Origin of the sequence: Methanofollis aquaemaris (assembly GCF_017357525.1) — an archaeon.
Lineage (GTDB): Archaea > Halobacteriota > Methanomicrobia > Methanomicrobiales > Methanofollaceae > Methanofollis > Methanofollis aquaemaris.
The window spans coordinates 169677-227347 of the sequence record NZ_CP036172.1; the positions used below are offsets into that span (position 1 = coordinate 169677).

Annotated in this window: 51 protein-coding genes (2 of these 51 cut by a window edge); 30 read left to right on the forward strand and 21 right to left on the reverse strand. The window is 56.7% G+C overall.

Going from position 1 to position 57671, the window contains the following annotated elements; genetic code table 11:
• Nucleotides 1-543, reverse strand: the 5' portion of a protein-coding gene (locus tag RJ40_RS00815) for a hypothetical protein (protein WP_265581449.1). It extends 609 nt beyond the left edge of the window; the window shows 543 of its 1152 coding nt (coding positions 1-543); the start codon lies at nucleotides 541-543; the stop codon falls past the left edge of the window.
• Between the two features lie 169 nt (nucleotides 544-712).
• On the opposite strand from RJ40_RS00815, the gene RJ40_RS00820 reads away from it, so the two are divergent.
• The 3 genes from RJ40_RS00820 (at nucleotide 713) to RJ40_RS00830 (ending at nucleotide 5890) form a co-directional block, all read left to right on the forward strand.
• Nucleotides 713-1348, forward strand: a complete 636-nt coding sequence (locus RJ40_RS00820) for a hypothetical protein (RefSeq protein ID WP_265581450.1) — start codon at nucleotides 713-715, stop codon at nucleotides 1346-1348.
• A gap of 68 nt (nucleotides 1349-1416) precedes the next feature.
• Nucleotides 1417-4464: an ATP-dependent helicase gene (locus RJ40_RS00825; RefSeq protein ID WP_265581451.1), complete on the forward strand. Its 3048-nt coding sequence runs from the start codon at nucleotides 1417-1419 to the stop codon at nucleotides 4462-4464.
• 430 nt (nucleotides 4465-4894) lie between these two features.
• Nucleotides 4895-5890, forward strand: a complete 996-nt coding sequence (locus RJ40_RS00830) for a hypothetical protein (protein ID WP_265581452.1) — start codon at nucleotides 4895-4897, stop codon at nucleotides 5888-5890.
• Between the two features lie 208 nt (nucleotides 5891-6098).
• Here RJ40_RS00830 and RJ40_RS00835 read toward each other — a convergent pair whose 3' ends face one another.
• Nucleotides 6099-6737: a winged helix-turn-helix domain-containing protein gene (locus RJ40_RS00835; RefSeq protein ID WP_265581453.1), complete on the reverse strand. Its 639-nt coding sequence runs from the start codon at nucleotides 6735-6737 to the stop codon at nucleotides 6099-6101.
• A gap of 45 nt (nucleotides 6738-6782) precedes the next feature.
• Here RJ40_RS00835 and RJ40_RS00840 point away from each other — a divergent pair, with 45 nt between their 5' ends.
• From RJ40_RS00840 to RJ40_RS00850, 3 genes are all read left to right on the forward strand, one after another.
• The gene (locus tag RJ40_RS00840; RefSeq protein ID WP_265581454.1) at nucleotides 6783-6986 is read left to right on the forward strand and encodes a type II toxin-antitoxin system HicB family antitoxin; all 204 of its coding nucleotides are present in this window, start codon (nucleotides 6783-6785) and stop codon (nucleotides 6984-6986) included.
• Nucleotides 6983-7210, forward strand: coding sequence for a type II toxin-antitoxin system HicA family toxin (locus RJ40_RS00845; RefSeq protein ID WP_265581456.1), 228 nt, complete (start codon nucleotides 6983-6985; stop codon nucleotides 7208-7210). The genes RJ40_RS00840 and RJ40_RS00845 overlap by 4 nt, the downstream gene beginning before the upstream one ends.
• Before the next feature lie 584 nt (nucleotides 7211-7794).
• Entirely contained in the window at nucleotides 7795-7995 is a 201-nt protein-coding gene (locus tag RJ40_RS00850; RefSeq protein ID WP_265581457.1) for a hypothetical protein, read from the forward strand.
• Between the two features lie 444 nt (nucleotides 7996-8439).
• On the opposite strand, the gene RJ40_RS00855 is transcribed toward RJ40_RS00850, so the two are convergent.
• Nucleotides 8440-9039, reverse strand: coding sequence for a hypothetical protein (locus RJ40_RS00855; RefSeq protein WP_265581458.1), 600 nt, complete (start codon nucleotides 9037-9039; stop codon nucleotides 8440-8442).
• Between the two features lie 282 nt (nucleotides 9040-9321).
• On the opposite strand from RJ40_RS00855, the gene RJ40_RS00860 reads away from it, so the two are divergent.
• The 4 genes from RJ40_RS00860 to RJ40_RS13010 all read left to right on the forward strand — a co-directional run bounded on the left by RJ40_RS00860 (nucleotide 9322) and on the right by RJ40_RS13010 (nucleotide 18136).
• The gene (locus tag RJ40_RS00860) at nucleotides 9322-9933 is read left to right on the forward strand and encodes a hypothetical protein (RefSeq protein WP_265581459.1); all 612 of its coding nucleotides are present in this window, start codon (nucleotides 9322-9324) and stop codon (nucleotides 9931-9933) included.
• A gap of 390 nt (nucleotides 9934-10323) precedes the next feature.
• Entirely contained in the window at nucleotides 10324-13827 is a 3504-nt protein-coding gene (locus RJ40_RS00865) for a helicase-related protein (protein ID WP_265581460.1), read from the forward strand.
• 5 nt (nucleotides 13828-13832) lie between these two features.
• The gene (locus tag RJ40_RS00870) at nucleotides 13833-17993 is read left to right on the forward strand and encodes a sacsin N-terminal ATP-binding-like domain-containing protein (protein WP_265581461.1); all 4161 of its coding nucleotides are present in this window, start codon (nucleotides 13833-13835) and stop codon (nucleotides 17991-17993) included.
• 56 nt (nucleotides 17994-18049) lie between these two features.
• Nucleotides 18050-18136 carry a DUF1156 domain-containing protein gene (locus RJ40_RS13010; protein WP_394357406.1) on the forward strand — a complete coding sequence of 29 codons (87 nt, stop codon included), beginning with the start codon at nucleotides 18050-18052 and terminating at the stop codon, nucleotides 18134-18136.
• 110 nt (nucleotides 18137-18246) lie between these two features.
• On the opposite strand, the gene RJ40_RS00875 is transcribed toward RJ40_RS13010, so the two are convergent.
• The 3 genes from RJ40_RS00875 to RJ40_RS00885 form a co-directional block, all read right to left on the reverse strand.
• Nucleotides 18247-18765: a TATA-box-binding protein gene (locus RJ40_RS00875; protein WP_265581462.1), complete on the reverse strand. Its 519-nt coding sequence runs from the start codon at nucleotides 18763-18765 to the stop codon at nucleotides 18247-18249.
• A 63-nt stretch (nucleotides 18766-18828) separates the two neighbouring features.
• The gene (locus tag RJ40_RS00880; protein WP_265581463.1) at nucleotides 18829-19755 is read right to left on the reverse strand and encodes a DUF5655 domain-containing protein; all 927 of its coding nucleotides are present in this window, start codon (nucleotides 19753-19755) and stop codon (nucleotides 18829-18831) included.
• Between the two features lie 4 nt (nucleotides 19756-19759).
• The gene (locus RJ40_RS00885; RefSeq protein WP_265581464.1) at nucleotides 19760-20218 is read right to left on the reverse strand and encodes an EVE domain-containing protein; all 459 of its coding nucleotides are present in this window, start codon (nucleotides 20216-20218) and stop codon (nucleotides 19760-19762) included.
• Nucleotides 20219-20540: 322 nt separating this feature from the next.
• Here RJ40_RS00885 and RJ40_RS00890 point away from each other — a divergent pair, with 322 nt between their 5' ends.
• The 12 genes from RJ40_RS00890 (at nucleotide 20541) to RJ40_RS00945 (ending at nucleotide 34953) form a co-directional block, all read left to right on the forward strand.
• Nucleotides 20541-20927 carry a hypothetical protein gene (locus RJ40_RS00890; RefSeq protein ID WP_265581465.1) on the forward strand — a complete coding sequence of 129 codons (387 nt, stop codon included), beginning with the start codon at nucleotides 20541-20543 and terminating at the stop codon, nucleotides 20925-20927.
• An 82-nt stretch (nucleotides 20928-21009) separates the two neighbouring features.
• The gene (locus tag RJ40_RS00895; protein WP_265581466.1) at nucleotides 21010-21609 is read left to right on the forward strand and encodes a restriction endonuclease subunit S; all 600 of its coding nucleotides are present in this window, start codon (nucleotides 21010-21012) and stop codon (nucleotides 21607-21609) included.
• A gap of 10 nt (nucleotides 21610-21619) precedes the next feature.
• Nucleotides 21620-23125, forward strand: a complete 1506-nt coding sequence (locus RJ40_RS00900) for a type I restriction-modification system subunit M (RefSeq protein ID WP_265581467.1) — start codon at nucleotides 21620-21622, stop codon at nucleotides 23123-23125.
• Nucleotides 23122-24183 (forward strand): virulence RhuM family protein, encoded by a 1062-nt coding sequence (locus RJ40_RS00905; RefSeq protein ID WP_265581468.1) that lies wholly within the window; start codon nucleotides 23122-23124, stop codon nucleotides 24181-24183. Before RJ40_RS00900 ends, RJ40_RS00905 begins: the two co-directional genes overlap by 4 nt.
• Entirely contained in the window at nucleotides 24173-26050 is a 1878-nt protein-coding gene (locus RJ40_RS00910; RefSeq protein WP_265581469.1) for an SIR2 family protein, read from the forward strand. The genes RJ40_RS00905 and RJ40_RS00910 overlap by 11 nt, the downstream gene beginning before the upstream one ends.
• Nucleotides 26047-27927: an SIR2 family protein gene (locus RJ40_RS00915; RefSeq protein ID WP_265581470.1), complete on the forward strand. Its 1881-nt coding sequence runs from the start codon at nucleotides 26047-26049 to the stop codon at nucleotides 27925-27927. Before RJ40_RS00910 ends, RJ40_RS00915 begins: the two co-directional genes overlap by 4 nt.
• Nucleotides 27927-29264, forward strand: coding sequence for a restriction endonuclease subunit S (locus RJ40_RS00920; RefSeq protein WP_265581471.1), 1338 nt, complete (start codon nucleotides 27927-27929; stop codon nucleotides 29262-29264). Before RJ40_RS00915 ends, RJ40_RS00920 begins: the two co-directional genes overlap by 1 nt.
• Complete coding sequence (locus tag RJ40_RS00925; protein WP_265581472.1) at nucleotides 29245-30222, forward strand: HEPN domain-containing protein; 978 nt, start codon at nucleotides 29245-29247, stop codon at nucleotides 30220-30222. Before RJ40_RS00920 ends, RJ40_RS00925 begins: the two co-directional genes overlap by 20 nt.
• A complete protein-coding gene (locus RJ40_RS00930) occupies nucleotides 30219-33176 on the forward strand; it encodes a type I restriction endonuclease subunit R (protein ID WP_265581473.1) in 2958 nt (985 codons plus the stop codon). Before RJ40_RS00925 ends, RJ40_RS00930 begins: the two co-directional genes overlap by 4 nt.
• Nucleotides 33173-33904, forward strand: a complete 732-nt coding sequence (locus tag RJ40_RS00935; RefSeq protein ID WP_265581474.1) for a M48 family metallopeptidase — start codon at nucleotides 33173-33175, stop codon at nucleotides 33902-33904. Before RJ40_RS00930 ends, RJ40_RS00935 begins: the two co-directional genes overlap by 4 nt.
• A gap of 221 nt (nucleotides 33905-34125) precedes the next feature.
• Nucleotides 34126-34665: a hypothetical protein gene (locus RJ40_RS00940; protein WP_265581475.1), complete on the forward strand. Its 540-nt coding sequence runs from the start codon at nucleotides 34126-34128 to the stop codon at nucleotides 34663-34665.
• Between the two features lie 21 nt (nucleotides 34666-34686).
• Nucleotides 34687-34953, forward strand: coding sequence for a hypothetical protein (locus RJ40_RS00945; protein WP_265581476.1), 267 nt, complete (start codon nucleotides 34687-34689; stop codon nucleotides 34951-34953).
• Between the two features lie 600 nt (nucleotides 34954-35553).
• Here the strand turns inward: RJ40_RS00945 and RJ40_RS00950 are convergent.
• From RJ40_RS00950 to RJ40_RS00970, 5 genes are all read right to left on the reverse strand, one after another.
• Complete coding sequence (locus RJ40_RS00950; protein ID WP_265581477.1) at nucleotides 35554-35703, reverse strand: hypothetical protein; 150 nt, start codon at nucleotides 35701-35703, stop codon at nucleotides 35554-35556.
• Nucleotides 35703-36410 carry a hypothetical protein gene (locus RJ40_RS00955; RefSeq protein WP_265581478.1) on the reverse strand — a complete coding sequence of 236 codons (708 nt, stop codon included), beginning with the start codon at nucleotides 36408-36410 and terminating at the stop codon, nucleotides 35703-35705. The genes RJ40_RS00950 and RJ40_RS00955 overlap by 1 nt, the downstream gene beginning before the upstream one ends.
• Before the next feature lie 53 nt (nucleotides 36411-36463).
• The gene (locus RJ40_RS00960) at nucleotides 36464-37564 is read right to left on the reverse strand and encodes a hypothetical protein (protein WP_265581479.1); all 1101 of its coding nucleotides are present in this window, start codon (nucleotides 37562-37564) and stop codon (nucleotides 36464-36466) included.
• A 321-nt stretch (nucleotides 37565-37885) separates the two neighbouring features.
• Nucleotides 37886-39130, reverse strand: a complete 1245-nt coding sequence (locus tag RJ40_RS00965) for a hypothetical protein (protein ID WP_265581480.1) — start codon at nucleotides 39128-39130, stop codon at nucleotides 37886-37888.
• Nucleotides 39127-40335: a hypothetical protein gene (locus RJ40_RS00970; RefSeq protein ID WP_265581481.1), complete on the reverse strand. Its 1209-nt coding sequence runs from the start codon at nucleotides 40333-40335 to the stop codon at nucleotides 39127-39129. Before RJ40_RS00970 ends, RJ40_RS00965 begins: the two co-directional genes overlap by 4 nt.
• Nucleotides 40336-40595: 260 nt before the next feature.
• On the opposite strand from RJ40_RS00970, the gene RJ40_RS00975 reads away from it, so the two are divergent.
• Nucleotides 40596-43163: an AAA family ATPase gene (locus tag RJ40_RS00975; protein WP_265581482.1), complete on the forward strand. Its 2568-nt coding sequence runs from the start codon at nucleotides 40596-40598 to the stop codon at nucleotides 43161-43163.
• Complete coding sequence (locus tag RJ40_RS00980; protein ID WP_265581483.1) at nucleotides 43160-44548, forward strand: McrC family protein; 1389 nt, start codon at nucleotides 43160-43162, stop codon at nucleotides 44546-44548. Before RJ40_RS00975 ends, RJ40_RS00980 begins: the two co-directional genes overlap by 4 nt.
• A 441-nt stretch (nucleotides 44549-44989) precedes the next feature.
• Here the strand turns inward: RJ40_RS00980 and RJ40_RS00985 are convergent, their stop codons facing one another.
• Nucleotides 44990-45763 carry a hypothetical protein gene (locus tag RJ40_RS00985; RefSeq protein ID WP_265581484.1) on the reverse strand — a complete coding sequence of 258 codons (774 nt, stop codon included), beginning with the start codon at nucleotides 45761-45763 and terminating at the stop codon, nucleotides 44990-44992.
• A gap of 500 nt (nucleotides 45764-46263) precedes the next feature.
• Here RJ40_RS00985 and RJ40_RS00990 point away from each other — a divergent pair, with 500 nt between their 5' ends.
• Both RJ40_RS00990 and RJ40_RS00995 read left to right on the forward strand, forming a co-directional pair.
• Nucleotides 46264-46611: an ArsR/SmtB family transcription factor gene (locus tag RJ40_RS00990; protein WP_265581485.1), complete on the forward strand. Its 348-nt coding sequence runs from the start codon at nucleotides 46264-46266 to the stop codon at nucleotides 46609-46611.
• Nucleotides 46598-48514, forward strand: a complete 1917-nt coding sequence (locus RJ40_RS00995) for a heavy metal translocating P-type ATPase (RefSeq protein ID WP_265581486.1) — start codon at nucleotides 46598-46600, stop codon at nucleotides 48512-48514. The genes RJ40_RS00990 and RJ40_RS00995 overlap by 14 nt, the downstream gene beginning before the upstream one ends.
• 12 nt (nucleotides 48515-48526) lie before the next feature.
• Here the strand turns inward: RJ40_RS00995 and RJ40_RS01000 are convergent, their stop codons facing one another.
• Genes RJ40_RS01000 through nifS form a run of 5 tightly spaced genes read right to left on the reverse strand, consistent with a single transcriptional unit; the run spans nucleotide 48527 to nucleotide 51545 of the window.
• Nucleotides 48527-48940 carry a molybdenum cofactor biosynthesis protein MoaE gene (locus tag RJ40_RS01000; RefSeq protein ID WP_265581487.1) on the reverse strand — a complete coding sequence of 138 codons (414 nt, stop codon included), beginning with the start codon at nucleotides 48938-48940 and terminating at the stop codon, nucleotides 48527-48529.
• A gap of 12 nt (nucleotides 48941-48952) precedes the next feature.
• Entirely contained in the window at nucleotides 48953-49231 is a 279-nt protein-coding gene (locus RJ40_RS01005) for a MoaD/ThiS family protein (protein ID WP_265581488.1), read from the reverse strand.
• Nucleotides 49228-49953 carry a HesA/MoeB/ThiF family protein gene (locus tag RJ40_RS01010; RefSeq protein WP_265581489.1) on the reverse strand — a complete coding sequence of 242 codons (726 nt, stop codon included), beginning with the start codon at nucleotides 49951-49953 and terminating at the stop codon, nucleotides 49228-49230. Before RJ40_RS01010 ends, RJ40_RS01005 begins: the two co-directional genes overlap by 4 nt.
• A 4-nt stretch (nucleotides 49954-49957) precedes the next feature.
• A complete protein-coding gene (gene nifU / locus RJ40_RS01015) occupies nucleotides 49958-50359 on the reverse strand; it encodes a Fe-S cluster assembly scaffold protein NifU (protein WP_265581490.1) in 402 nt (133 codons plus the stop codon).
• A gap of 4 nt (nucleotides 50360-50363) precedes the next feature.
• Nucleotides 50364-51545: a cysteine desulfurase NifS gene (nifS, locus tag RJ40_RS01020; protein ID WP_265581491.1), complete on the reverse strand. Its 1182-nt coding sequence runs from the start codon at nucleotides 51543-51545 to the stop codon at nucleotides 50364-50366.
• A gap of 147 nt (nucleotides 51546-51692) precedes the next feature.
• Between nifS and RJ40_RS01025 the strand changes: the two genes are divergently transcribed.
• The 3 genes from RJ40_RS01025 to fdhD all read left to right on the forward strand — a co-directional run bounded on the left by RJ40_RS01025 (nucleotide 51693) and on the right by fdhD (nucleotide 54040).
• Nucleotides 51693-52016, forward strand: a complete 324-nt coding sequence (locus RJ40_RS01025) for a transcriptional regulator (protein WP_265581492.1) — start codon at nucleotides 51693-51695, stop codon at nucleotides 52014-52016.
• Between the two features lie 66 nt (nucleotides 52017-52082).
• Complete coding sequence (locus tag RJ40_RS01030) at nucleotides 52083-53267, forward strand: aminotransferase class V-fold PLP-dependent enzyme (protein ID WP_265581493.1); 1185 nt, start codon at nucleotides 52083-52085, stop codon at nucleotides 53265-53267.
• 2 nt (nucleotides 53268-53269) lie between these two features.
• Nucleotides 53270-54040 (forward strand): formate dehydrogenase accessory sulfurtransferase FdhD, encoded by a 771-nt coding sequence (fdhD, locus tag RJ40_RS01035; RefSeq protein ID WP_265581494.1) that lies wholly within the window; start codon nucleotides 53270-53272, stop codon nucleotides 54038-54040.
• Here the strand turns inward: fdhD and RJ40_RS01040 are convergent.
• From RJ40_RS01040 to cysK, 4 genes are read right to left on the reverse strand one after another with little or no spacing between them, the layout of a single operon-like run.
• A complete protein-coding gene (locus tag RJ40_RS01040; protein ID WP_265581495.1) occupies nucleotides 54023-54976 on the reverse strand; it encodes a TIGR00269 family protein in 954 nt (317 codons plus the stop codon). The two genes, fdhD and RJ40_RS01040, sit on opposite strands and share 18 nt — an antisense overlap.
• A complete protein-coding gene (gene thiS, locus RJ40_RS01045) occupies nucleotides 54966-55160 on the reverse strand; it encodes a sulfur carrier protein ThiS (protein ID WP_265581496.1) in 195 nt (64 codons plus the stop codon). The genes RJ40_RS01040 and thiS overlap by 11 nt, the downstream gene beginning before the upstream one ends.
• Nucleotides 55161-55205: 45 nt before the next feature.
• Complete coding sequence (gene cysE, locus RJ40_RS01050) at nucleotides 55206-56201, reverse strand: serine O-acetyltransferase (protein WP_265581497.1); 996 nt, start codon at nucleotides 56199-56201, stop codon at nucleotides 55206-55208.
• Between the two features lie 14 nt (nucleotides 56202-56215).
• Nucleotides 56216-57145 (reverse strand): cysteine synthase A, encoded by a 930-nt coding sequence (gene cysK, locus RJ40_RS01055; RefSeq protein WP_265581498.1) that lies wholly within the window; start codon nucleotides 57143-57145, stop codon nucleotides 56216-56218.
• A 189-nt stretch (nucleotides 57146-57334) separates the two neighbouring features.
• Here cysK and nadA point away from each other — a divergent pair, with 189 nt between their 5' ends.
• Nucleotides 57335-57671 carry the start of a quinolinate synthase NadA gene (gene nadA, locus RJ40_RS01060; RefSeq protein ID WP_265581499.1) on the forward strand. The gene runs 566 nt beyond the window's last position, so 337 of the gene's 903 nt are visible here — the first part of the coding sequence; it begins with the start codon at nucleotides 57335-57337; the stop codon falls past the right edge of the window.

The window sequence follows — 57671 nt, forward strand, 5'->3', positions numbered from 1 at the left end:
GGATATGATCTGTTGAATACTGCTGTACCCCGAGACGTCCGCCGACGAGACCAGGACAAAGGGCACCGTCTCCTGCCCGAGCATCGAACCCAGCAACCGTTTTTTGTAACAGATCTCGTCGTGAAACTCTTTCAGGCCCATCGCCGAGGTGATCACCTCGAAGAAGCCCAGGTTCCCGTGGTGGTCCACAAAAAAGAGGTCCATCTCGGCGATCGTCTGGCCGTTCCCCCGAACGGTCAGGTTCCCTTTTTCTGAATAATAAAATCCGTTCTGACCGGGATGCGGCCTGATATGGGGGCCGGGTGCGTCGGCACCCTTTCTGACGACGGACCGGACGGTGTCGGTCCGGAGAGAGAGTTCAAGCAGAATCTCATACACAAGGCATTCATACCACCGCCCCTCAGAGGTGCGCTGGAGCACATAGTCCTCAGAGAAGAGATCCCATTTCTCAGGATTCCGGAGGTGGCGGAGGGCCCGCTGTGCAATGGCTTCATCATAAAAATCGCGGGGAAAATTGTCTTCGAGCCAATCCAGAAATTCCATAATCTGATTAGAGGGTAATGGTATTGGCATATTATAGTTTCTGTCTTCTCAACCACTTTTCCGGCACCCATGCTCTCCGGTCCCGGACGTCTCCGGCCATCCGGGCCACCACCATTTTCTCGTGCCGGGTCCATCGTGTCGTATGGGTGTCGCAGCCGAAGCAGTCAAAATGGCACGGGAACTCGGCGCCACGGTGGCGGGTTTTGTCCCGGCAAAAAGTCTGAAGAACTCTCCCTCCGCACGAAGTGCCGGCCCGCCGGGATTTCGCGCCGGGACCGGCTCGATCATGGTGCTGGGCCTCTACCACGACCCGGAGCATCCGGAGATGGACTGGTGGGAGGAGGGAGCGAGCACTCCCGGCGACCGGATGCTGCAGCAGATCGCCGAAGCACTCCGTAAGTGGCTGAAAGAGGTGCACAGGATCGATGCCCGCGTCCTCCCCTACCAGGTGCATGACGGCGGGATCTACCTGAAGGACGCCGCGGTGATGGCGGGCCTGGGCTTCATCGGCAGGAACAATCTCGTGATCGTTCCCGGTTCCGGGGCGAGCATCAGGTTCAGGGCGCTCTGGGTCGACCTGGAGGTGCCAAAACCCCGTGCCGGGCGTCGCCCCGCCTTCTGCGAGGAGTGCCCGGCCCCCTGCCAGACGAAGTGTCCCATGCACGCCTTCGTTGACGGGCGGTATCACCGGGCCGAGTGCCTGAAACGGATCGACGTGAACAAAAAAACCGCAACCGGGGAGCGCCGGCCGCTCGACCACTGCCGGGTCTGCGAACTGGTCTGTCCGTCGGGGCGGGATGGGTGAACGGCGTTTCTTCGCCGTCGAAAATCCCAACCTATATCCTGCCGTGCGGAGCATCCATTCCTGAACCCATGCACACCCATACACTCTCCGGCCTGAACCCCCGCCAGCAGGAGGCGGTCACGGGCCCTGGCAAACAACTCGTCCTCGCGGGCCCCGGTTCAGGGAAGACCCGCGTCATCACCGAGAAGATCCTCCACCTGATCAGAGACGCCCATGCCCGCCCCGAGGAAGTCCTCGCCCTCACCTTCTCCGAGAAGGCGGCCCGTGAGATGCAGGCGCGGATCGACCGGGCCGGCGACCTCACCGCGGGCTGCACGGTCCAGACCTTCCACTCCTTCTGCTTTGCCCTCCTCAAAGACCACCCCCTCGAGAGCGGGCTCAACCTCAGGAACGGCCTGATCAGCAGGACGAACCAGATCGTCTGGGGACAGCGCGCCATCGACGCCTTCGGCTTCGAGGCGATCGAGGTCGGGAACAACGCCGCGGGTGTCATCGAGTCGGTGATGGACGGGATCAGCAGTCTCAGAAACGAACTGATCGCCCCGGCCGACCTGGAAGCCTATCTCGGGACGCGGCCAGACGACGACCTGGAGGCCTGCCGGCTCGGCGACCTCCTCTCGGTCTACCGCGCCTACGAAGCCTACAAACGGGACGAGCGGCTCATCGACTTCGACGATATGATCCACGAGGCCGTCGCCCTCCTGGAGAGACACCCGGCCGTGCGGGACCGTCTCAGGGAGCAGTATCCCTACATCCTGGTCGACGAGTTCCAGGACACCAACTATGCCCAGCTCGCCCTGGTCAAGTCCCTCTGCAACGGCCATCTCTGCGTCGTCGGCGACGACGACCAGACGATCTACCGGTTCAGGGGCGCATACTTCGGCAATGTAATGGACTTCACCGAGACCTACCCGGATCGCTCGCTCACCGTGCTGAACCAGAACTACCGCAACTCCGCCACCATCCTCGCCCTCGCCGGAGAACTCATCGACCACACCCCCGACCGCCCTGCAAAGCACCTCCAGACCGAGAACCCGGCGGGCGAACCGGTCGTCGTCGCCGAGTGCGAGACCGAGGCGGCCGAGGCGGTCTATGTGGCCGACGAGATCCGGCGTCTCTTTGAAACGGCATTCACCCCCCGGCAGGAAGGGACGCCGCGCCGGTACCGCTGCAGCGACATCGCCGTCCTCTGCCGCCAACGCGCCCAGGGGCAGAAGGTCTACCGGCAGCTCGTGAACGACGGCATTCCTGCCGAGTTCGTGGGCGAGATGGAGGCCTTCAGGTTCCCGGCGGCCAGGGATCTCATCGCCGCCCTGCGAGTGGTCGACGACCCCCTGAACGCCGGCATCCCGATCAACCGTCTCCTGCGCCGGGCCGGGGTCTCCGAGCTGACGGTCCAGCAGATCAACCGGGAGGCGCGGGGGAGTGCCGATCCCGAGGCCGACACCGACGGCGTCTACGAGGTGCTGCTCAGGCACACCGACGACCCGACGGTGCGTGAGGTCGCCGGCCGCCTGGCACGTCTCATCGAGGTGAAGGCCACGCTCTCGGTCCCCGACCTCGTCTACACCCTGATGATGGAGAGCGGGGGGTTGTACTATGCCGCCATCAGGGACGGCGCCGCCAGGGAGCGGCGGGTGCTGGACTGGCTCTACCGTCTCGCCACCGAGTACGCCGACCTGACGCGGGAGCCGACCATCGCCGACTTCCTCGTCTACCTCGACCAGGTGGGAGAGATCTCGGTGGAGATGGACGAGGCGCCGGCGGAGGACGCCGTCAGGATCATGACGATCCACCAGAGCAAGGGGACCGAGTTCCCGGTCGTCTTCCTCCTCGACCTCTCTGAAGGCCGGTTCCCGGTGCGGCACCGGGCAAAGGCGTTCACCGTGCCCCGCGACCTCGCACGGAGCATGGTCCCCGAGGAGGACGAGCGTGAACTCTCCCTGCAGGAGGAGCGGCGGCTCTGCTATGTGGCGATGACCCGTGCCGAGGAGCGGCTGTACCTGACGCGGGCGGTGATGTACGGCCAGAGGAAGACCGCGGCAAAGCCCTCCCTCTTCCTGACTGAACTCGACTACCGGGAGAACCCGCTCGTCAGGCTCGTCACCGTCCCGGCCCCGCAGACGGTGGCCGACGGGGTGGTCGTCGGCGACCTCGAACAGGCGCGGCAGCGGCTGCAGCAGGAGGCGATCCGGGCCGTCGCCGAGATGCGGCTCTCGACGGCGGTGCAGCGTCTCGCCGACCTGGAGAAGTGCCGGCTGCTCGCCGCGGGCGCAGACCCGGGATCGTTCGATCCGGCCGCCTTCTTCTCGGTCCCTGCGGCGCCCTTCGACCTCGGGGTGACGGCGAGGACGCGGCCCGAGCCCGGGCTGACCGACGATATCAGGCTCTCGGCCTCGGCCCTCACCACCTTTGAGGACTGCCCCCTGAGGTTCAAGTTCGGGACGGTGCTCCGGGTGCCGACGAGGCCGAAGACCTTCTTCTCCCTCGGGACGTCGCTTCACGCCGTCTGCGAGCAGATGGGACGCCGGAAGATGGCCGGGGAAACGGTCACGCTCGACGCCGCCCTCGCCGTCCTCGACGCCGTCTGGTCCTCGGCCGGGTACCCCTCGAAGACGAAGGAGGAAGAGGACCTGGCACGGGCCAGGGAGATGGTCGCGACCTACGTGGCATGGGAGGCGGCAAACCCCAACGAGGTGGTGGACGTCGAGCGGTGGTTCGAGTTCTTCATCGACGGCGTCCGTTTCGTCGGCTCCATCGACCGCCTGGAGCGGACGCCCGAAGGGCGGTATGTGGTGGTCGACTACAAGTCCGGCGGCACGGGCTCGATCACGAAGAAGCGTCTCCCGGAGAATATCCAGCTCAACCTCTACTCTCTCGCCGTCAGGGAGATCTTCGGCGACCTTCCCGAGCGGGCGACCTTCTTCTTTGTGCGGGAGAAGAAGGAGTGGAGTTATCTCCCGACCGAAGAGACGGTGGGGACGTTCAGGGCGCGGGTGTCGGTGAATATCGGGCAGATCCGTGCGGGGGCGTTCCCGGCGGTGACGGGGTACGGGTGTACCTCCTGTGACTATCGGATGCTCTGCGAGGGGACGGAGGGGGAGCGGGAGTGGTAATGGGAATCAAGATGCGGGACTGGATCTGAGAGAGAATGAAACCCTTCAGGTTTCTTCCGGTCCGAGGGTGAAAATGTTCTCCTCTGGGCTTTGTAGAAATGCTCTGGATGGATATCTTTGCGGGGGGCTGGCCGCCCCCCGGTCCCCCCGCATTAGGATAGGGGCGAGGACGACAAACCCCTCTTCAGATGCATCAATGGCGCCTTCCCGACCCTTTCTTCATCCCAGGGGTCCGGGGGCAGAGCCCCCGGCGCAAGAATGAGGGAAGGCGATGGATTCAAGGTCATAGGGGGTTGAGGGGATGAAAAGAGGAGGGTTTCTTCTACAGGGCCCTCCTCTGAATTTTCTTGAACGCTCTTTCCAACCTATGACTTCGATTATTTTCGTAGTTAACGACCGAAATATATGATATAATATTATATTTCCATTCGTGTCGCGAAAAAATGATCGTCTTGCCATCATAATCTTTGGCATTATTATCATCACCGTTGCCGTTGTCGGGGCTACTGTACTTCTCAATGAGTCCCGGGAGAACGAGAACGATGCCGCCGAGATCGCGGGACACGGGACGATGAAGTACATCGATCTTGAGGGGGGATTCTACGGAATTATCGCGGATGATGGAAAACAATACCTGCCGCTTCATTTCAGGGGATATATTGCGGACGACACAGAGGTCGATTTCAAAGCGAACGTATCTGAAAAGACGGTAACAATTCAGCAGTGGGGTACTCCGGTCGAGATCATCTCGCTGGAACGCACCGGCGGGCCGATGCAGGTCTCCGAGTTGCTCCAGAAACCGGTATACGAGACACCGGTAACCATCTACGGCACCGTTAGTCGTCTCTACGAAACTTTTTCCCCCACCTTCATATTGTCGAGCGGCAGAGATGCATCGGTTACTGTCTGGTACGGATTAACAGGAGAGGGCAACGGGCAGGATAACGGCGATCGCACTGTCAATGATGACGCCGTCGATAAGAATGAGAGTTTATCTCCTTCTTCCATCCATGATCCTGTCGCAGGGATCGAAAACGGCGATCTTGTCGTGGTCAGGGGTGTCCTAAAACAAAACAGTCAGACCGGCCAGGAGATCGATTTCTGGATGGATGAGATCACTCTTTCCGGTCCTCCCGGCGGTGTCGACCCCGCCCGGACGATGGTCGAGGACTTCATACGCGATTCAGACGAGTATGCCGCACATAGTGGTCAAAAACTCGGCCTTCAGAGCGCCATCACCACCGAATGGTATCCGACGGTCACCCTCTACACCTATACGTTCCTTGCAAGGGCGGATGCAGATTCTTCATACATGAATCTGGTCACCGCAGAAATAACCGTCACGGAAGAGAAGATCGTCGATGCGAATTATGAGGTCTCCAGGATCGATACAAAACCGGAGATCACGGAGACTTCATATCCATAGATCTCTTTTTCTTGCTCTCTAAATTTCCTGATTCGGGGATGTGAACGGTGTTGGGAACTAGACCGGTATGATCCACGCCTCGGCACAACTCATACTACTCATCCAGATTAGTACGAATCATGATTAGGGCCTTCGTCGACCGGGAGGAAGAGCGTCGGTCACATTCAGGTGATCAGTTCGGTCTTTCTTCACTAGACCGGTGAAGCACTCATTCGATCACTTCCCGGTGGCCGCCCCTCGCCGGACCGATGCGCCGGATTCTGCCTTCTTTCCGCAATTTCGCGATCTGCTTTTCGACCGCTCTTGGCGTGATACTTAACCTTTCTGCACCTTCTCTGGCTGCGAGTCCGGGTTCGACCCTCAACAAGTCAAGAATTTTCTCCGAACTTTTCTCCTCTTCCCGGTGCACCACAGCGGTGAAGAGGCAGCCCTCCCGGTCGTCGATGAAGTCGATATGGGGCCAGTCTTCGAGAGCTCGTTTGATGCCCGAGCCAGGACCCCCGTACGGCGCAATCCCCTGGCGATATATGACACCAGAATGGGATTTCTGATACTGGGGCTCTGCCCTCGAGATCCCCGGGACGAAGATAAAGTCGGGAAGGCACACAGACAACGGTGAAGAGAGGGGTACCTTCTCTGGAGTTATCTTCGCTGAGGAGTCCTGAAGGGCGGCAATTCCAATCGCAAAACCATTGATCCAGAGGGTTTCAACAGATCTGATCTTCCGTTTGCTCTCCTTTTTGACGATGATCCCATGGCAACGCAGGTGATGCAGATGTTTGGGATGAGATGGGACTTTACCCCTCTTCTGAAGTGCACAGGTCCAGACCACCTGGAACGGGATCATCGCCAGACGATCAAGTATAAATTCTCCAGATTGCCAGGTAGTGGTATGAAACTGCGGGTTGTGCTTGAGCCGAGTGAAGAAGGGGGGTACACGGTTTCCGTACCGAGCCTTCCAGGCTGCATCAGTGAGGGGGATACGAAAGAAGAAGCATTGAAAAATATCAGAGAAGCGATTGATCTCTACCTCGAAACTGTCGAGGACGATTATGTTTTTACCGACCGGTCCGAGCAGATCGAGATCGCCGTATGAATAAGGTGCCTGTTCTGAATTACGACAGGATCGTTACGGCCCTTCAGAGAGATGGATGGGTCGTGGTCCGGCAACGGGGCAGCCATCTCCGCCTGCAAAAGCACCTCCCCGATACAACCCTGAAACTGACCGTGCCCATGCATACGCCGGTCAAGCGTTCGACGCTGTCACATATTTTGAAACAGGCCAACATGACTGTCGAAGAACTTAAGAATCTTCTATAAATCAGCGGAGACTCGTTCCCTCTTTTTTGCTCCGGTCATGAGGGGGGCGGGGCGGTGATCCCGTGAGGCCCCTCCCGGCCCCGACAATACTTACACCTTTCCAGCAGGTTTTCAGCAGATTTCCAGCAGGTGCCGCGACGATCAAACGCCGAGGAGAAGCGTTTGATCTCACATTACTAGTACAGATAGAGAGACGCGTCTCTCTCTTAGTACTAAAGTACAGCAAAACCCACACCCACCCGGTGGCCGGGGTTCTCATGGGTCTGCGGGTGTGGGTGTGTGTGCGAGATCCGAAATGGTGTAACCGATCCCCTGATCTCGACGAGTGAGAGAGATCATCTCGATCAGATCGCACTACGCCGCCTTTTGAGTGACGTCGCCCTCCGCGAACTGCTACAAACGGCTGGAAAGGCGGGGGGGTTGCTGGAAGTGACTGTGTCCGGGGTTCCAGAATTGCCGGCGGGTTCATGGGTGGGGGTGCATCGATCTCGGCTGCTGTGATCTCTGTGATGGAGGGCGGGACCGGGCCGGGAGCAGAGGGGATCTTGATCGGAATCTTATGTGGGTGTATGACGGAGAAGTCGATGGTTGAGTTCCTTGCAGTTGCCAACTGGACCATGCACACCACGTTCAGGGACCAGATCCTCAGACTTTTGCTTGATGCCCAGGCTACAGGAAGGGGGGCCGCCGACCTTTGCAGCATTGCAGCAGGTTTGCAGCAGGATTGCAGCAGGTGCTGCACCGATCGAACGGCGAGGAGAGGGGTTGGATCTGCCAGTACTTAGTACAGAGAGAGACGCGTCTCTCTCTCTGTACTATGTTGCAGCAAAACCCACATCCACCCGGTAGCCGGGGTTCTCATGGATCTGGAGGGGGGTGTGGGTGTGAGATCTGAAATGTTGCAACCGATCTCCTGATCTCGGCGAGTGAGAGAGATCATCTCGATCAGACCGCACCGCATCGCCCGTTGAGTGACGCCGCCCTCCGCGAATTGCTACAAACGGCTGGAAAGGCGGGGGGGTTGCTGGAAGTGACTCTGTCAGGTGTTCTGGATTGCCGGCGGGTTCATGGGTGGGGTGCATCGATCTCGGTCGTTGCGAAGTGTGTGACGAGGGACGGGTGGTGCTGGTGATCTCGGCCGGCGTTCAGGTAGAAGGGTGGGCAATTTGTCCAGGTGCTATGGAGGCCGGGGCACGAAGGGACGAGGGTGGAACCATGGTGGATCTCGATCAGGAGAGTGTCGAGGTCTTGCGTGCGTGCATGGCTTGATGAGAGGCCGTAACCGACTCCCGGACAGCGTAGTGATGGCGGCCGGGTAATGGGCGGGAACCCGTATGTGATAGTGCTGGATGGCAGGGGGAAGGAACGGGTCTCTCAAAGGCGGCGGCAAGAACGGTGGGTGTGGGGAACTCGAATGGAGGGGTGTGCACGCGAACACCAGAAGGATCACCGGGATGAGTTTTCATCATCCCTATTCTCAGAGTGCAGAACATCGGCCTCCTTGCCCGGCGTGAGGGGGACTGGGTCTTCCCGCCGTCGAAAGACGTTGCGACAGACTCCTCCCCCTCGTCCATCATCTCGTCGATGACGCGGGAAACGGTCTCCTTCAGCCCCGTGGCAGTCAGGCTGGCGGTGAGGCGGTCCCGCAGCCGGCCCTCCCGGTCTTCGAGGACAGCGAAGATGAAGGCTTCGAGTTCGCTCTCCCGCACCCCGCCGGCCCGCGTGATGCGGCTGTCGAGGAGGCGGGCGAGGTGGTCGTGCTCGTCTGTCACGTCGAGGATGGAGGAGAGGTCCATGACGACGGTGAAGCCCCGGGCGGAGGGTGGCATGGGGAAGAGTCGGAGGGGGAGGAGATAAAGGGTGGGGGGTATGGAGGGCAAGGCATGCCGGTGATGGGCTCGGGGTGATGGCTTCAGGTCGATGAGGCAGCCGCGATAGCGGTCGATGGAGGATTGCAGATTAAAAAATTTGGATTGATTTCCTCTCCCTATATGGAAAAGTATAGGTCTATAACTGTTGAAATAGAAAACAGTACTCCATAACAAATTATTCTGGCTTATGAAAATAGTCTCACAAAGGAGATGAATCCAGTGTTAACAAAAGCACATTCATTGATTGAAGAACTCGGTGAAATTATTCAGGGCACAATTCAGAACGAAGATCCCGAACTTCTGAAGAAAAAGAACCAGATTGGGGCTCTTAATCTCGCAATGAATCAGTTAACGGCCTGTGAACTCCATGTTCCAGAGGATCTGAAACTCAGGAAAGAATCTCTTGAAGATGAGGTTGCTCGGATGGGCGATCCGGATGTAGTTCTTCCCGTGATGCATGATGAACTTGTTGAGTTAGTTCACATGATTGAAATTCATTTTAATGATTCTAGAGGTCGGTCTGGGAAAGCAAGAATAAGAAAAAATAAAAAATCTTTCAAGAATTTACATAAAGAGAATAAATCATTCAGTTCCGGTGAAATAACTCCTAGAAACGTATTGAAATTAGTTCTTATTGATGTTCTTCGTGATATGGGAGGGCGTGGTGGTGTTGGTGAGATTAAGGATGAAATGATCATAAGAATAGGAGACCAATTCACAGATAAAGACAAAGAGCAGCATTCTAGCGGGTATGCCCGTTGGTGGTATAATACGCAGTGGGTTCGGCAAGAATTAGTGTTCGATGGTGTCCTAAGGGACGATTCGCCCAGAGGAGTCTGGGAACTTAAATAAGGAATCATTATATGAATGGTCTCTGGAGGTGAACAGGATTTGAATCAGTCCCCTTGCGTTACTTACCCCCCTTTCATGATATATCCTGGGTTCTCCTTCAGTATAGTCCACATCGCCTGCATACCAGATATTCGGATCACTGAAACACGTACCTGCGGTCTTAAGGAGATATACAAACTAGGAATCACTTCGTTTTGGCGAAGAACATTTATCCAGACGAATGTTTATATGAAGCAATTCATGGATCGAAATAATTTTTCTTTAAGGGGCAATCGTCAAACGTGATAATAGATCCCAACCAAATTACAGAAGGACGCGTATCGATAAGAATCATATGACATATAGTGTAACGATTCATAATCTCTCTTCATACTAGAAAGGGTCTTTAGAATGGGAAAACTTGAAGATCTCAAACCTGGTGCAACTGTAAAGGGAATTCTTTCTGATTCGCTCGTCACCGTGGTCAGTGTCCGGAAGTTCTCCGATGACGCCGTGGAGTTGACCTACAAGGACGCCAACGGAAATGTTGCAAACCTGCTGCTCTACCGGAGCAACGAACCCACATTTAGCATTGCAGAAAACGGACAACCCTGGAGTTTTGACGCCAACCCTGCCCTGTTCAAACTCGCATCCGAGGCACGCCGCATACAACTGGCATATCTCTTCGATCCTTTGCTTGCTGTTCACACTTCCCTTGTAGAACCCCTTCCCCACCAGATCACTGCGGTATATGACTCAATGCTCTCAAGGCAGCCGCTTCGCTTTCTCCTTGCCGACGATCCTGGTGCTGGAAAGACCATCATGGCAGGTTTACTCATCAAAGAACTCATCGCCCGTGGAGACCTCCAAAGGTGCATGATCGTCTGCCCGGGAAATCTTGTCGAACAGTGGCAGGATGAAATGGACCAAAAATTCCATGTGCCTTTCGAGATTCTGACCCGAGACAAAATAGAAGCTTCGCGCACTGGCAATTGGTTTTCTGAAAATCCCCTTGCTATCTGCCGCCTCGATCAACTCAGTCGAAGCGAAGATATCCAGAATAACCTGAAAGGAAACGACTGGGATCTTGTGATCTGTGATGAAGCACACAAGATGAGCGCAACCTATTATGGAAAGGACATTAAACCAACCAAGAGATACAAACTCGGACGTCTCCTCTCCTCGTACACCCGTAATTTCCTTCTTCTCACGGCCACTCCCCATAATGGGAAGGAGGCTGATTTCCAGCTCTTCATGGCTCTGCTGGATAGTGACCGGTTCGAAGGACATTTCCGCGACGGTGTCCATGCAGTTGACACATCAGATCTGATGCGTCGGCTTGTCAAAGAGGAAATCGTCAAATTTGACGGGAAACCTCTCTTTCCGGAACGATATGCTTACACGGTCAATTACACTCTCTCAGACGCGGAGGCCGCACTCTATGAAGCGGTCACATCATATGTCCGTACAGAGTTCAACCGGGCCGAGAACCTTGAAAAAAATACGCGATTAAATGTTGGTTTTGCACTGACTGTTCTCCAAAGGCGGCTTGCATCTTCCCCAGAAGCGATATACCACTCTCTGATACGCCGAAAAAAAAGATTGGAGAAACGTGTTACAGAGAAACAACTTCCGCAGCCGGGTGAGCAAACACTCTGTTCATGGGAAGGAGGCCTGCCTTCGTGGGAAGAAGACAATCTAGATGACGAACTTGAGGGCTTGCCGGATTACGAACTCGAAAAATTTGAGGACCAGAGTGTTGACAGGGCAAGCGCTGCAGGGACAATCGAAGGACTCAGGGAAGAGATCAGAATTCTGAATCAACTCGAAAAATCAGCGAAGGACGTTTGTGATTTTGGTGTTGATCGCAAGTGGGAGGAGTTGTCGCAGGTTCTCCAAGACAATCCAGAGATGTTTGATGCCGCCGGAAACCGGCGCAAAATAATTATTTTTTCAGAACACCGCGATACGGTTCTCTATCTCCAAAAAAAGATTCGGTCTCTGCTTGGCCATCCAGAAGCAGTTGTTACCATCATGGGGGGAATGGGACGAGAACAGCGAAAAAACGCTGAAATGGCATTTACTCAGGATAAGAATGTAGTTGTTCTCGTTGCAACCGATGCAGCAGGGGAGGGTATCAATCTACAGCGGGCTCACCTGATGGTCAATTATGATCTCCCATGGAATCCAAACAGGATCGAACAGCGTTTCGGCCGAATCCATCGTATCGGCCAGACCGAAGTCTGCCATCTCTGGAATCTTGTGGCTAGCAATACCCGTGAGGGTGAAGTGTATCGTCGGTTGCTTGAGAAGTTAAATACAGAGAGAAACGCCCTGGGCGGTCGGGTCTTCGATGTACTCGGGCGGGTAACCTTTGAGGACAAACCACTTAGGAAATTGTTGATAGACGCAATAAGATATGGAAATAGGCCAGATGTCAGAGAGAAACTAAACAGGGTTGTTGATTCTGCCCTTGACCGTAAAAACCTAGCGAACCTTCTTGAAGAGCGTGCACTTGCCCATGATTCGATGGACACGCGCAAGGTACAACATATCAGGAAGGAAATGGAGCGGGCTGATGCCAGGCGCCTTCAACCCCATTATATCGAAGCATTCTTCCTTGCAGCATTCCACCACCTTGGAGGAACGATCAAGAGGCGGGAAGCGGGACGATATGAAATCTCCCGTGTCCCCTCCGTAATTAGAACGAGGAACCTGGTGATCGGGGCCCGTGCAGCGATTATTTCGAGGTACGAACGAATCACCTTTGATAAGAATATGGTGAACGTTCTTGGAAAACCTAAGGCGGAATTTGTGTGCCCGGGTCATCCACTCCTCGATACTGTGATTGACGTTATACAGGAACAGAACCGCGATCTTCTCCGGCAGGGTACCGTGCTTGTCGATGAGGCGAATCATGTAGACGAACCAAGGATTATTGTCGTGCTCGAACACTCCCTTCAGGATGGAAAGACTGACAGGAACGGGAAGCCGAGAATCATTTCACGCCGGCTCCAGTTTATCGAGGCCGATTCGTCAGGTCATTTCATCAATGCGGGATATGCACCATACCTTGATTGCCGCCCTCCCTCTGAAGAAGAGATGGCTCTTCTGGATCCAGAAATAGTATCATCTATTCCTGAGAATTTTGAGGACTTAATCATGGGATTTGCTGTTGCACATCTTGTTCCAGGACACTTGGATGAGGTCTCTTCCTATCGTCAGACCCTCGTGGACAAGACCCAGCGGGAAGTTCAGGCCCGGTTGACAAAGGAGATTAATTACTGGGATTACCAGAAGGCACGGCTTGAGGAGGAGGAGAGGGCGGGGAAAATAAATGCCAAGATGAACTCGAATAAAGCCCGGCATCGTGCGGAAGAACTCTCCTCTCGTCTAGAACATCGGATGTCAGAACTGGAGAAAGAACGCAATATTTCACCCCTTCCCCCCCACATCGTTGGTGGAGCACTGGTTATTCCTGCCAGTTGTTTTGCACGTCAGAAGGGTGAAGAGAGTGACCATTGTGCATCCGCAGAGGAAAGATCCCGGATAGAGCAGATAGCGATGGATGCTGTGATGAAGGCTGAATGCTCACTTGGATATGTACCCCGCGATGTTCACAAGGAAAACTATGGGTATGATATTGAGTCGTCCATTCCCGATACCGGGAAATTACGGTTCATTGAGGTGAAAGGTCGGGCACAGGGTGCGTCGACGGTAACGGTAACGAAAAACGAAATTCTTACGGCGTTCAATAAACCAGACGATTTCATCCTTGCACTTGTCCTCGTGAACGGAGATGATTCTACGACAAAGTACGTGAAGCGCCCCTTCTCCCGGGAACCGGATTTCGGGGTTACCAGCATCAATTACAATCTCAATGAACTGCTTGAAAATGCCCGGGATCCGTGGTGATAGTGATGGCGAATAAAATATTTCCTCCCTATTTTGAGAAGATAAGCCAGAACGCTTCTCAAATCTGGGAAAAATTGGAAGCAGATGAGCAAATTGCTGCTCCATGGTGGCAGTTGTTCAAGCAGATACAGAGTCCACGTCATGTTCTCTCCGAACTGCTCCAGAACGCTGATGATGCTGGCGCACGATCTGCTGAGGTCAGGATCGAAGAGGGTACGTTTATTTTTGAGCATGATGGGGAGGATTTCAACGAAGATCAATTTGCGTCGCTGTGCCGATTTGGATTCTCAAATAAACGCAATCTCCATACGATAGGGTTCAGAGGTATCGGGTTTAAATCGACGTTTAGCTTGGGAGATATAGTCGATCTTCTCACCCCTAGTATTTCTGTGCGGTATTATAGCCGTCGGTTTACTGAACCGGTCTGGATTAATAATGCTCCTTCTACACCCAGAACACGTATTTCTATACGATTACGGGATGAGCATGTTCTCCAGGAGATTCAGAAGTCACTTGAGGAGTGGGCAAATAGCAGGTTATCACTTCTATTCTTCCAGAATGTCGGTAGTTTAACTATTTCTGGCAAAGAGATTACCCGCACGGTCATCGGAGAGGGACCGGTGAAGGGTTCAGAAAGGATACGTTTGTCCAGCGGTGATGAAAAAGAGATTATTCATATTACCTCGCCACTTGAAGAATTTCCTGCTGAGGCCATCGAAGAGATCCAGCGGGAGCGCATGGCAGGCGATCAAGAATTTTCCCTCCCGCCATGCAAAGTCGAGATCGTAGTGGGGGTTCCCGGCCCGCAGAACCTGTATGTCGTTCTTCCAACCGATAAAGAGACCAGAATGCCATTCTCCGTGAACGCCCCATTTGTCCAGGACCCGGCAAGGATGGGGATCAAGGATCCGTCGATATCCCCTACAAACCGCTGGCTTCTGGAGCGTGTCGGGCGCCTTGTAGCAGAAAGTATGAGCGAATGGCTTGGGAATGAACAGTGCGATCTCTCAGAGCGTGCCGAGGCGTACCGCCTCCTTCCTGCTCATCGCGAATGGGTCAATGGTTGTGATGTTATTATATGTTCAGTCATTTCCGAATATCTTGAAAGATCCCCCATTCTCCTCGCTTCAGACGGATCTCTTGTGAAAACGTGTTTCGTTCCTCCATATCCACTCTACGAAATCTGGGATCCTGAAAACATAGCGATTTTTGCAGGAAAGGATTACACAGCAATATTATCCCGTACAATTCGTTCAGACTATCGTGAGCGCCTTGAAAAATGGGGCCTTCTCGCCATCAACAACGACTCAGAGATTGTTGAATGGTTTAAGACGCATACGGTCCCACGGCCTGCTGAAGATGATCAGATAGTCCTACTCTGGGCATATGTGATAAGGTATTACCGCGGTTATTACCCGGATAAATTAGACATTATACCTGTAGGGGGCTTGGATCGTCTCTATCCTCCAAACAGGGTCGTTCGAGTCGGTGATTCGATCAGAGGTCTTTCTGAAGATGATACCGAATTTTTGTCGAACTATCTCCATTTCATCGATCAGTCATTTATTCGTAAAGTGACGGAGCAGTTGAAAAATCCCAAGGCAGACAATAATTGGGCAATATCTGAAGTGCTTTCAAGAGAAAAGTTGGAGAAAGATTCTTCAGAAAAGGTTCTTATCGAACGTGCGTATGATGGGCTTTTAAAGGATCGTAAAAATCTCATTCGCTTTGCTTTGGTCACCGGTTTTCTGAACACAGATGTGCCAAAAGGTTTTTTTTACGTCACTCAGGACGGGAGGATTCATCAGGTTGAAGATGATCTTGCGCTCGATCCCCAGGGGTATCTGGCAGAGATTCTTCCTGAGGACTATAGAACATCACATATCCTCCATGAAGATTACCTTGCCGGTCTGGATCCCGATAAGAGGAGAAAGTGGATTGGATGGGCACAATCAACAAAGAGCGGGTTAAAATCATTTGTGGGCATTGAAGAAAAAAGCAAAACAATCTATGGTAAAACCAGATTCCTGGAATCACTAAAAGCCCTGGGAGGTAGAGAACCAGGAGAAAAAGAATATCCGATCCAGAGAAAGGTCTTTATCTTCACGGATTATGATTTCAGGCCAGATGTTTTAGATCAGATTGAACGGTTCTGTGAAAGTCTATCTGAGGATAAAAAACCTTTAGCCTGGTTCAAGATTTTGGACCTGATCGCATCGGATCCCATGCGGTCATGGAAAAACCAGTTGCACGCGACTTTTTCTCAGCAGGGAAGGAGCCATGATCACCCTCTTCCCTGTGGAAACCTCCCGGCTTCGTGGATCAGGCGGTTAGCAAAAATTCGGTGTCTTCAGGACACCGATGACATTCCTCGTGAACCGCACGAACTGTTGATGAGGAATGTTCAGACAGAGGCCCTGATGGGTGTTGAACCGTTTGTCCGCCACGAATATGACACCAAAGAGCTTCATGATCTTTTACTCGCTCTTGGCGTCAGGAATACGCCGGGAAGCCCGAATTCAGTTCTCGATCGGATTAAGATCTTTTCTGGCCATGATGACCCGCCGGAGTATGAACTTATAAAATTGTACGAACGGCTGGACAGACTGCTGAAATATTGCACACCCGATGAGGTGGGGCACGTTCAGCGTTACTTTGGAGAACACCGGATGATCTTCACGCGGGAAAGAACGTGGGCTTACCCCCACGAAGTGTTCCGTACCATTCCCTGCGCTGAGATGCCGGGTATTTTCGTAGTGCTTCCAGCACTTCGGGATCTTCCACTCTGGAGCCGCATTGGCGTCGCCCATGAACCGACCATCGATATTCTCATTGGACAGTTAGATAATCTGGAATCGGGATCTTCTGTAGAGGCAGCAGACCGGAATCGTATCAGAATGATCCTCTCCCGCGCTCCCCACCGTGTCTGGAATGAGACCGGACACTGGTTGAGTCTTGATGCAATCTGGAAGCCTGTTTCGGCCTTTTCGTATTTCCTCTCCAAGAACTTGGCCGGAGGTGTTGACGCCCTGTTCCCGCAGGTAAAGGGGATCACCGCCGATATGAGGATGGTCGACAATCAGGATATTACTACTCTGATTTCTGCTTCTGAACTGAAAGATCTTCAATCGGCGCTCTCTCTCCGGGTGTCCAACCTTGTGGAGGACGGCCCCTCAGAGGGGGACAGGCCATGGATGACGACTCTTGGGAAACTGCTAAAACGTGTCACGTATGAAAATACCGACGAAGAGCAGGAAATCCAGGGGATGGGGGTTAGGTTATCGGAGACGGTCTGGAAACCAGTCTCTGATATCCGGGTGATGCCCTATCTATGTGGGAGTCCGGCGGGGAGGGAACAAACACCTGAGGTGTTCTGGGATGACCGGGTGTTGTACCTCTGTAAACTGTCGCCAGGGCGTCTCCTGAGAGTCGTGCCAACCGAACTGAGAAAGGCATGCTCTGTTCAGGCCGTGGCCGATGCGATCGTCTATTGCTATGATCGTGATCCAGTGATCGTATCTGAATACTGCGAGGCGAATTTTACCCTTCTGCCAGAGGCTCGGGAACCTCTTATCTCTCAACCGCCTGTTCCCGCCGGTGGTAAAACCGCTTTAGATCCTCAAGAGGGAATACTGCATCTCGCTCCTGTACAGAGCGCCAATTCAGGTTGTTTCAGTGCTGAAACAGAGGAGCAGGAAGTAACGCTAGAGCCAGAACTTCAAACAGCACCGATCGCCGATAAACATCCATCCCATACACCCTCCCTCGCTACAGGGGGTGGAGATCGGCCACAGCGCTGCTCACTCATCGAAATTTTTGCAGAACAATATCATTACCAGCGGGCCCAGTCGAACGGCCATTTCACTCATTCAGATGGTTCATGGATCCAGAGATGTGATGGGCCTTTCCAGTGGGAAATCTTATCCTCGGATGGCAATGTTCTCGGAAGGCTCTGGATAGAAGATGGAATATTGAGAAGAGGGATAGAGATGCCCGCGGAGGTGTGGGGAATGATCGAAAAGGATCCGAAGAAATCCGCCGTGTTGTTCCGGGCAGAGGATGATGGTGTGGACGTGATATCAGGTACGGCGCTGCTTACCGGGATCAAACACAAAGATTTAGATTTACTCTTGGCAAAGTATCGTTTACGGAGAATTAACGAATGACACAACCTTCATAATTACGCAAGAAACTAATTGAGGCTGCCCGACCCCAGGAAGCGATCAACAAGGGGCCGGCGCGCGAGGAATCGATCCGCCATGGCCATCCGTCGACGCTCCACCTTTGGTGGGCCCGCCGGCCTGTGTGATGGGGGCATTGAGGAGGCAGGCGAGGTGGCTGTGCTCGTCTGGTACTTCGAGGACGGTGTGGAAGTCGACGGTGAAGCTCCGGCTGGCGGGAGAGGATAAAGGGTGGGGGTTATGCGATTGCCTTGATCGTCTCCCTCAGGTCAGCCGCGAAGGCCTCCATCGAATCGAGGTCCCTGAACCCCGTAAGTATCATCTTCCCGGACGAGAGGATGAGGGCGGTCCCTCCCTCACCGCGATAGATCACGCCAGGGAACTGTTCGGGTTCGTACTCCACATGCTCCATCTGAAAGGCGACGACGAGTTTGGTCAATGAGATCTCCATCTGAAAATCATCCATGCCGACGATGTTCTGGACCCGTGGTGGTGACACCGGAGTGGGGTCAATGATGGGGGAGATGAGGATGAGGAACTCCCGATAAGATCGCTCGACATCGTCGAGAGACTTCAGACCAACCAAGATATATTTCCCGCTCTGGTAGATGGTGACCTTCCCTACAGAGAGAAGGATGTAAGCGCCGTGGTACATCTCGGGGTCGTATTTGTAGGACTCAGGAAGGAGTTCAGGCAACCGCTGGAACGGGACAGGTTGATTGAGGTCGCCGGAACAGACGATATTGGTAATCTTCATCCTGAAAAAAGATGGGATCTATTCCCTCAGATATTTTCCGCCGACTGAGCTTGAAGTCAAGATCTAGTTCTCCTCATAACTCTTCACGATGAGATCCTTTGCCCGTTCCAGATCGGCATCAGACCGGATCGCAATCTCCAGATCTCCGGGAGCCCAGTGGCCGATATTCTTCACGTCCCTGGTGAACCCCTCTTCCAGGCGAATGTCATCTGGGTTGAGACGGAGGTAGAGGAGCACCGTGTTCGACTGCGGCCGGATCTCGACACAGGTGAAATTTTTGATCCGCCGGAATGCTGCATAGAGTTTCGTGACCTTCACCTGGACGTCGTCGCCAAGGGCAAGGGTGAATGCCTTCAACGCCTCATATCGATCCTTCAGATCAACATTCGAGAGTTCGAGAGATTCACTGAATGTTTTATTGCCACCCACTTTTTTTCTGGGGACTGGCGCGGGAACAACTGGTGCGGGAACAGTATCTCCGTTCTGGGCCGTTGCGTTCACCAGTTCGAGAAGAAGGAGGGATTTTTCGAATTTCCTGTACCGGATCAACTCCACATTCCGGTTGATCTGCTGGACGGCATGGACGTCGTATTTCGTGAAGTCGCCGGCAATACAGAGGAGCCTCGGCCCGGTCCAGTCGATGATCTCGTCGCCTCTTTTTCCAAGTGTTTTCAGGTAGAGAAGTTCGAATTCGGCCTTGTGGTCGAGGAGCCAGTCGAGATAATAGAGGCCCTGGTTGATGACATTCTCGTTGAGCGCCCGTTTGTATTCGATGATGACCGGGAACCCGTTCTCATCGATGCCCAGCGTGTCGATCCGTCCGCCATGGGTCTTTCCGGTGGTGTATTCGGTGGCCAGGAAGGTGACGCCGAGGAGGGAGTCGAGGTTCTGTTCCATATAGGTCTGGAGGGACTTCTCCAGGGCGACGGACGTGCCCTTCAACTCCTCAGCCTGCGGGGCGTCGATGCGAAAGATGCGGATGTCTCCCATGTGCTCAGTCCCGCGGCGTCTGTGCCGCCTTCATAATGTACGCGTAGTCCTCCTCCGGGATCTTCCGCATCGCCTGCCCCCTGATGTGCCCTGACCACTGCGTCTTGTTCGTGATGAACTTCAGATCCGGGATCAAGGGCTTGAACTCCATCGGCGGGTCAAAGACCTGCATTTTCTTCAATCTGATCCGAAGAGGGAAGACTTCGGCCCCGAGTTTGGGCGGGGCGGTGAAGATCGGCTTCTTATCCTCGTAGACGGCAGAGGTGATCTCAAAGCACCCGGTGATCGCCGGCGGGAGGGTGGTGTCCTTGTCGATCACCTGCTGCCCGACATAGACGAGGAGAGTGTCACCGGGTTTTGTCTTGCTGATCGTGTTGACGTATCTCTTCGGGACGCCCCAGATATGTTTTTTTATTGTGATTTCGGAGTTCTCACGGTTGGAGATGGCGAGCCAGCGGGTCATGATCCATGATCATAACGCAGAGGTAAAAAAGGTTGTATTCTCAAAACATTGGTTCACAATGACTGTAGACCTGCAAGTATAAATACAAGGACATAGTAAGATATTGTTGTCGAGATGCACACGACAATTGTGTGTATCTGGTCTCGACAAGATTGCACTCTTGCCGAGTCCCGACCCGAAGGCCAGTGTTGACAGCACACAATCTCGGACACAGATATGTACTCCCCTGTCAACATGAAATTTTGGGTTCGGGCGTATCGTCATTGAACCATGAGACAGGGAGGCTCATAGAATCCCCCCAAGAATGAAGATAAATTATCATATGCGAACGAAACTTCAACCCCTCCAGGGGAAGAGAGTCAGATTCACCGCAACTTTCGGGGAATATGGCACATATCGAAAACATGGCGTAACAGGGAAGTCTATTCTTCTCCACGATCTCCGGGATCGGAGCGGCAAGATTCTCGCCGACCACATATGGATAAACTACCCCGCAGGCTTCGACGCCGTCGGGACATTCCAAAAAGGAGATCTCGTAGAGTTCACCGCCAAAGTCGATGAATATCTGCACGGGTATCGAGGACAAAAGATCGAAGATCGCCTCGCCCGCCCTCCTACTATCGATTACCGGTTGAAGTACCCAAGGAACGTCAGAAAGATCGGGGCTATTGCGGACTTCGATTATTCACTGAGCGGGACGTGCACCTGACCCGTTCCGTTCCCCCGCACCGACAACGAAACTGAACACCATCGGGGGAATTTCAACCTCTCCCCCTCTAGGACGTGACCACATGCATCCCCTCCACAAGGATTCCATACCTCAAAAGCCCCTCAAAGACCTCCTGAATAAGAAGGTCACAGGCCTGTCGTCGTACTATCTGAAGCCAGAGGAAAACGACCCCACCGTCGAGATCCCTCTCATCAATCTCGGGGATCTCGTCGACGGTATCATCGACACCGAGACAGTCAAGACCACCCCGGTTCGGAAAACCGGGAAACTGGAGAAAGATACCCTCCTCTCAGGCGATGTTGTCCTTACCCTCCGTGGCCCGCCCTTCCGTGCAGCGGTTGGCGGCGATGATGTTGTCGGTGCGGCACTCAATGCAACCCTTGTGGGGCTACGGTGCTCGGAACTGATGCGGCCGGAGATCCTCGCGGCCTGGTTCAACAGTTCTGCAGGCCAGCGTGCCCTCACCAGACGGGCCGGCGGGTCTACTCTGATGAGTATCTCCCTTGATGAACTGGTACAGATCGAGATCCCTATCCCCCCTATGGCACAGCAGGACCTCATGAGCAAATATCTGGCATTGACATCTGAATATTCCAGGATCCTGAGAAGAGAACAGAAACTCCAGGATTCTATCGTTAACTCGATGATGAACTCTCTTTAAGGTGAATATTATGGCGATTATTACGTTTGAAGAAATGAAGAAGAAGAGTTGGGAGGCAGCAGACATTCTCCGCGGCTCGATTAGTTCGACTGATTACAAGGACTATATCCTGGGGATGCTCTTCCTCAAACGACTTTCCGACGTGTTTGAAGAAGAGGCGGAACGGATCGAGCGGGAGATCGGCGATCACGATCTTGCCTGGAACGATCCCGACGAACACCAGTACTATCTCCCCGAAGGGTGCCGGTGGAAAGACATCCAGAAATTGACCGACGAGATCGGGGACGATTTGAACAAGATCGCACAGAAGATCGAGGACCAGAACTCAGTAATGGAAAAAGTCCTTGGGAATATTGATTTTAATTCGTACAAACTCGGGGACGTCAAGCAGCGGGACACCAACCTCTCCGCCCTCATCAAGAACTTTTCTGCCATCCCGATGAGGGACGCTGACCTTGAAAGTCCGGACATGCTTGGTGATGTGTACATGTACCTCATTGAGCGGTTTGCCGACGACGCCGGGAAGAAGGGGGGAGAGTTTTTTACGCCCTATCAGGTCGCGGCTCTAATGGCTCGGATCCTTGAACCAAAAGAGGAGATGCGCATTCATGATCCCTGCTGCGGTTCGGGTGGTGCCGTGATCCAGTGCGCAAGGCTTGTGAAGGAGGAAGGAGGCAACCCGGCAAACCTCACCCTGACCGGGCAGGAGAAGAACATCGGGACCTGGGGCCTCTGCAAGATGAATATGCTCCTCCACGGCTACATAGACGCCGACATCAGGGCCGGGGACACGATCCGGGCGCCGCAGTTTCTGCTTGACGACCATCTTATGCAGTTCGACCGGGTGATCAGCAACCCGCCCTTCTCACTTGACAAGTGGGGCCAGGATACAGCAAAAAAAGATCCGTTCGGCCGGTTCGGGTACGGCGTACCTCCAAAATCAAAGGGAGACTGGGCCTTTGTGCTCCATATGATCAATGTCCTCAATGAGACCGGGAAACTCGCGGTCATCGTGCCGCACGGCGTGCTCTTCCGTGGCGGGGCCGAGGGGAAGATCCGGACGGATGTCCTCAAGGACGACCTGGTGGAGGCAGTGATCGGGCTTGCGCCGAACCTCTTCTTCGGCACGTCGATCCCGGCCGGGATCCTGGTCATCAACAAGGACAAGCCTGCCGAGCGGCAGGGGAAGGTCCTCTTCATCGAGGCTTCGGCCGAGTTCCAGGAAGGGAAGAACCAGAACTGTCTGCGCCAGAAAGACATCGAGAAGATCGTGCAGGTCTACCGCGAGTACCAGGACGTGGAAAAGTTCTGTCGGGTCGTTCCGATGGGGGAGATCGCGGAGAACGACTACAACCTGAACATCACCCGGTACGTGGATACGACGCCCGAGGAGGAGCCTGTCGATGTGGTGGCGGTGGCGCGGGAACTGCACGGCCTGCGCGAGCTCCGCGCCGGGATCGAGGTGGAGATGGACCGGTACCTGGAGGAACTGGGTTATACGGGGCGTTCGGCGTGAGTGGGGAGATGCCGGGACCGATCGAAGGGTCGTCCGAATTTTTACTCTATCAGACCGAAGGGGGAGAGACCCGCGTACAGGTCCGTCTTTTTGAAGGGACGGTCTGGCTGACGCAGCGGTTGATTTCTGAGTTGTACCAGAAGTCGGTCAAGACGATCAACGAGCATATCAAGAACATCTACGAGGAGGGAGAACTCGACCCCCAGGCAACTATCCGGAAATTCCGGATAGTTCAACAGGAGGGTGACCGCCGGGTCGAGCGGTTGGTGGACTTCTACAACCTCGACATGATCCTCGCTGTGGGCTATCGGGTGCGGTCGCACCGGGGAACTCAGTTCAGGCAGTGGGCGACGAAGCAGTTGCGGGAATATGTGGTGAAGGGTTTTGTCCTGGACGACGAGCGCTTGAAAGAGGCCGGCGGGATCGGGGCGGACTACTTCGACGAACTCCTGGAGCGGATTCGCGACATCAGGGCGTCGGAACGGCGGTTCTACCAGAAGATCACCGATATCTATGCGACGAGCGTCGACTACGATTCAAAGCATCCGATGACGATTGAGTTCTTCAAGACGGTGCAGAACAAGATGCACTGGGCGATCCATGGACATACGGCGGCGGAGACGATCTTCCTCCGGGCCGATGGGAGCAAGCCGCACATGGGGCTGACGACCTGGAAAAGTGGTCCAGGAGGAAGGATCCAGAAGGCCGATGTGGGTGTGGCGAAGAACTACCTGACGGAGGAAGAGATCTCGAACCTGAACCTGATCGTGAACCAGTATCTCGACTTCGCCGAGTTCCAGGCCCGCCAACGGCGGGAGATGAGGATGGAGGACTGGATCAAGAAACTCGACGGGTTCTTACGGTTGAATGACCGGAAGGTGCTCAGGAACGCGGGCAAGGTCTCGGCAGAGAAGGCGAAGCGGAAGGCGCAGCAGGAGTTTGAGCGCTACGAGGCACAACGCCGGATCAGGGAGGCGAGCGAACCGACGAGCGACTTTGACCTGATGGTCGATGAGGTCAGGTATCTCTCTGAGGGGAGGGGTGAAGATGAACACTGATGGTGTCGTGCCGGTTGCGTATGCGATGCACGCCTCCCCAAAACGCTACGCTCTGCTTCTCGGGGCGGGGATCTCGGTCGCGGCGGGTCTTCCGAGTGGGAAAGAAGTGACAGCAAAAATGATTCGAGAAATTGCATTGTCACATGAGAGGAGGATTGAAGGAGGCGATGATGCGAAGGTGTGTATTCAATGGTTTACAGATGAATTCGATGAACCACCAACCTTTGATAAACTGATGGCCAAATTGGGGATTGAAGAAGAAAACCGCCGTGAAACACTCCAACCATTTATCCTCCCGACAGATGAAAAAGAAAATCCCCTGCCTGTAAAACCTACTCCGGCACATCGGATGATTGCAGAGTTGGTAAAAGATAAGATCGTGAGTCTCATCATTACAACAAACTTTGATCATCTTCTCGAAAGAGCTATTGAGGATGTAACAGGTATTCGACCCATCGTTGTCCGTTCGGATTCTAATCAAAATGTCATGTCAATATTTCCTGATATCTGCCGTATTGTTAAAGTCAACGGTGATTTCGAGAATTTAGAACTTAAAATTACACCTGAAGATTTAGCATCATATGATGTTGATATAAAAAATTATATTCAGAGAATATGCGCTGAATATGGCCTTGTCATCTGTGGTTGGTCTGGAGACTACGATTATGGACTGAGGGAGATCCTCTCATCTGCAAATTTGCGCAGGTATCCCACATTCTGGTGCCTTCATCCTGACGCGGAAATCCCTGACGACTCCGATCTCATAAAGGCCCTGAAGCCCATACCTATTGAGATAGAGTCTGCAGATCAGTTTTTCACGGATGTGCATACAGTGGTGAGTCGCCTTCAATCAATTGAGCGGGTTCAACCACTCACGGTCTCTGTTGCAATCCGGAAGGTTACCGATGCTCTACAACAGCCTAAACCGGATGTAATCCTTTCTCAGTTAATTCATAATCAGACTGATATCGTACTCAATGGACTTGCTCAGAAGGGTTACGTACCTGCCGGAAATGTTCAGGCCTCGGAGATCTTCAACGATCGGGTGAACACCCTTAGTCGGAAAACCGCTTCCCTTGCAGCAATGTTGGCGACTCTCTCCTACTATGATGACAACTACGCTGATCTTGTGTATGATGATATTGAACGATTGGTAAACGTTCAGTTCGTCGAACCCTTCGCTGAAGGGAAAAGGAATTTAAATGGGGTTCCTTCCAAATCATTTTTCCGAGAATGCCTTTATAATCTTCGCCTGCTGCCCGCGTTGATAGTTATATATTCCTGTGGAATTGCGGCAACCAAGTCCGAACACTTCAATTCGCTGGAAGCGGTTTTCACACCCAAGATACGAAAAGATTACACAGAATATGGGGAGGCTTACTTTGAGTATATCAATATTCACCGGATTTTCAGGTGTAGCGATCTCTGGGTAGAGTTAAATCGCCACCAATTTGATCAATCAGAAGATATCTTCACGTATACATATGAGACGTGTCATGGAATATTAAGAGATCTTATTCCAGGTAACAATCGATATTCTGAAGCATTTGATATTTTTGAATATCTTTATGGTCTCGCATATCTCTCGACGGGTATACGAGATCATGACCATACCTCCGCTGATATCGATTATCAAGAGGCTCACCCTCTGTTTTCCCGCTTCAGGAAAATGCAGGGAAATGTGCTTCCCGACTCCATTCGATCCTATGTCAGTGATTTTGGTGAAAAAATCGAAGGAACCAGATTTTTTGGAGGAGATCCTCAGTTGTTCGAGAGATGCAACAGAAAATTTGCAGAAATATACGGTTTAAACGCACCCAATTCTGGTATTATGAGTGAAGATGTTAATCAAGGGGGGGTATATTGACCCCCGACGATGTCCTGCCGGCGGCCTTTGCCGTGGTTCAATCACCGAAGCGCTACGCCCTGCTCCTGGGCTCCGGGATCTCCCGGGACGCTGGGATCCCGACAGGGTGGGAGATCACCACTGACCGGATCCAGAAGACCGCCGAGGGTTTAGGGGAGACGATCGAGGGGAAGCCTGAGGACTGGTATCAGAAGAAGTATGGTTATAAACCGACTTTTTCTAACCTCTTCAACGGAGTGGATACACCAGCAGACCGGGAGGCGGCGCTGCGCGAGTACTTCACCGTCGGTGGGGCCATCCCTCAGCCGACTGAGGCACACCGGACGATCGCTACGATGGTGAAAGAGGGGCTGATCGGTCTCATCATCACCACGAACTTCGATGACCTGATGGAACAGGCGCTCCGTGATAAGGGCATTAGTCCTGTGGGGATCACGGAAGGGAGTGACCAGGCGAAGATGTCGGTGATCCCTGACCAGTGCCGAGTTATCAAGGTGAACGGGGACTATCCGAACACCTCTCTGAAGATGACGTCGACGGATCTAAAAAATTATAACAAAAAACTTAGCGACTACCTTAAGAGGATATTCTCGGAGTATGGGCTGATAGTCTGCGGGTGGTCGGGGGTAGACGATAAAGGTCTTGTAAAGATTCTCACCCAGAAAAGAGTGGTGCGACGTCACTCCCTCTTCTGGTGTCAGCGAGACACGAAACCAGCGATACCAAGTAAGATCATAAAAAACCTGACCCCAATGATTATTCCGATACAATCTGCGGACGAATTTTTCGGGGAACTGTACACGCGGATCAAGATCCTCCGACGCTACAACAGGACAGAGAGCATGACGGTTGCAACCGCCGTCAAAAAAGTTTGTGACGCATTGAGGGATCCGAGGCCCGATCTGATCCTCTCTGATCTGATCAATACAGAAACAGATCATATCTACCAAGAACTCACATCCCAGAAGTATCTCCCAGAAGAGGGTAGTGAGATTGTTGCACACGAATATTTCAAGAACGTCCTGGAAGAGTTTGAGTGCCTCACAGCCCCTCTGGCCGCCATGACGGCCATGATCGCCTATTACGACGATGGGGGAAATACCGACCTGATAGTGGATGCCATCGAGCGGTTGATCAATGTACCCGGTCCTGATCTCAGGTCTATTCAAAGCATTCAAATTCACGATATTCGTGTAGGCTCTGGGTTCGGAAAAGATTGGTTTTTTGATCTCGTGTGCCAAGTCAGATATTATCCTGCCTTGCTGGTCATCTATGCCGCCGGGATCGCAGCCGTGAAGAAGGGAAATCTAAGCATACTGGAGGCTATTCTTGCACGGCCAAAGATTGAGAAATACATCAATTCCTCGCTACAGAGAGTGCCTTACCATGATGATGTGAATATATGGTCTGCAATGGCGCAGATTCCTGACTGGATCCTGGACTTCAATTATGAGCGGTACGGACAGCATGTGAGTGTCCCTTACTATCTCTACCGCGTCGTTCAGTCGATCCTCCAACCCATCATACGGAACGAACTCGCATATGATGGGGCCTTTGACACCTTTGAGTATCTCTACGGCCTTTCGTACCTTCGTCTGGCTTCTTCTCCACTTGAGGGAAAAAGCGTCACCGAAACCCCTCTCCCCTTACTCTCACGGGTCTGGGTCAATACCGTTAGATTCAACGGAAAGGGTACGTACAGGTTCTCGGATCCGGTCGTCTCCTACCTAAAGGACATTCAGAAAAAGGCAGAAGGGTCTGATTTCTTTGGTGGCGATATCGAGGCATTTGAGAGACGAAACCAGGAGTTTGCTGAGTTTTTCGGGATACGAGCGCCTGAAACCGGGATTGTGTATCTACGGGGGGGGTTGCTATAATGTTCGGCAAGTCGCTGCCCGAAGGCTACAAGCAGACGAAGGTTGGTGTGATCCCGGAGGAGTGGGACGTCGTAAAACTTGGAGATCACACTCTTAAACCAGATTATGGTCTTACAACCTCAGCCGTGTGGGAAAGAGTGGGACCAAAATTTATTCGGATCACTGATATTCAGGACGAAGGAGTCGATTGGTCAACTGTGCCGCATTGTCATTGTTCTGAGAGAGAAAAGGAGAAATATCTCCTAAAGAAAGGGGATATTCTTATTGCAAGGATTGGAGCTACCACTGGAAAGGCCTATGTCTTCTCAGGTGATGAAGATGCAGTCTTTGCATCATATCTAATACGGATTAAAGCGAAGAAAGACCTCTTCCCGTCATACCTTTCGCAATTTACACATTCCGAACCTTACTGGAGACAGATTAACGCTATAAAATCTGGCAAACTAAAAGAGGGAATAAATTCTCCAGAACTTCAAGGCATAATTATCCCCTTCCCTCCTCTCCCCGAACAGCACCGCATCGCCACCATCCTCTCCACCGTCGACGCCGCCATCGCCGCCACCGACGAGGTCATTGCAAAGACGGAGGACCTGAAGCGGGGCCTGATGCAGGCCCTCCTCACGAAGGGTATCGATGAGGAGGGACGGGTGCGCTCCGAGGAGACGCACGTGTTTTGTGAGAAACAGGGGATGCAGGTGCCGGTGGAGTGGGACGTCATTCAATTGAAAGATGCAATTTCTGAAAAGTTACAGAGCGGATACTCTGGCCCAGAAACAGACGAAAATGATGGATTAAGAGCATTAACACTTACAGCAGTAACAGAAAACAGGATAGATATTAGCAATACAAAATATATCAAAGCAGATTATGAAAAAGTAAAAAATCTCTTTATCAGAAAAAATGACATCTTCATCGAAAGATCAAATACATTACAATTCGTTGGTCTTGTAGCTTTATACGAGGGAGATGAATCTTTTGCGATTTACCCGGATATATTGGTTCGAGCACGAGCAAAATCGGATCTAGTATTACCAAAGATCCTCTTTGAAATTATATTGCATCCCAGAAGCCGGACTTACTTCCAGCGATCCGCAAAGGGAACATCCGGAAGTATGAAAAAGATCGATCAAAAAATTATCGGGAATCTATATCTCCCTCTTCCCCCTCTCCCCGAACAGCACCGCATCGCCGCCGTCCTCTCCACCGTCGACCGCGACCTCGCCGTCGAGCGTGACCACCGCGCCCATCTCCAGACCCTCAAGAAGGGCCTGATGCAGGACCTCCTCACCGGACGCACGCGGGTGCCCCTCAACGGGGGTGGCCCCCGCGGCGTATGAAGAGGACACCGTCCCTTTCCCCGACCGCCTCCTCTTCATGGCCACGGAAGACCTCGACGCCTCCATCGTCCTCTACGATGCAGGTCATTACCCCCAGTCGGTCTTCTACCTCCAGCAAGCGGTCGAGAAGGCGGCGAAGTCGTTCTCGATCCGGTTCGGGATCATCTCCGAGAAGGATGCAGCCCTTCGTATCGGGCATAAACCCCTCAACATCGTCAGGAAGACCACGAAGACCTTCACCACGGGCCTCAGGTCCCTGCCCAAAGAACCCGAAGCCCTGGCGCATTTCTCCGGTCTGGGGTTTGACCTCCCGAAGATCATCGAGAACGTCGACCTCATCGAGAGCGGGATCAACACCTATCTGAATTCGATCGAAACGTTCGATCTCTCTGAGGCAGACACCCACGAGATCGTTGCCGCACTCAAAAGCACACACGACTCCTGCGATCAGGCCCTGCAGAACCTTGACACCAAGGGCATCCCCGACGCCGCCTACGAGCAGATGGTCATGCACCTTGAGCAGACCTATCGCTCATGCTATGCCTCTCTTGAGATCCCCGAGGCAAAGAAGGCAGAACTGATCGAAGGGATCCCGGAGATCACCCGCGAGATCCTGGGCAAGAAGGACCAGGTGGAACTTGTCATTTTCATGGCCCTGACCCTGACAGAACCCCTGTTCCTCCTCTTCCACCTCGCCCGTGCCACCGGGCCGCATGCCGTCAAGGCACGGTATCCGGACGCAAAAACAGCGTTCGACCCCCTCGCCTACTACACCCCCGATCGGCCCATCGTCGCCGCCCTTCCAGAATTCCACACCTACACCCGGACCGCCCTCGACCGCCTTGATCATCTCTACGACCTCGTCGGAACGCCGGCCGACGAAAAAGACCGAGAGCCCGCCGCACCGATACACGAACTCTGTGCGATACCCGCCACGCTCCAGGAGAACCACCCATGACCCACGACCTCAAAGAAAAGACCGAAGTCGAAGACCCCGCCATCGAGGTGCTCACCCAACACCTCGGCTGGACCGAACAAACCGCCCAGGAAGCCGACAAACTCCGCCCCTCGCGGAAAGAGCCGGTCCTCGTCGAACTCCTCAAAGAGAAGATCCAGGACCTCAACCCCTGGATCTCAGAAGAAAACGCTGACCGCGTCGTCCGTCATATCACCACCCTCCCGGCCACGTCAGTCCTCGAAGCCAACGAAAAAATCCATGCCATGCTTGACCTCGGCACCACCGTCCAGCAGGACCTCGGCGACGGATGGGGCGAACGGAGTCGGACCGTCAGGCTCATCGACTACGACACCATCGAAAACAACGACTTCACCGTCATCAGACAGTATCCCGTCGAACACTACTCACCCTGCATCCCTGACATCGTCCTCTTCGTCAACGGCATCCCGGTCACCGTCATAGAGTGCAAAAGCCCCTACATCAACAAGGCGATGGCCGAGGGCCTCAAACAACTCAACCGATACCAGGAAAACGGTTCAAAGTTCAGAAACCAGGGATGCCCGCAACTCTTCAGGACCGCCCAGATCCTCATCGCCACCCACAAACTGGTCGCCAAGGCCGGGACCAACTACGCCCCGCTACGCCACTGGTCTGAGTGGAAAGACCCCTGGCCGCTGACCCTCGAGGACCTCACCCTCACCCTCGGCAGACTCCCTACCTCCCAGGACACCCTGCTCTTTGGCACCTGCTCGAAGGAAAATCTCCTCGACCTCATCAGGAACTGCACCGTCTTTGAGCGTGAAGCCGGCCAGGCGGTCAAGAAAATGGCCAAGTATCAGCAGTTCAGGGCCACCGACAAAATCCTCAAACAGGTCACCGCACCCAAACGCAAAGGCGGGTTTGTCTGGCACTGGCAGGGAAGCGGGAAGAGCCTCACCATGGAGTTCACCGCCGTCAAACTCCGGCGGAACAAAGCCCTTGCCAACCCGACCATCGTCGTCGTCACCGACAGGACCGACCTTGACCAGCAGATCCACGGCACCTTCCTCCACTGCGGCTTCCCCAACCCCACCAACGCCAGCAGCGCCGCCGACCTCAAGGAGACCCTCTCCCATCCTGTCGGCCAGACCGTCATGACCACCATCCAGAAATTCCAGGACGCCGCCGCAGTCTACCCCACCCTCACCAAGGAGAAGAACGTCTTCGTCCTCGTCGACGAGGCGCACCGCAGCCAGTACAACATCCTGGCGGCCAACATGCGCAAGGCCCTCCCGAACGCCTGCTTCATCGGCTTCACCGGCACCCCTGTCTCTCAGAAAAAGCGCGACACCTTTGCCGAGTTCGGTGACTGCATCGACCGCTACGATCACCGGCAGTCGGTCACGGACAAGATCACCGTCCCGATCTACTATGAAAGCAGGCTGCCGAAACTCTCCATCACCGGCAACAACCTGAAAGATCTCTCGGAGCGCCTCTTCGGCGGCTACTCCGACGAACAGCAGGCGGCCTTCGCCAGGAAGTACGTCACCAAGACCGCCATCGCCATCGCACCCGACCGGGTCAGAAAGATCTGTGAAAACCTCCTCGACCACTACCAGACCCAGATCGAACCCAACGGATTCAAGGCCCAGATCGTCGCCCCCAACCGTCTCGGGGCGGTCCGGTATAAAGAGGCGCTCGAAGCCCTCGGCAGACATGACTGTGCCGTCCTCATCTCCACGATGCACAACGATGAAGAGCGGTTCAAACCCTACCACACCTCAAAGACCGAGGAACAGGAGATCATCCGCCGGTTCAAAGAAGACGACGACCTGAATATCATCGTGGTCTGCGACAAACTTCTCACCGGCTTCGACGCCCCGCGAGAACAGGTGATGTACCTTGACGGTCCCCTCAAGGAGCACACCCTTCTCCAGGCCATGGGCCGGGTGAACCGTCGGCACAAAGGCAAAGAGTACGGCCTTGTAGTCGACTACTGGGGCCTTGGCGACGCCCTCCGGGACGCCCTCAGCATGTACGACGACGATGACATCGAGGGCATGGTCCACACCGACTTCAAAAAAGAGATCCTTCCCCACCTCCAGGCGGCCCACCGTGCCGCCATGAACTTCTTCGCACCGGTGCCGAGGATGAACAGGGACGAGGACTACAAACAGGCCTGTATCCTCTACCTCAAGCCCGAAGACTACCGGATCTCCTTCGACCAGAAATTCAAACGGTTCTCCCAGTACCTTGACGTGCTCCTCCCCGACCCCGAGGCCCTGCGCTATGTGCCAGACCTCAAATTACTCGCCGACATCCGCATTGGGGCGCGGAACATGTTCAGCGAGGACGACGACCCGATCGAAGACCTCGGGGCAAAGGTACAAAAGTTCATCGACGACCATCTCAGGGCCGACGGGATTCTCAGGGTCTGTGAACCGATATCCCTTTACTCGACGAATTTTGAGACCGAAGTGGGACGGCTCAATTCGGACGACGCCAAGGCGAGCATGATCGAGCATGCCGTCAAGCGGGAGATCCATCTCAAACTCGATGAAGACCCGGTCTTCTATGAAGACCTGCTGGCCCGCCTGAACCGGATCATTGAGGACTACGAGCAGGATCGGATCACCAGTGCCGAGCGCCTCACCCGCCTCACCGGGGTTCTCGACGATGTCAAACATCCGCAGAGACATGCCGAGACCCTGGGCCTCGACCCTGAGGTCGCACCCTTCTATCGGGTGATGGCGGCAGATATCGAGGATCCGGAACCTCTCAAGGAGGCGGCGACAGAGATCTGTGCGGTCATCAAGGAATATGCCGTGATCGACTGGCAAAAGAAAGAGGACACCAAGCGGGTGATGCGCCAGAAGATCAAGCGGGTGCTCAGGTCAGTAGGGTATCCGAAGGATCGGGTCCATGACACGGCCGTCAATCTTGTCGATCTGGCCGTACGGAGATATCGGGGATGACCGAGACAGGGAGCATACAGTTCGGGACGACGACGATCCGGTACACCATCTCCTTCAGTCCCCGGCGACAGAAGGTGGCGATTGCAGTCTATCCGGACACGACGGTGACCGTGACGGTTCCGACCGGCACGTCCCCGGAGAAGGTCCGGGACCTGGTCCATAGGAAGGCCCCCTGGATCCTGGAACAGATCGGGGCGTTCGATCACCTCGCCATGATGGACGCCTCCAAGGAGTATGTCGGCGGTGAGACGTTTCTCTACCTGGGCCGGCAGTATCGGTTGAAGATCGTCACCGGCGAAGAGAAACCGTCGGTAAAACTGGTGGGCGGATATTTCGTGGTGACCGTGCCCGCCGGCGTGCGTCCTGAGGAGCAGAGAGATCTGGTCAGGTGTACTCTCTGTGCATGGTACAAAGAGCACGCCCTGCAGCGGGTGCGTGAGGTGGTGCGTACCTATGCGCGGCGGCTTCACCTCGACCCCCCTGAGGTGAGGATCAAGCACCAACTGAAGCGGTGGGGGAGTTGCACCAAGGACGGTGTGCTCAACGTCAATGTCCTGATTCTCATGGCGCCGATGTCGCAGGTGGAGTATGTGGTCGCCCATGAACTCTGCCACCTGCGGCATAAGGACCATTCGGTCGAGTTCTGGGATCTGCTTCGGTTGGTGATGCCAGACTATGAGATCAGGAAGGAGAGGTTGCGGAAGGAAGGGTGGAGGTATGTGTTATGAGTGATGTGGAGGATGAGCCGTTTCTCAATATTTAGGGTGATGAATTATTGAGTGAAATTCGAGACAACGTTGAGGAGAATCTCTTGCTTTTACCTCTGTTTTACAATCCTTATGTTGGACCATTTCTGAGTAATGGGAATTTATTCTACCTCTATGCTGAGTCCTACTGATGTATTGTGTATGGACAGTATCATGCTGGGATCCTTCTGATAGGGCAGTTGATGGAATTTACTGTCTTTGAGATTATCAGAGTGCATACAGGAAAACGATATAAAGGCAATTTTGCGTCAGCGTTAGACTTCGCAGCGGGCAGGATCAAAGACTCACCTCAACCATATATCATTCATCCAGAGATTGTTGATCGGATCAAAACCCTGAAAAACAGTATTAGGAATCCATACACTCATGGAGATCTCAAAAAAATCCTCAAAGGGCAAACCGCAACAGGGGTTATGTTTAAAATTGGGACTAAACCTGAAAATTTACTCAAAAACATTGAAAAAACAGTGAATTCGTTTGAAAGCGGAACGATGCCATATTCTGAATTTAATCCTGCTGATGACCCTTCTATTGCTTCATACTTCAAAAAAGATGTTGATAAGAAGCGGTGTTTTAGACTGGCCTGGGAATATTATCCATTATTTGATCTTCTCTTGGATCAGTATCTCAACGGGGAGGTTCAGAAAAATTATGTCAAACAGTATGGATCTCCCTATGCTCATATGTCTCTAGTTGACGTTACTTCTGATGATAAAGAATAGTTCAATCTCTACCAGTGTGTCGTGAGGCGGTTCCGCCCTGACTTCCTGATCCGCCTCACCAAAGACGAATATCTCGTCCTCGAAACAAAGGGCCGGGACGACCAACAGAACCGCACCAAACGGGCCACCCTTGCCGGGCGGTTCAGGCCCGTCAACGCCCACGGTGGGCTTGGCACCCGGCACGCCGACGTCTCATTCAACCCGGCCGATGTGGACGGGATCATCGCACAATATGCACCCGACCATCGTGCTGGCAAGGTAGGCCATGCAAAAAGCCCGGCAGCGTGAGCAGGCACCTCGCTTCCCTCACTTTTTCCGATACACGTTCAACCCGATCTTGATCTCCTCATTCCCCGGCACCGAGATGTTCTCCTCGGTCGAGGCTTTCGTGATCACCAGCCTATCCCCCCAGTCTCATATCGACATTTTTCATTTCTCAGCAACTCCCATACATCGGTTCACCGCCCCTTCGACGGAACTGCCGAAATCAAACCACAGAACACCTCCTGCACTATCTCCCACGCTCGCCCCTATCTCTGAATTTATGGTGGATCTCGGGAGTCGATCCACTGCAGGGATCTGCTCATCGAGGCCCCCGCCGACAGAAAGACGCCCCCCTCCCCTCCCAGATAAAGCCCAATTTGCCCTTCTTTTCCGCTTTTCTCCCCATTCTCAGATCCCAAAATCGCCCGCCCCCTAAACCCGCAGATCTCCCTCAGATCGGAAAAATCAGACAAATTCACCCATTATATCGCAAAGATTCCGGCCCCGATCCGCCCGAGGTGAATCCCACCAACCCCCTTGAAAGCGCCCATCCTGAGGCGTCGTGAGGGGCGTTTTCCTCGGGCAATTCAGCGAAAAACCCTCAATGGAGAGCCGTTTGTGCCCCTATAACTTCTCCCCTTCAGGGGCCGGTTTTGTACAATACCGGTATCCCCCCGCCGCCTGCCCGGTCACGACCACCGAGCCGTACCGCAGGAACGAATACTTCCACCACACGATCCCCAGGCAGAAGAGAAAGACCACACTCCCAAACATCAGGACACCGACCCAGCCGAGAGTGCGCAGGATCCGGAGCCAGACGCCGCACCCACCGCACAGACCAGGAGCACCCCGGCACCGGTGCAGCAGCGGGTGAGCAGATCGCCGGGCGCCCGGCCAGCAAGCACCTCCCCGGTGACGCCGTCGATGGTGGCCTGGTAGGGCCGGCCCCGGTAGGTGTAGCGGGCCACCCAGAGCGGATACGAGACGAGCGTGCTCTCAAGGAGATCGGTGTAGACCTCTCTGGGGGAATCTCGGTGCTTTTCTTTGAGCATTCCGGCGACGCTCTCTTCGACCATCTTCTTCTGCCTCGCCAGGGCCTCCTCCTCCGAAACCGTGGCATCGAGTTCGGGTTCCACGCACCAGTTGTCGGGCACCGCCTCGCCGCGGAGAGACGGCAGAAACGAGACCTCGAACTCGCCGGCATCGCAGGCCGCATCGGTCTTCTCAAGGGGTATCTCATAGACCACTTTGACCGGCGACCGCCTGAAGGACTCGACGAGGGAGACATCCACATAGGCGGTCGCCCCCCATTTCGTGCTCCAGAACGGCACATAGTGTGTAGTGCATGCGGTGACCGTCCCGGATTTTTCAAGACCGCGTGCCTTCGGCCCGTCCTGCCACCAGTCCTTGAGAACCTCGACCGCCTCCGCACGGTCGAGAGTATTTTTGAACCTGAGTTTTTGTTGGGGGTGCGAGGTCATCGGTATCTCCTCTCAGGGTGCCAGTTCGAAAGAGAGCAGAGCAGAGATCACCGTCACCACTCCTTTTCCCTCTGCATAGGACGCGTATTCCTGGCCCGGCGCCTGGCCTCCTTATCCCATGCAGGGTTGTACCAGGACGTGCATGAGATGACATAGGCGACCAGTCCTGCCACGGCCGCGACCAGTGCCGGCCACATCCTCCAGTGGTAGAACGCCAGTCCCCCGCCGACCATGAAGAGAAAACCGAGAACGACACCGGCAGTCGCGGTGTTGTTCTCCGGAGGCAGACTTTCCGGAGAATCCCTGTACCCGCCATATACGTCGCCGGCGGAGATCTCGGCGCCATGGCGGGAGAAGGCGAAGGCGTCGAGGACCGGGGCCCAGCCATACAGCATGATCATAGGCATGGCAAGAATGAGGAGAAACATGTCAAGATCAGAAACCGAGCCGGCATCACGAAAAATAGATCTCTCCAATACAACGACCCACACCACGGCCGTCAGGATGCTGACGGCCGTGGCGGCGACGAACGCGAAGATTCTCCTGAACCGATCTCCCGGCGCCCGGCCGGCGACGACGCTGCCGGTCACCCCGTCGACCGTGGCGAAATAGGTGCGGTCGGCATAGGCATACCGCACCATCCAGAAGGGATAGATGAGCAGCGTGCTCTCGGGATGCCAGAGAAATAACTTGTGCCCGGTGATATGGGGGATGCCGGAATGCTTCTGCGCCCCGTACTTCAACGCCCTCTTCCCCTCTGCGATCCCTTCGTCCTGCGGGACGGTCACCTGCCCGGTGAAGACGTCGGAGGGCACCGTCTCGCCGAAGAGATTTCTGAGATACAAAACCCCGAGTGCGCTCGTATCGCATGCCGCCCCGGTCCAGACGAAATCTCTGTCGAAGGTCGTCTTCATCGGTATTTTCTCATGTGAGTTTTCGTCATATTCGATCCGGTAGCCCTCCACGCGACCTTTGAGACAGGCGGAGAGTCTCCAGAACGGAAAATATTTCAGCCGGCATTCAATCACCCGGGCCTGGTCCCTCAGGTCCCCGGCCATCAACCTGCCGCCCCACCAGACACGCACCGCGTCGAGCGCCTGCCTCCGGGTGACCGTGCACGTGAAGAGCAGCGTCTGAGTATCGGGTTCTACCATCGGGGGACGGGCGTCGTTCACCGGAGAGGGCGGTCGCTCCCTGGATGAGATCGGAGCCCTGCAGTGCAGGCACGATAAGAACATCGGCAAGGTGTCCGTCATATTATCCCGGACGACGGGCGAGAGGTCTCAGGGTCCACTCCGGGCAACCACAGGCCCCTGCTCATCTCCCGCCGTCATCATACCGGTTAGAAGTTCACCATGAAGGATAAGATTTCTCGAAATATCTTATGTGCCGCACAATATACTATAGAGACTATTTTGCCGGGGTGGATCTCTCGCCTGAAAATGTTTTTTCCCGAAGAATGACGGGCACGCGGATCACCCCTTCTCCACAGGCCAGGTGTCTCTGGCCCAGTGCCTGCCCACTTTTTCCCATGCAGGGTTGTACAGGGACACGCCCGAGACGATATAGACGACCAGCCCTGCCGCGGCCGCGACCAATCCCGGCCACCTCCCTTCATTGAAAAACACAAACCCCCCGACGACCATCATACCAAACCCCGGAAGGATGCCGCCAATCGCTCTCGCATTCCTTGAAGGCGCATGCTCCGAGGTATACCTGAACCTGTACCCGCCATGCAGATCGCCGGAGGAGATCTCGGCACCATACCAGGAGAGCGCGAAGACGTCAAGGACAATGCCCCAGCCGGCCGCCATAAGGACTGCCAGAATAACAGCGAACCATACAATGTCGCCAAAAATTTCTGAGAAATAACCGGCAGACCCCGGAAATACCACTTCCATCAGGTAAATCCACACCGGGACCGCGAGGAAGGTGACGGTCGTGGCGGCGACGAACGCACAGATTCGCCAGAATAGACTGCCGGGCGCACGGCCGGCGATGATGTCGCCGGTGACGCCGTCGACCGTGGCGAAATACGTGCGGCCGGCATAGGCATACCGCACGATCCAGAACGGATAGATGAGCAGAGTGTTCTCGCAATCAGAGAAATGTAACTCATGCTCCGTGATGGTGGGGATCTCGGAATGCATCAGCACCCCATATTCGAGACCGGCGATACCCTCGGAGACGGCGTCTGTCCGGGGAACGATCACCTCCGGGACTCGTCCGGTGAAGGCCCCGACATCGTAGGGCCCGGTCTCACCGTCGAGATTGCGGAGATAGTAGATCCCGAGATCGCTCGCGTCACAGGCGATCTCGGTCCAGACAAAGTCATCGTCGACGGATTCCTCCACCGGCACATTAACTTCGGATTCGGTCTTGTAACCCTTCACAAAGCCGGTAAGATGGGCCGTGAGTTTCCAGAACGGGAAATATTTCAACTGACAGTCGGTGACCTGCGCCCGATCTCTCAGGTTCCATGTCATCAGGATGCCGCCCCACCAGGCACGCACTGCTTCGATCGCGAGGTCGCCGGTGATCGTGCGCGTGAAGAGCAGCGATCGAGTGGTCTGTTCGATCTCTGAGAGACAGGCGTCGCAGAGAGCGGGGTCAGGAAACTTCTCAGATATAAGGGGGCCGCCGCAGTGGGGGCAGGACACGGTCTCCTCCTGTTCGTCCGTCATACTCCCGGAGAGACGGCAGGGCGAGACGCAGGTCACGTCTCCTCCTTCAGAGGATAGTCCTCATGCACCCAGCGTCTGCTGGCTGTTCCGGCTGCAGGGTTGTACATGGACAGAAAGGGGACGATGTACGCAACCAGTGCCGGGATGGCCATGGCCAGTACCTTCCAACTCCATCCATAGCAAATAGCAAACCCGCTGAGGACCATGAAGTAGAACCCGGTACCGATACTGATGTATGCGATCTCAGAAACGCGTGGGTATGCATCTTCAGAAGGAGACCGGTACCCGCCGTCCACCTCTCCGCAGGTGATCTCGGCACCGTACCGGGAACGGGCGAGGGCTTCACGGACCATCAAGAGGAGTTTCAGGATTACCAGTACCAGAACAAAAGGTAAGATAAAGATGACGACCAGGCACCAGGGACCAAGAGATTTGAAATTGAAAAGAAGTTCCAGGTAAAAGATCCCGATCACAGTCGCCAGAAAGGTGACGGTCACGGCTTTGAAGAACGCAAAAATTCTCCTGAATAAAGTTCCCGGCGCACGGCCGGAGACGAGGTCGCCGGTGACGCCGTCGACCGTGGCGAAATAATGATTTCGGCCATAGGTGTAACGCACGATCCAGAACGGGTAGACGAGCAGACCGCTCTCCAGATGCCGGAGGCGTACCTCGTCTGCGGTAATGTTGGGTACACCTGAATATCTCAGCATTCCATAGCGGAGTGCTCTCAAACCCTCTGCAAAACCCTCTGCCGGCGGGACGGTCGTCTCCACAACCCGGGCGGTGCAGGCGCCTGAAGATATCGTTTCACCGATCAGATTCCTGATATAATAAATTCCGAGACCGCCCGTATCGCTCGCGGCCCCGGTCCAGACAAAGTTGTTGTTAAGAACCACCACCATCGGCACTTTATGATCTGAGCTATCGGTGGATTCGATCCTGTAGCCCATCACGTAGCCGGCGATGTGGACGGCGAGTCCCCAGAAGGGAAGATAGTTCAGTCGGCACTCGGTCACCTGCGCCTTCGTCGCGAGGTCGCCGGCGATCAACGGGTCTTCCCACCAGGTCCGGACAATTTCGAGCGCTTCGTCCCGCATGATCCTGCTCGTGAAGAAGACCGGTTGAACTTCTTTCTCCATCTTCGCGAGACAGGCGTCGCAGAGAGGAGGGGCCTGCCGCCCCTCAGGTGAAAGAGGGGCGCCGCAGTGTGGGCAGGACGTCGCATCCGGCAACGCGGTCATGATAGATCCCGGAAATCGTTCTCAGTACATTTCTGAGATTCAAGATCGAAAATAAACATTCTCGAAAGATCTTATGGGCGGGAATATATTCTATAGAGGATTTTTCGAGGGGGCCGGGGAGATATATTTCTGCCACGCGAAATCCAATCAGGCAGAGAGTGAGATCATCGCCACGAGGATCTGATTAATTTTCGATTAAAATTAAAATAAACATCTTTTTTACAGATAATATAGAAATAAGCCTATTCGGTGACCTTATATTGGCTACAGAACTCCAGGAAATACTTCAACCCTACATCCTCAGGTTTAAACAGGACTTCCCTGAACTTGAAGAAACAACATCAATTCAGGGGAAGACCGGGCTTGAAAGACGTGAATATGTAAAAAACAGTGTCCAGAGATTATTTTCAGAAGACACCGTCGACCACATCACAGAGGACGAACTCGTCGACCTCCTTGACTCTACCACGGCGATGTTTGGTTACATCTATGACAGCACCACCCTTCTGGAGGGTGTCGGGCTGGATACCTTCCTGACAAAGATGAAATACCTCCTGTATGGGGGTGGCGACCTTGCCGATCGGTATGCTGCGTTCATCAACGGCACAAAAAATGTCGGCCCTGCATTGACATCTGAACTCCTCTGCTCATTCTCCCCGGATGAATATGCATGCCTGAACGGGACCGCGGAGAAGGCCCTGAAGATCCTCGGACTCGACACCATGACCGCTCCAAAGACCGGGAGAAGGTGCGGTGAATACTACCTGGAGTTCAATGAGATCGCCGGCAAGATCCTCGCTGAGATTAGAGAAGACGCTGATCCACTCTTGCAAAATGCCGACTACTCGACCCTTGATTACTTCCTCTACTCGGTCGCCACGGTCAATTTCTGGAAGATCGCTCCGGGGAAAAATTCGGAAAATTGGGATCTCTGCAAATCCGAGAATGTCATTGCCGTCGGCGGGGAAGAACTGGTCATACCCTATGGCGAGTCGATCTTCGATCTCAGTCTGGAAGAACTGAAAGAAAAATATGCCGAGAAAGCGCCGGAGAGTTCAGAAAGGAGCATCAGCAACCAGATGGGCCAATACTACTGTTTTCTCCATGATATCAGGGTCGGTGATCTCGTCCTTGCAAATCGGGGTTATCAGGGCGTTCACGGCTGGGGCGTCGTCGTCTCGGGTCCGAAAGTACAGAAACAATGGAAATATCCAACCTATCATGAGGTGAAGTGGAGATCCACCGACGAGACGATCGTTGACTTAAAAAAATGCAAGCGGAATTTCCAGAATACAACTGTAGGACTTTCGTTCAAAGAATTTTATTCCATTGTTGAGGCAGACGGTGTCCTTCGGACAGAAAATTACTGGGTCTATCTCCCTCCCTCTCTGACAGACGGCCCCTGTGCACCCTTTGAAGACTGGAGAGAGGAGGGAGTCGTCGGTCTCCCATACCGGACACTTGCCGAGAAATACGGGGATGAACTGCTTGAGTTCTCTGATCCTGAGACCTTCAGGAAAATGATCGGGGACGACCCTGACAAAGACCCGATGAACGCCATCCTGGCCTATACCTTCCTCTTCACCCTGCAGGAAGGTGATACCATGCTCATCAGCAGAGGCCTGCAGACAGCCGTCGGTCAGGTCGTGGTCGTCTCTGAACCTGAGATTGACCCTGACAGAGAATACCCTATCTCCCGCGAGGCGGAGTGGGAAATCTTTGAGAATGAAGTTTCCATCCCCTCAGACCTCCAGCACGAACTCATCGATAAAAGATTGGTCAGGATCGAAAAAGCGGAGTATGAAGCATTGTTCCACCAGGACGCAGACACCATGAACCATCCGGAATTCACAAAAATGAACCGGTTGCTCAGGGCCAAAAACCAGGTGATCCTCTACGGCCCGCCGGGCACCGGCAAGACCTACACGGCACAGCGGTACATTGCCGCACACAACGCCGGGACACGCGCCTTCGTCACCTTCCACCCCTCCTTCGCCTACGAAGATTTCATCGAAGGACTCAGGCCGCGGACCGACGACGAAGGCCGGATCTGCTACGAGATCGATGACGGGATCTTCAAGACATTCTGCAGGGACGCCTTCAACGCCCTGATGAACGAAGCCGGTCTGGAGCGTCGGTGGGAGAAGGGCAGGAGCGTGCCGGCACTCTCGCCCGAAGAGAAGGCAGATGCCCTCGCCGCCCGCGAACGCGTTCCCTTCTTCATGGTCATCGACGAGATCAACCGCGGCGACATCCCCAGGATCTTCGGCGAGTTGATCACCCTTCTTGAGAAAGACAAGAGACTCTGCACCGAGAACGAACTCGTCACCACCCTTCCGTACTCAAAGACCGACTTCGGCATCCCGCCAAACCTCTTCATCATCGGGACGATGAACACCGCCGACCGCTCGATCGCCCTCCTCGACATCGCCCTGAGGCGGCGGTTCGGCTTCATCGAGGTGATGCCCGACTACGAGGTGCTGGAGGAGATGCTCGACAGCGACGATCCGGCCGTGCAGGAAATATTCGACCTCGCCGTCGACGCCCTCAGGGAGGTGAACGCCCGTATCACCAGGAACTACGACCGCGACCACCAGATCGGCCACAGTTATCTGATGAAACTCCAGGGGTGCACAACGCGGGACGAGGCGGTCGAGGGCCTCCGGACCACCTGGGAGTGCGAGGTCATCCCTCTCCTCCAGGAGTACTTCTACGACTCGCCGCAGAAACTCAGGGAGTGTCTCGGTTCTGACGTCGGCATGCCGGACGACGAAGAGGAGTTTCTCAGGGCGCTCTCCACTCTATCCCCCAACGAGAACCAGGTATGAACGCCACGGCGACGCTCTTTGAATTCCAGGCATACCCGTATGAGGTCGCAGGAACCGACTCTGTCGACGGGAACATCCTGCGCCTGACAGAAGAGACGCTGGCGGCCCTGGACGCCATGAACGCCACCCGACCCATCCTGGAGATCGGCCGGGAGACCATCAGGCCCCTGAACCTCGTCGGCGTCATGAAAGTTGGCGGGATCACCCTGGAGATCCTCCCCAAACTCTTCAAGGGCGAGGCATACCAGAGGCACCGGACCGTCATCGCCGGCAACCTCCTCACCATGCTCGCCTGCACGGAGAGACTCTCCATCAGGGAGGTGGACCTCGCCGGCCTCGACCTTGAGCAGACTGACCTCTTCGAGGTCTTTATTTTTCTCTTTGCGAAACGCCTCGCCCGCCTCCTCAAGAGCACGCAGAGACGGGAGTACACGCGGCAGGACGAGGAACTCCGTTTTGTCCGCGGACGGATCGACATCAGGGCCTACACAAACCCGGCCCGCCTCCACATCATCCCCTGCACCTTCCACGAATATTCGGTGGACAATCCTCTCAACCGGACGTTGAAGTACACCTGCCACCTGATGGCCCGGACCTCCCGCCGCACGGAGACCGTCAGGATCCTCAGGTCGATCACCGACCTCCTCGACGCCGTCACGCTCACCCCCGTCACCGTCGCCGAGGTGGACACCATCACCTTCACCCGCCTGAACAGGGCCTTCGAGCCCTTCATCAGAGTATGCAGGATCTTTCTTGCCAACGCCACCCTCACCCTCCAGGCATCCGACGTCGAGACCTTCTCCCTCCTGATCCCGATGGAGAGACTCTTCGAGGAGTTTGTCGCGGCGGTCATCGCGGAAGATCCCGCCTTCTTCTTCGGGCAGGAGATGGAGGTGGCGGCGCAGCAGAGGAACGGTCATCTGGTGAAGAGGATGGGCGGTGGCCATGCCTTCGCCCTCATCCCCGACATCGTCGCACGAGGACCGGCAGGGGAGACGATGGTCATCGACACGAAGTACAAAATTCTCAAAGAGGCCGAGACGGCCTACGGCGTCTCCCAGGCCGACATGTACCAGATCTTCGCCTATGTGGTCAAACTCCCGGCACAGGCCGGGATGCTTCTCTACCCCGACACCGAACTAAAGGCGCCCCTCGACTACGTGTACGATGTTTCAGGCCGGAAGGTTCCCCTCCTCGTCAGGTCGGTGCGCCTCTCCCATCCACTCGCGACGCGGGAAGGGCGGGAGGCGTTTCGGGAGGAGTTGGCCGGGGTGGTGCAGGCCCTCTACAATACCCGGACAGACCGGACCGGGGAACGTCATTCTGGCCTCGTCCTCGATCACAGATCCGCGAACAATGAGATCCCCGACCTTGCCGACCTCTGACCCCGACAGGGAGCATATCCGGAAGTTTCGGAGGGCTTGAACATGCCCCCGGATCAAAGCCTATTTTTTCGGCTCTATTGAATTGCGCATGAGGGGAGGGGCACGCTTCAGGCATACAGGATGAATATTGTTCAAGAGATCTTCAGATCAACGTGCCCTCCCGCACGCTCGCGCCGGCGACTCCGCCCCCGGACCCTTGAGATTGCGATAGGGCCGGGAAGGCAGAGGGCCGATCGTTCAGAGAGTGACTCTGACCTCTGTGTATCAAGTCCATGCGGGGCTTTGAGCGGTCAAATCCTCATTCATATCTTCTGGATCATTTTCATAGTCATTCGGCATGAGGCGTGCGTGCGCTTCATGCCCGATTCAATAGAGCCGAAAAAAGGATCAGATATTTGAGTGATGATCAGGCACTACAACATCCACATGCCTCGGACGCCCCTATCCAAGGATGCTTCTTAATTTCTGTGCATATTCACTATCTTTTCTGCTCTTCGGAAGGGTCTGAAGAATCTCAAGCACCCTCTCATAACGCTGAGAGGCATAGAATTCATCCGTAGGGTCGAATTTCGGATTACCCTGGACTCGCACCGGCATCCCGATACATCCAGGTGAGGATAAGATCGTGAGGGTCTCCCGCTCCTCCTGCGACCCGACGGCGACGACCTTGCCATGGATGCACAAGGCCTCATAAGGAACAAACCGGCCATCGATCCCGGCATCACACCGCCAGAACCTCTCTCCGGACTCCCGGATCTTCTTCATTCTTTCCTTGAGCAGCCAGATCTGTTTCTCGTACTCGCCGGCCTGGACAAATGCCTGGATCTCCAGATCCTCCACCTGCTCATCGGTGACCAGCACCCTCAGGCCGTCCGCCGGTCGTCTCGTGACCTGGATCTCATTCCGGCATTTCGGGCACTTTTTCTTTTTGAGCGGCTTATTTTTCAGGCGTACCCCACAGTACGGACAGATGGCCTCGACATTTCCGATGGGAACCAGGTCGTGCGGAATCTCCGCGACGATCTCATCGATCAAGAGATCATAGTCCACCTGCACCACAGCACCAGCATTCTGCGCCAGTGTGGATGCCGCGAATTGTTTGAAGGCCGTGGTCTCTTCGAATGGGACCTCGGGATCTTTGCCCCCGACCTGAGCGCGGGCGACCAGTTCCTCTGACAGGGCCCTGATGACCTCCTCCGGGTCATACCCATTCATGCCCCGCTGACCTCCCCCCAATCCGGACGGCACCTGGCTATGTTTTACCTCTGCGTGGCGGGCCTTCTTAGAACCACCAAAAAGATCATGAAATAGACCCATGGAATCACATCCCGGAGAGGTGATCGATAGTCTGAGGGCTCTGTCCGGGTATATCTCTCTCGACCATGCGAGCATCCAGGATGCACCCGGCCGCACATACACCCTGTGTCCTGATGGAACGGCCCCTCTCACGCTCCTTTCCTGTTACCTCCACCGTCTTTGCCATGGCCTATTCAATTCTATAATATACGTTCGATGCCATAAATTCATTTCCATATGGGTCTTAATGAATAATAAACAGTAAAAAAAGCCTGGATAATATAGATATAATTTTTAAGGCATTCCATCTGAAATCTCTCTCTTCAACGATCCGGAGACGCACCCGGATGGCAGGGCAATGGTCCGGACCCTGTCCTGGTCCCCAACACTCATATGAACACATGTTCATATGATCAATAATGCGAGACACCTGTGTGGTCAGGTGCATCCATCAGGATGCTGTCGAAGAAGCCAGAGACCATCTCATCGATGACCGGACCTGCCGGACCGTCACCGAGATCTTCAGACTCCTTGGCGACGACACCAGGCTCAGGATCCTCTTGGCCCTGAACTGCAGGGAACTCTGCGTCTGCGACCTTTCGGTCCTTCTCAACCTGAGTCAGTCGGCGGTCTCTCACCAACTGCGCCTCCTGCGCGGGGCGGACCTGGTGAAGTTCAGAAGAGAAGGAAAGGTCGTCTACTACTCCCTTGCCGACGACCATGTGATCGACCTGCTCAGCGTGGGGATCGAGCATGCCAGGGAGTGAGGGCTGCAGCTGCAGGGCCTGCGGCCATGCCGAAGAGGAGAGACCGGGACGGCGGGAGGTCGTGCTCATCGCGGGAGCCGCCGTGCTCCTCGCCGCAGGCCTCTTTGTCGACTGGACAACCCCGTACGGGAACGCGGCCCTTCTGCTCTTCGTCCTCTCCGCGCTCGCCGCCGGGTACGACCTCCTGAAAAACGCCCTCCGCTCACTCGTAAGGCTCAGGTTCACGATGGAAGTCCTCATCGCCATCGCAGCCGTGGGGGCCTTTCTGATCGGACACGCCGAGGAAGGAGCGAGCGTTCTCGTCCTCTTTGCCGCGGCCGAACTCCTTGAGGCCCATGCGGCGGATCGGGCGCGTCGCTCGGTCTCTGAACTCTTCTCCCTGGCACCGGTGAACACCCTGGTGCGCCGGGATGGAAGATGGAGAAAGGTGGAGGTGCACGAGGTCGCGGTCGGTGAGGTCGTGCTGGTCAGACCCGGCGATCAGGTGCCCCTCGACGGCGTCGTGGCGTCGGGGGCCTCCTCGGTGAACCAGGCGGCCCTGACCGGTGAGAGTCTCCCGGCTACAAAAGGAGTGGGAGACGAGGTCTTTGCCGGCACGCAGAACCTTGAGGGTTCTCTGGAGGTGGAGGTGACGCGGCGCGATACCGAGAGCACCCTTGCGCGTGTCGCCGCCTACGTGGAGGAGGCGCAGCAGCGGCGGTCAGGGGCCGAGAAGTTCATCGAGCGGTTCGCACGAATCTACACGCCGACGGTTATCGCCGGCGCCCTTGCCGTCACCGCTCTCCTGCCCCTCATCTTCGGGATCCCGTTCGCCGACTCGGTCTACCGCGCCCTCTCCCTCCTGGTCATCGCCTGCCCCTGCGCCCTCGCCCTCTCGACCCCGGTCTCGATGGTCTCCGGGATCACCGCCGCGGCCAGACAGGGGATCCTGATCAAGGGGAGCGACTATCTTGAGACGGTGGGGAAGGCCAGGACCGTGGTCTTCGACAAGACCGGCACCCTCACCACCGGCCGGTTGGAGGTGGCCGCCGTCCTGGCGTCTGACGATACCGGTGAAGAGGAGGTGCTCAAAACCGCCGCCGCCCTGGAGGCGAGGTCGGCCCACCCGATCGCCGCGGCGATCATGGAAAGGGCACGGACGGCCGGGGTCGCGGCCGGACCGGTCGAGGGGTTTGTTGCCGTCCCCGGCGCCGGGGTGCGGGGCGTCGTCGGGAGTAGGGAGTGTGCCCTCGGAAACCGTCGTCTCTTCCCCGATATGAGCACAGGAGAGTGGGAGAAAAAAGCCCGGAACCTTGAAGGCCGCGGCCTGACCGTCGTCTTCGTCGGTGTCGGCGGTCGGGTGGTCGGGCTGATCGGTTTGATGGACGCGATCCGGGAGGACGCCGCCAGGACCGTCGCCGACCTGCGTGCGCAGGGTATCAGGACCGTGATGCTCACCGGGGACAACGAAGAGGTCGCGGCGGCGGTCGCCGGGCGCCTCGGGATCGATGAGTATCAGGCCGCCCTCCTCCCGGTGGACAAGATGCAGGTCGTCGAAGACCTGACCGCACGCCTCGGACCGGTGGTCATGGTCGGCGACGGCGTCAACGACGCTCCGGCCCTCGCCCGCGCCGACGTCGGGGTTGCGATGGGCGCGATCGGTTCCGACATCGCCATCGAAACCGCCGACATCGTGCTGATGAACGATCAGGTCGGCGGGATCAGCACGCTCATGACGCTGAGCAAAAAGACGATGCGGGTGGTCCGTCAGAACGTCGCCATCTCCATCGTGGTGAAAACCGGAATCGCCATCCTCGCGGTGCCCGGCCTCGTCACCCTCTGGATGGCGGTGGCATTCGGGGACATGGGGCTCTCGTTTGCAGTCATCGCCAACGCCCTCAGGATCCCCTGGGAGAGGAGGTGATAACCTCCTCTCTCAAGCACTCTTCTGTGTCTCGCCGGCCACCCACTCGTCGCCGCCGGCCCTGTACTCTTTCTTCCAGATCGGCACCGTCTGCTTGAGCCGATCGATGACGTACTCGCAGGCGGGAAATGCCTCCTTCCGGTGTCCGGCGCCGACGACGATGACCAGGATCGTCTCGCCGACCTCGAGTCGCCCGATCCGGTGGACGATGTCCACCGAGTCGATGGCATATCGCTCCATCGCCTCGTCCCGGATCGTCGAGAGTTCTTCGTGTGCCGCCTCCTCGTAGGCTTCGAGTTCCATCGTCTCAAGCCCGTCGTCGTCCCTGACAACCCCGACAAAAGTGACCAGCGCGCCCATCTCAGGCGTCTGTGCCGCCCGGATCAGCGCACCGGCGTCGATCTCGTCATGTGTGATCGTGATCATCTTTCTCTCCATTTATCCGCCGGCGACCGGCGGGAAGACGGCGACCTCGTCCCCGTCAGAGAGAGCCGTCCCGCCGACCGCGGCATCTTCGACCCGCCGCCGGTTGTGCATCAGCACCACATGGCTCAGGAGCCGACCGTCTCCGTCGAAGAGGGCGGCATGTCCCTCCTCGCGGCTCTCCGCAAACTTCTTGAGAAGAACGTCAAGCCCGGCCTCTTCGGGGAGGTCGATGACCTGCTCGGACCCGAAGATCTCCCTGAACCGTGCAAAAGCCCGTACTCGTACCTTCATTTCGTCTCCTTGCACGCTGTGCAGGCATCGTCCCGCACGATCTCGATCGAGTCGGTCGTCCCTCTCAGTCCGTCCAGAATGAGCAGACGCCCGGCAAGGAGTTCGCCGGTGCCGGTCAGATACTTGATCGCCTCGTTTGCCTGGATCATCCCGATCAGACCGGGTGTCGTGCCGACCGCCGGGAAGACCACTTTCGGCGGGGCCTTGGGGAAGATACATCTGAGACACGGGGTCTTGCCCGGGATGAGCACCGTCGCCTGCCCGTCGAACCCGCTGATCGCACCGTGGATGAAGGGGATCCCCTTCTCGATGGCGACCTGGTTGAGGACGTACCTCGTCTCGAAGTTGTCCAGGGCGTCGATGATCACGTCGGCGTCCCCGACCAGATCGGCGGCGTTCGCCTGGTCGATCGTCGTGGAGACGGCATTCACCCTGATCTGCGAGTTGAAGGCGGCCAGTTTCTCCCGCACCGAGTCGACCTTCTTCCGCCCGACGTCCTTCTCATAATGGAGCACCTGCCGGTTGAGGTTGGTGATCTCGATATGATCGTTGTCGGCAATCGTGATCGTACCGATCCCGGCGGCGGCAAGGTAGAGGGCGATCGGGCACCCCAACCCGCCGGCGCCGGCGATGAAGACATGGGCATTATCAAGGCGTTCCTGCCCTTCTTTTCCAAAGAGCATCACCTGGCGGGCATAGCGGTCCGTCTCTCCGGCCGACACCTTCTCATGCCTCCCGACGATCGTCCTGCCAGGGAGACAGGCCGCGGCGTTGCCGGTAGTCGTTGATCGCCGCGTGGATCCCCTCCTCGGCCAGCACTGAGCAGTGGAGTTTCTGGGGCGGCAGGCCGTCGAGGGCCTCGGCGACCGCTCTGTTCGAGAGGGCCCATGCCTCCTCCAGGTCTCGACCCTTGATCAGGTCGGTTGCCATGCTTGAGGAGGCGATCGCCGCCCCGCACCCGAAGGTCTGGAACTTCACGTCGGTGACGACGTTCTCTTTCACCTTCAGGTAGATCTTCATGATGTCGCCGCAGGCGGGGTTGCCCACCTCGCCGACGCCGTCGGCGTCAGGGATCTCGCCCTGATTTCTTGGGTTCATGAAATGGTCCATTACTTTTTCGTTATACATAGTTTCACCTGGTCCTCAGTTCAGGGGGTGTCAACGGGGACATGTCCCGTAGTCTCTGGACGATGCCGGGGACGACCTCCAGCACGCGCTCGACCTCCTTCTCAGTGGTCTCTTCTCCCAGGGTGAGGCGCAGCGAGCCGTGGGCCTCTTCGGCCGGGAGACCGCAGGCGAGGAGGACGTGCGAGGGGTCGAGAGACGCCGACGAACAGGCGCTTCCGGTCGATGCAGCGATTCCATGGGCATCGAGCAGGAGAAGGATCGACTCTCCCTCGATATATTCGAAGGCCACATTGACGTTGTTTGGCAGGCGTTCGGTCGGGTGGCCGTTGAGCCTGGTGTGCGGGATCTCCAGGAGTTTGCCGATCAGGCGGTCCCGCATCCTGGCGATCTTCGCGGCGCGGCCGGGTATGTCTCTCGTCGCCCGTTCGATCGCCGCGCCCAGGCCGACGACGCCGGGGACATTCTCAGTCCCGGCCCGCCGGCCGCGTTCCTGCGCCCCGCCATGGATGAGAGGGTCGAGCCGTACGCCTTTCCTGACATAGAGCGCCCCGGTCCCTTTGGGGCCCGCGAACTTGTGGCCGGAGAGGGAGAGGAGGTCGATCTGCATCGCGTCGACGTCGATCGGGACCTGGCCGACGGCCTGGACGGCGTCGGTGTGGAAGAGGACACCGTGTTTGTGGGCGATCGCGCCGATCGCGGCGATGGGCTGGATGGTGCCGATCTCGTTGTTGGCCGTCATCACCGAGATGAGGATGGTCTGGTCGGTGATCGCCTCTTCGACCGCGGCCGGGTCGACCATGCCGTACCGGTCGACCGGGAGGTAGGTGACCGAGAAACCCTGCTTCTCCAGCCACTCGCAGGTGTGGAGGACGGCATGGTGTTCGATGACGGTCGTGATGATGTGGGTGCCTTTGTTCTTATGGGCGAAGGCAACCCCTTTCAGTGCCCAGTTGTCCGACTCGGTCCCGCCCGAGGTGAAGAAGATCTCCCTGGGCGAGGCGCCGAGGGCGGCGGCGACCTGCTCGCGGGCACGGGCCACCGCCTCCTTCGACCTGGCCGCGATCTCGTACAATGACGAGGGGTTGCCGAACTGTTCGGTGAAATAGGGAAGCATCGCTTTGACGACCTCCGGGTGGGTGGGGGCCGTCGCTGCGTGGTCCATATAGATGAATGTGTCTGGAACCATTCTGTACCTCTCCTGTATCCTGCGTGCCGGGGCACGGTCAGGTGCATGTGCTCCTGCAGACAAAGGTATTATGTGTCACGGGGGCGAATTCACAATTGTGAATGTATCCTTAACGTCACATTCCGACCATTTTAATGTTGTGATACCATGAAGTTGCCATGTCAGGTGATCGTCTGGGACGTCCTGCCGGCCATCAGGGCGGCGATCGCAGAAGAACTTGTTGAATGCGGGGCCTCGCAGCAGGAGATCGCACAGATGATGGGGATCGCTCCTTCTGCCGTCTCCCAGTACCTTTCCAAGAAACGTGGCTACAAGATCGTCTTTGAAGGCGAGGTGCGGGATTCGATCCGCCGGCTTGCAAAAGACCTCCATGAGGGCAGGGTCGACGACCTCTCCAGACGGATCTGCCAGATCTGCATGCAGATGCGCGAGGAGGACGAACCCTGCCGTTCCGACCTCGCCAACGATTGAGAGGGGGGGCGGCAGAAGATATATGCGGTGAGGTGACGATTGGCGGGTGTAGAGGGGCACGGTGTTATGAGAGGCATCAAAGACTGTCGTGCTGACTTCCCGCTGGCTGGAGACCTGGTCTATATGGACAGCGCCTCGGTCAGCCTCTGCCCCGAGCAGGTGATCGGTGCGGTGGCCGAGTACGACCGGCGCTATCGGGCCAATGTCGGGCGCGGCGTCCACCGGCTGACCAGGTTCGCTTCGCAGCGCTTTGAGGACGCCAGGGCGCGGGTCGCCGGGTTTATCGGCGGGCAGGCCGGGGTGACCGTGCTCACCGCCAACACGACGGCCTCGGTGAACATGGTCGCCGGCGGGATGCGCTGGCGGTCCGGCGACCGGGTGGTCACTTCCTCCGCAGAACACCACTCCAACCTCCTCCCCTGGCTGCGGCTCCGTGAACGGGGCGTGGAGGTCGAGGTCGTCGCCCCCGACCCCGACGGACTCCTCGACCCGACCGTCGTCGCGGCGGCGGTCGACGACCGGACCAGGCTGGTGGCACTCACTCATGCCTCCAACGCCCTTGGGTCGGTCCAGCCGGTCAGGGAGATCGGGCGAATCGCCCACGAACACGGCGCCCGCCTCCTGGTGGACGGAGCCCAGTCGGTCCCGCACCTTCCCGTCGATGTGGAGCGTCTCGGCTGCGACTATCTCTGTTTTTCCGGGCACAAGATGCTCGGGCCGACCGGGACCGGCATCCTCTGGATGCGGGAACCCGACCTCGACCCTCTCTTCCTGGGCGGCGGGATGATCGAGACGGTTACCTCCGACGGTTATACGCCGGCCGCGCCGCCGGCACGGTATGAGGCCGGGACGCCGCATGTCGCCGGGATGATCGGGCTGGGGCGGGCGGTCGGCTATCTCGAAGAGATCGGGATGGATGAGGTCCGCCGGCATGAAGCACACCTGACCGGCCGACTCTTCGCGGGGCTTTCAGGACTGGACCACGTCACCGTCTTTGGACCGGAAAGTCCCGAAAAACGGATCGGCGTCGTCTCCTTTGTGGTGGACGGGATGCACCCTCACGACGTGGCCCATATCCTTGACGAGGCCGCCGGGATCATGGTGCGGTCGGGCGAACACTGCTGCATGCCCCTGATGCGCCACCTCGGCCTGGCGCACGGGACGGTGCGGGCAAGTCTGTACCTCTACAACACGGCGGAGGAGGTCGACCTCCTCCTGGCCGCCGTCGAGGAGATCACGCGGATGGTGTGAGGATGTTCAGGGAAGTCCCCTGTATCAGGGTAGAAGATGAAGCGTTTGCCGGAGGGGAGCATGCGGTCGTGGAGGAGATCGCGTTCACCGTCACCGTCAACGGCCGCCAGGCCCTCACCGCCATGACCGGCCCGGCGATGCTCAGGGAGTTTGTGACCGGTTTTCTCTTCACCGAGGGGATCGTCAGGGGTCTCGACGAGATCGAGTCCATGACGATCGAAGAGCATGCCGCGAGTGTCCTGACCACCAACCCCTTCGCCATCCTGGTCTCAAAAAAGACCGTCCTCTCCGGCTGCGGGGGGACCACCTCCTTCCTCGACGGCGCCCGCCTCCCGACGGTCAGTTCTGACCTCGAGGTGACCCCGGCCATGCTGCGTGCGGCGGTGCGGGACGCCCTCACCTCAGACCTCCATGCCAGGACCGGGGGCGTGCACATCGTCGGGCTGTACGACCGTGAGGGCCGGGCCTGTCTGGCCGAGGATATCGGGCGGCACAACGCGATGGATCGCGTCATCGGGTACGGTCTACTGCACAAGATCGACTTTTCCCGCACCTTCGTGGTCTGTTCGGGCCGGATCTCATCTGAGATGGTGAGGAAGTGTCTGGTCGCCGGGGTGCCGGTGGTCGTCTCCAGGGGGGCGACGACCACGCTGGCCCTCAGGATCGCGGAGGAGGGAGGGGTGACCGTGGTCGGGTTCGCCCGCGGGCGAAAGATGAATATCTACACCAGGCCCGAGCGGGTCGCTGGCGCCCCCTCACTCGCCCGCGAGTGAGGCGAGCAGAGCGCAGGCCTGGCAGCGTCTGCCGGTCGCGGGCTCGCCGCACTCCTCGCAGCGGCCGAACCCGCCCTCCTCCAGATCTCCTTTTTCTTCCAGACAGCGGGCGACCTCCTCCCGGAGCGTGGTGTAGCCCTCCATGAACTGCACGGTCGTGCCGGGGTGACGATATTCAAGGGAAGAGAGGATGCCGCGGGCCTCCGACCTGAGGGCCCGACCGGCGTACGGACACTCGGGGAGGGGGAGAAAGAGCCCCTGCACCACGGCGTACAGGGTCACCTCTTTCTCAGGAACCTCTCCCAGCGGCTTGATCCGCGGGACAAAGGCGTCGCCCGGTATGCCGGTCCTGACGATCCGTTTCAGGTCGCCGTTGAGCACATTCATCAGCGCCGCTTCGGCCTCGTCGTCAAGGGAATGACCGGTCGCGAGTTTTGTGGCCCCGGCACGGCGGGCGGCGGTCTGGAGGGCCCGCCGGCGCAGGACGCCGCAGAGGGTGCAGGGGTGGGGGTCGGCCGGTTTCCGGAGGAAAGCATCCAGACTGCTCCCAAAGGCGTCCTCGAAAGAGACGACGATCTGCTCCACGCCGAGGTCGGCTGCGAGCGAACGCGCCGCCTTCATCGTCTCCTCGCGATACCCGGCGATCCCCTCGTCGATGGTGATCGCGACGAGCCTGACCGCGGGCCGGTCTCTGAGCAGGTGGCTGAGAAGGTACAGCAGGACCGAACTGTCCTTGCCCCCGCTCAGTCCGACGGCGATGCAGTCGCCGTCCCGGATCATGCCGGTACGCTCGATCGTCTCCTGCACCCGTCTCTCGACCGAGGCGACGAAGTGGGCGGCGCAGAGGTGGTCGCCGGTGCTGCGGACCAGGGCGACGGCGGGCGCCCCGCACCGCACGCAGGGACCGACCCCCGCCACCTTTGTCTCATCCCCCATGGACAAACCTGACGACCGTGAGTTCGTCGTCGTCGCCGACCACCGTGTCCTCCGGAACCAACCGACCGTCTCGCGAGACGAACACTTCCAGCGGGTTGATCCCGAGGGCGACGAGCACCTCCTCGACGGTGAGGCGCTCCACCGTGATCTCCCTGGTCCGGCCGTCAGGAAGATGGACCTTCATGCTCCCTCGGGGTATATGCTGTGCGGCACGCTCGTATCTTCTCTCTCATGCTCGAGTACATTCTGCATGGTTCAGGTCTTCCTTCCGGTATGATTGTTTCTTCCCATCGCCTTCGTACCGTCCCCAGTCCCAGGGTTCGTCGAGGACTCTCACCTCGGCCGCGGCCACCCCCTCCACACTCATCACCTGTGCCCGCGCCTGCCCGGCGAGGTGGCTGACAAGCGGGCACGAGGGTGTGGTCAGCACCAGGTCGACCCGTACCGAGGCGCCGATGACGACGACCTCCTTGACCAGGCCGAGGGTGACGATGTCGGTCCCGACCTCGGGATCGATCACCTGTCTGAGCGCCGCCCATACCTCAGTATGGGAGATCCCCGGGTGTAGTTCTGTTGATTCTGCCGGCGACCCCGCACGGCGCTCGAGGGCGGCAAGACGATTTTCAAGACGGTTCTGGTCTTCAAGGAGCCTGCTGATCACCCTGAGCGCGGGGTCGGGGAGGTCGCCGTGGTCGAGGCGGTCTGAGGACGCACCTGACCTGGGCCCGGCGATCCTGGCAGGGACGCCGACGACGGTGGCGCCGGGCGGGACCGGGCGGACGACGACCGAACCGGCCCCGACCTTTGCCTCGCGCCCGACCGTGATCGGGCCCAGCACCATCGCCCCCGACCCCAGGACCGCGCCGTCCTCCACCGTGGGGTGACGTTTCCCCTTTGCAAGAGACGTGCCGCCAAGGACCACGCCCATGTAGATGAGCACGTCGTCGCCCACGCTGGCGGTCTCGCCGATCACCACGCCCGCACCATGGTCGATGAAGACCCGCCGCCCGATCGTCGCCCCGGGATGGATCTCGATCCCGGTGAACATCCGTGCGAGATGGGAGATGCACCTGGCCGCAAGGAAGAACCGGTGTTCCCAGAGGACGTGGGCGAACCGGTGGACCCAGAGGGCGTGGAGGCCCGGATAACAGAGAAGCACCTCCGGCACCGAGCGGGCGGCGGGGTCCTTTGCAAAGACGGTCCTGATATCTTCCCTGATCCTCACCGTCCCCGCCTCCTCTACTCCTCAAAGAGCGAGGTGCTCAGGTATCGCTCGCCGGTGTCGGGGAGGACGGCGACGATCACCTTTTCCCGGTTCTCGGGTCTGGCCGCGACCTGCAGGGCGGCATGCACGGCCGCACCGGAGGAGATACCGGCAAGGATCCCCTCCTCCCTGGCAAGACGGCGGGTCGTCGCGGCGGCGTCGGCACTTTTCACCGCCACCACCTCGTCGATGAGGTCGGTCCTCAGCACCTCGGGTACGAACCCGGCGCCGATCCCCTGGATCTGGTGCGGGCCCGGCGTCCCGCCCGTGAGGACCGCGGACTCTGCGGGTTCGACGGCGACCGCACGGAATGAAGGTTTTTTTCTCTTGAGGGCGGCGGCGATCCCGGTGAGCGTCCCCCCGGTCCCGACCCCGGCCACCACCATATCCACGGCGCCGCCGGTGTCTCGCCAGATCTCTTCTGCGGTCGTGTGCATGTGGGCGGCCGGGTTTGCAGGGTTTGCAAACTGTCCGGCAACGAGGTAGGCGCCGGGGTCAGAGGCTGCGAGCGCCTCGGCCTCTCTGACCGCCCCGGCCATCCCGTCTTCTCCGGCGGTGAGGACGATCTCTGCACCGAGGGCGGCCATCAGCCGCCGGCGTTCGATGCTCATCGTCTCCGGCATGAAGATGACCAGGCGGTAGCCCCTGGCCGCACAGACGCCGGCAAGCCCGATGCCGGTGTTCCCGCTCGTCGCCTCAAGGACCGTCACCCCCTTTCGAAGTCTCCCGGTCTGCTCCGCCTCCTCGATGATGGCCAGGGCGACCCGGTCTTTCACACTCCCCATCGGATTGAAGGACTCCACTTTGACCAGCACCTCAGCCTGGAGGCCGGCGGCCAATCTCTTCAGAGTGACCAGCGGGGTATGACCGATCGTCGCGGTGATGTCTGGATATATTGTCTTCATGGTGTGCTCACGTCCGGCTCCGGCCCGCATTCACAATTGTGAAAAGGTATTAACAATTGTGAATTATATGCCTTGCGGCCGGCACGGCACCGTCGCCGGTGCCTCCGCAACCACAACATTCACAACCACGCAACCCATTACCGGCACCAGTGGGAAGAGAGCGGGAAAGAATCGGGAGCAGGTGATAGGATGAACCAGACCATTCAGGACGAGATCGCACGCCTGAAGAGAGAGCAGGGCGCCGTGATCATCGCACACAATTATCAGATCCCCGAGGTCCAGGATATCGCCGACCTTGTCGGCGACTCCCTCGAACTTGCACGCGCCGCCGCCGGACTCGAAGAAGAGACGATCGTCTTCTGCGGTGTCGATTTCATGGCCGAGACCGCCGCGGTCCTCGCCCCCGAGAAACGGGTGCTCCTCCCTGCCGTCGACGCCCTCTGCCCGATGGCCCGGATGGTCACCGCAGGCGAGGTGCGGTCCCTCAGAGGACGGTACCCGGAGGCCGAGGTGGCCTGTTATGTGA

Excerpts from the sequence above, each read along its gene's own strand:
- RJ40_RS00820 (WP_265581450.1), top strand. The coding sequence starts at position 713 with ATGGCACGGGAACTCGGCGCCACGGTGGCGGGTTTTGTCCCGGCAAAA.
- RJ40_RS00825 (WP_265581451.1), top strand. The coding sequence starts at position 1,417 with ATGCACACCCATACACTCTCCGGCCTGAACCCCCGCCAGCAGGAGGCG.
- RJ40_RS00835 (WP_265581453.1), bottom strand. The coding sequence starts at position 6,737 with ATGATCCCGTTCCAGGTGGTCTGGACCTGTGCACTTCAGAAGAGGGGT.
- RJ40_RS00840 (WP_265581454.1), top strand. The coding sequence starts at position 6,783 with ATGAAACTGCGGGTTGTGCTTGAGCCGAGTGAAGAAGGGGGGTACACG.
- RJ40_RS00845 (WP_265581456.1), top strand. The coding sequence starts at position 6,983 with ATGAATAAGGTGCCTGTTCTGAATTACGACAGGATCGTTACGGCCCTT.
- RJ40_RS00850 (WP_265581457.1), top strand. The coding sequence starts at position 7,795 with ATGGTTGAGTTCCTTGCAGTTGCCAACTGGACCATGCACACCACGTTC.
- RJ40_RS00855 (WP_265581458.1), bottom strand. The coding sequence starts at position 9,039 with ATGCCACCCTCCGCCCGGGGCTTCACCGTCGTCATGGACCTCTCCTCC.
- RJ40_RS00865 (WP_265581460.1), top strand. The coding sequence starts at position 10,324 with ATGGGAAAACTTGAAGATCTCAAACCTGGTGCAACTGTAAAGGGAATT.
- RJ40_RS00870 (WP_265581461.1), top strand. The coding sequence starts at position 13,833 with ATGGCGAATAAAATATTTCCTCCCTATTTTGAGAAGATAAGCCAGAAC.
- RJ40_RS00875 (WP_265581462.1), bottom strand. The coding sequence starts at position 18,765 with ATGAAGATTACCAATATCGTCTGTTCCGGCGACCTCAATCAACCTGTC.
- RJ40_RS00880 (WP_265581463.1), bottom strand. The coding sequence starts at position 19,755 with ATGGGAGACATCCGCATCTTTCGCATCGACGCCCCGCAGGCTGAGGAG.
- RJ40_RS00885 (WP_265581464.1), bottom strand. The coding sequence starts at position 20,218 with ATGACCCGCTGGCTCGCCATCTCCAACCGTGAGAACTCCGAAATCACA.
- RJ40_RS00890 (WP_265581465.1), top strand. The coding sequence starts at position 20,541 with ATGCGAACGAAACTTCAACCCCTCCAGGGGAAGAGAGTCAGATTCACC.
- RJ40_RS00895 (WP_265581466.1), top strand. The coding sequence starts at position 21,010 with ATGCATCCCCTCCACAAGGATTCCATACCTCAAAAGCCCCTCAAAGAC.
- RJ40_RS00900 (WP_265581467.1), top strand. The coding sequence starts at position 21,620 with ATGGCGATTATTACGTTTGAAGAAATGAAGAAGAAGAGTTGGGAGGCA.
- RJ40_RS00910 (WP_265581469.1), top strand. The coding sequence starts at position 24,173 with ATGAACACTGATGGTGTCGTGCCGGTTGCGTATGCGATGCACGCCTCC.
- RJ40_RS00920 (WP_265581471.1), top strand. The coding sequence starts at position 27,927 with ATGTTCGGCAAGTCGCTGCCCGAAGGCTACAAGCAGACGAAGGTTGGT.
- RJ40_RS00930 (WP_265581473.1), top strand. The coding sequence starts at position 30,219 with ATGACCCACGACCTCAAAGAAAAGACCGAAGTCGAAGACCCCGCCATC.
- RJ40_RS00935 (WP_265581474.1), top strand. The coding sequence starts at position 33,173 with ATGACCGAGACAGGGAGCATACAGTTCGGGACGACGACGATCCGGTAC.
- RJ40_RS00940 (WP_265581475.1), top strand. The coding sequence starts at position 34,126 with ATGGAATTTACTGTCTTTGAGATTATCAGAGTGCATACAGGAAAACGA.
- RJ40_RS00950 (WP_265581477.1), bottom strand. The coding sequence starts at position 35,703 with ATGTTTGGGAGTGTGGTCTTTCTCTTCTGCCTGGGGATCGTGTGGTGG.
- RJ40_RS00955 (WP_265581478.1), bottom strand. The coding sequence starts at position 36,410 with ATGACCTCGCACCCCCAACAAAAACTCAGGTTCAAAAATACTCTCGAC.
- RJ40_RS00960 (WP_265581479.1), bottom strand. The coding sequence starts at position 37,564 with ATGGTAGAACCCGATACTCAGACGCTGCTCTTCACGTGCACGGTCACC.
- RJ40_RS00970 (WP_265581481.1), bottom strand. The coding sequence starts at position 40,335 with ATGACCGCGTTGCCGGATGCGACGTCCTGCCCACACTGCGGCGCCCCT.
- RJ40_RS00980 (WP_265581483.1), top strand. The coding sequence starts at position 43,160 with ATGAACGCCACGGCGACGCTCTTTGAATTCCAGGCATACCCGTATGAG.
- RJ40_RS00985 (WP_265581484.1), bottom strand. The coding sequence starts at position 45,763 with ATGAATGGGTATGACCCGGAGGAGGTCATCAGGGCCCTGTCAGAGGAA.
- RJ40_RS00990 (WP_265581485.1), top strand. The coding sequence starts at position 46,264 with ATGCGAGACACCTGTGTGGTCAGGTGCATCCATCAGGATGCTGTCGAA.
- RJ40_RS00995 (WP_265581486.1), top strand. The coding sequence starts at position 46,598 with ATGCCAGGGAGTGAGGGCTGCAGCTGCAGGGCCTGCGGCCATGCCGAA.
- RJ40_RS01000 (WP_265581487.1), bottom strand. The coding sequence starts at position 48,940 with ATGATCACGATCACACATGACGAGATCGACGCCGGTGCGCTGATCCGG.
- RJ40_RS01005 (WP_265581488.1), bottom strand. The coding sequence starts at position 49,231 with ATGAAGGTACGAGTACGGGCTTTTGCACGGTTCAGGGAGATCTTCGGG.
- nifU (WP_265581490.1), bottom strand. The coding sequence starts at position 50,359 with ATGTATAACGAAAAAGTAATGGACCATTTCATGAACCCAAGAAATCAG.
- nifS (WP_265581491.1), bottom strand. The coding sequence starts at position 51,545 with ATGGTTCCAGACACATTCATCTATATGGACCACGCAGCGACGGCCCCC.
- RJ40_RS01025 (WP_265581492.1), top strand. The coding sequence starts at position 51,693 with ATGAAGTTGCCATGTCAGGTGATCGTCTGGGACGTCCTGCCGGCCATC.
- RJ40_RS01030 (WP_265581493.1), top strand. The coding sequence starts at position 52,083 with ATGAGAGGCATCAAAGACTGTCGTGCTGACTTCCCGCTGGCTGGAGAC.
- fdhD (WP_265581494.1), top strand. The coding sequence starts at position 53,270 with ATGTTCAGGGAAGTCCCCTGTATCAGGGTAGAAGATGAAGCGTTTGCC.
- RJ40_RS01040 (WP_265581495.1), bottom strand. The coding sequence starts at position 54,976 with ATGGGGGATGAGACAAAGGTGGCGGGGGTCGGTCCCTGCGTGCGGTGC.
- thiS (WP_265581496.1), bottom strand. The coding sequence starts at position 55,160 with ATGAAGGTCCATCTTCCTGACGGCCGGACCAGGGAGATCACGGTGGAG.
- cysK (WP_265581498.1), bottom strand. The coding sequence starts at position 57,145 with ATGAAGACAATATATCCAGACATCACCGCGACGATCGGTCATACCCCG.